The sequence below is a fragment of the Pseudoalteromonas sp. DY56-GL79 genome (assembly GCF_041414765.1).
Classification (GTDB): Bacteria; Pseudomonadota; Gammaproteobacteria; order Enterobacterales; family Alteromonadaceae; genus Pseudoalteromonas; species Pseudoalteromonas piscicida.
The window spans coordinates 1-57,671 of record NZ_JANHZS010000012.1; the positions used below are offsets into that span (position 1 = coordinate 1).

Annotated in this window: 43 protein-coding genes and 1 tRNA gene (1 of these 44 running past the window's edge); 17 read left to right on the forward strand and 27 right to left on the reverse strand. The window is 43.6% G+C overall.

The window, feature by feature from the left end; translation table 11 throughout:
- Positions 1-466 precede the first annotated feature (466 nt).
- From NO992_RS10015 to NO992_RS10105, 19 genes are all read right to left on the reverse strand, one after another.
- Positions 467-1,324 (reverse strand): tetratricopeptide repeat protein, encoded by an 858-nt coding sequence (locus tag NO992_RS10015; RefSeq protein ID WP_371376635.1) that lies wholly within the window; start codon positions 1,322-1,324, stop codon positions 467-469.
- A gap of 78 nt (positions 1,325-1,402) precedes the next feature.
- Positions 1,403-3,325: a DNA topoisomerase III gene (locus NO992_RS10020; RefSeq protein WP_371376638.1), complete on the reverse strand. Its 1,923-nt coding sequence runs from the start codon at positions 3,323-3,325 to the stop codon at positions 1,403-1,405.
- Positions 3,326-3,428: 103 nt separating this feature from the next.
- Positions 3,429-5,543, reverse strand: coding sequence for a methyl-accepting chemotaxis protein (locus NO992_RS10025; RefSeq protein WP_045961872.1), 2,115 nt, complete (start codon positions 5,541-5,543; stop codon positions 3,429-3,431).
- A gap of 217 nt (positions 5,544-5,760) precedes the next feature.
- Complete coding sequence (locus NO992_RS10030) at positions 5,761-6,087, reverse strand: Na+/H+ antiporter subunit G (protein WP_371376642.1); 327 nt, start codon at positions 6,085-6,087, stop codon at positions 5,761-5,763.
- A 9-nt stretch (positions 6,088-6,096) separates the two neighbouring features.
- The gene (locus NO992_RS10035; protein WP_010370838.1) at positions 6,097-6,366 is read right to left on the reverse strand and encodes a K+/H+ antiporter subunit F; all 270 of its coding nucleotides are present in this window, start codon (positions 6,364-6,366) and stop codon (positions 6,097-6,099) included.
- A complete protein-coding gene (locus NO992_RS10040; RefSeq protein ID WP_010370836.1) occupies positions 6,360-6,896 on the reverse strand; it encodes a Na+/H+ antiporter subunit E in 537 nt (178 codons plus the stop codon). Before NO992_RS10040 ends, NO992_RS10035 begins: the two co-directional genes overlap by 7 nt.
- Positions 6,897-8,411 (reverse strand): monovalent cation/H+ antiporter subunit D, encoded by a 1,515-nt coding sequence (locus NO992_RS10045; RefSeq protein WP_045989682.1) that lies wholly within the window; start codon positions 8,409-8,411, stop codon positions 6,897-6,899.
- Positions 8,408-8,749 carry a Na+/H+ antiporter subunit C gene (locus NO992_RS10050; protein ID WP_010370832.1) on the reverse strand — a complete coding sequence of 114 codons (342 nt, stop codon included), beginning with the start codon at positions 8,747-8,749 and terminating at the stop codon, positions 8,408-8,410. Before NO992_RS10050 ends, NO992_RS10045 begins: the two co-directional genes overlap by 4 nt.
- Positions 8,749-11,541 carry a monovalent cation/H+ antiporter subunit A gene (locus NO992_RS10055; protein ID WP_017217780.1) on the reverse strand — a complete coding sequence of 931 codons (2,793 nt, stop codon included), beginning with the start codon at positions 11,539-11,541 and terminating at the stop codon, positions 8,749-8,751. Before NO992_RS10055 ends, NO992_RS10050 begins: the two co-directional genes overlap by 1 nt.
- 203 nt (positions 11,542-11,744) lie before the next feature.
- Positions 11,745-12,872: a hypothetical protein gene (locus NO992_RS10060; RefSeq protein ID WP_371376647.1), complete on the reverse strand. Its 1,128-nt coding sequence runs from the start codon at positions 12,870-12,872 to the stop codon at positions 11,745-11,747.
- Entirely contained in the window at positions 12,850-13,737 is an 888-nt protein-coding gene (nlpI, locus tag NO992_RS10065) for a lipoprotein NlpI (RefSeq protein WP_045961877.1), read from the reverse strand. The genes NO992_RS10060 and nlpI overlap by 23 nt, the downstream gene beginning before the upstream one ends.
- 413 nt (positions 13,738-14,150) lie before the next feature.
- On the reverse strand, positions 14,151-16,277 hold the full coding sequence (gene pnp / locus NO992_RS10070; RefSeq protein ID WP_010370826.1) for a polyribonucleotide nucleotidyltransferase: 2,127 nt from the start codon (positions 16,275-16,277) through the stop codon (positions 14,151-14,153).
- Between the two features lie 224 nt (positions 16,278-16,501).
- Entirely contained in the window at positions 16,502-16,771 is a 270-nt protein-coding gene (gene rpsO, locus NO992_RS10075; protein WP_010370825.1) for a 30S ribosomal protein S15, read from the reverse strand.
- A gap of 105 nt (positions 16,772-16,876) precedes the next feature.
- Positions 16,877-17,824 (reverse strand): tRNA pseudouridine(55) synthase TruB, encoded by a 948-nt coding sequence (gene truB, locus NO992_RS10080; protein ID WP_371376652.1) that lies wholly within the window; start codon positions 17,822-17,824, stop codon positions 16,877-16,879.
- Entirely contained in the window at positions 17,824-18,228 is a 405-nt protein-coding gene (gene rbfA / locus NO992_RS10085; RefSeq protein WP_010370823.1) for a 30S ribosome-binding factor RbfA, read from the reverse strand. The genes truB and rbfA overlap by 1 nt, the downstream gene beginning before the upstream one ends.
- A gap of 82 nt (positions 18,229-18,310) precedes the next feature.
- Positions 18,311-20,998, reverse strand: a complete 2,688-nt coding sequence (gene infB, locus NO992_RS10090; protein WP_039492199.1) for a translation initiation factor IF-2 — start codon at positions 20,996-20,998, stop codon at positions 18,311-18,313.
- Positions 20,999-21,023: 25 nt separating this feature from the next.
- The gene (gene nusA, locus NO992_RS10095) at positions 21,024-22,523 is read right to left on the reverse strand and encodes a transcription termination factor NusA (RefSeq protein WP_010370820.1); all 1,500 of its coding nucleotides are present in this window, start codon (positions 22,521-22,523) and stop codon (positions 21,024-21,026) included.
- Between the two features lie 39 nt (positions 22,524-22,562).
- Positions 22,563-23,018, reverse strand: a complete 456-nt coding sequence (gene rimP, locus NO992_RS10100; protein ID WP_010370818.1) for a ribosome maturation factor RimP — start codon at positions 23,016-23,018, stop codon at positions 22,563-22,565.
- A 270-nt stretch (positions 23,019-23,288) separates the two neighbouring features.
- Positions 23,289-23,365, reverse strand: a tRNA-Met gene (locus NO992_RS10105).
- A gap of 695 nt (positions 23,366-24,060) precedes the next feature.
- Between NO992_RS10105 and NO992_RS10110 the strand changes: the two genes are divergently transcribed.
- From NO992_RS10110 to NO992_RS10130, 5 genes are all read left to right on the forward strand, one after another.
- A complete protein-coding gene (locus NO992_RS10110; RefSeq protein WP_371376658.1) occupies positions 24,061-24,840 on the forward strand; it encodes a delta-class carbonic anhydrase in 780 nt (259 codons plus the stop codon).
- A 207-nt stretch (positions 24,841-25,047) separates the two neighbouring features.
- Complete coding sequence (locus tag NO992_RS10115) at positions 25,048-25,518, forward strand: hypothetical protein (protein ID WP_017217789.1); 471 nt, start codon at positions 25,048-25,050, stop codon at positions 25,516-25,518.
- A 148-nt stretch (positions 25,519-25,666) separates the two neighbouring features.
- Complete coding sequence (locus tag NO992_RS10120; RefSeq protein WP_010370811.1) at positions 25,667-26,179, forward strand: hypothetical protein; 513 nt, start codon at positions 25,667-25,669, stop codon at positions 26,177-26,179.
- A gap of 59 nt (positions 26,180-26,238) precedes the next feature.
- Positions 26,239-27,543, forward strand: coding sequence for a DASH family cryptochrome (locus NO992_RS10125; RefSeq protein WP_371376661.1), 1,305 nt, complete (start codon positions 26,239-26,241; stop codon positions 27,541-27,543).
- Positions 27,543-29,102 (forward strand): cryptochrome/photolyase family protein, encoded by a 1,560-nt coding sequence (locus NO992_RS10130; protein ID WP_371376664.1) that lies wholly within the window; start codon positions 27,543-27,545, stop codon positions 29,100-29,102. The genes NO992_RS10125 and NO992_RS10130 overlap by 1 nt, the downstream gene beginning before the upstream one ends.
- 25 nt (positions 29,103-29,127) lie before the next feature.
- Here the strand turns inward: NO992_RS10130 and NO992_RS10135 are convergent, their stop codons facing one another.
- Both NO992_RS10135 and NO992_RS10140 read right to left on the reverse strand, forming a co-directional pair.
- Entirely contained in the window at positions 29,128-29,526 is a 399-nt protein-coding gene (locus tag NO992_RS10135) for a DUF3019 domain-containing protein (RefSeq protein ID WP_010370801.1), read from the reverse strand.
- Positions 29,516-30,331, reverse strand: a complete 816-nt coding sequence (locus NO992_RS10140) for a MipA/OmpV family protein (protein ID WP_045961893.1) — start codon at positions 30,329-30,331, stop codon at positions 29,516-29,518. Before NO992_RS10140 ends, NO992_RS10135 begins: the two co-directional genes overlap by 11 nt.
- Positions 30,332-30,542: 211 nt before the next feature.
- Here NO992_RS10140 and NO992_RS10145 point away from each other — a divergent pair, with 211 nt between their 5' ends.
- From NO992_RS10145 to NO992_RS10155, 3 genes are read left to right on the forward strand one after another with little or no spacing between them, the layout of a single operon-like run.
- Entirely contained in the window at positions 30,543-31,553 is a 1,011-nt protein-coding gene (locus NO992_RS10145; RefSeq protein ID WP_010370794.1) for a phospholipase, read from the forward strand.
- On the forward strand, positions 31,553-32,731 hold the full coding sequence (locus NO992_RS10150) for a peptidyl-prolyl cis-trans isomerase (protein ID WP_371376668.1): 1,179 nt from the start codon (positions 31,553-31,555) through the stop codon (positions 32,729-32,731). Before NO992_RS10145 ends, NO992_RS10150 begins: the two co-directional genes overlap by 1 nt.
- Entirely contained in the window at positions 32,728-33,240 is a 513-nt protein-coding gene (locus NO992_RS10155) for a hypothetical protein (RefSeq protein WP_222242728.1), read from the forward strand. The genes NO992_RS10150 and NO992_RS10155 overlap by 4 nt, the downstream gene beginning before the upstream one ends.
- A gap of 50 nt (positions 33,241-33,290) precedes the next feature.
- Here the strand turns inward: NO992_RS10155 and NO992_RS10160 are convergent, their stop codons facing one another.
- The 4 genes from NO992_RS10160 to dapE all read right to left on the reverse strand — a co-directional run bounded on the left by NO992_RS10160 (position 33,291) and on the right by dapE (position 36,330).
- Positions 33,291-33,959 carry a hypothetical protein gene (locus tag NO992_RS10160; protein WP_222242727.1) on the reverse strand — a complete coding sequence of 223 codons (669 nt, stop codon included), beginning with the start codon at positions 33,957-33,959 and terminating at the stop codon, positions 33,291-33,293.
- Between the two features lie 27 nt (positions 33,960-33,986).
- Positions 33,987-34,358 carry an acyltransferase gene (locus NO992_RS10165; protein WP_010370784.1) on the reverse strand — a complete coding sequence of 124 codons (372 nt, stop codon included), beginning with the start codon at positions 34,356-34,358 and terminating at the stop codon, positions 33,987-33,989.
- A gap of 188 nt (positions 34,359-34,546) precedes the next feature.
- Positions 34,547-34,993 carry an Hsp20 family protein gene (locus tag NO992_RS10170; protein WP_010607857.1) on the reverse strand — a complete coding sequence of 149 codons (447 nt, stop codon included), beginning with the start codon at positions 34,991-34,993 and terminating at the stop codon, positions 34,547-34,549.
- 155 nt (positions 34,994-35,148) lie between these two features.
- Entirely contained in the window at positions 35,149-36,330 is a 1,182-nt protein-coding gene (dapE, locus tag NO992_RS10175) for a succinyl-diaminopimelate desuccinylase (protein ID WP_222242726.1), read from the reverse strand.
- Between the two features lie 257 nt (positions 36,331-36,587).
- Here dapE and NO992_RS10180 point away from each other — a divergent pair, with 257 nt between their 5' ends.
- Complete coding sequence (locus NO992_RS10180) at positions 36,588-37,238, forward strand: OmpW family protein (RefSeq protein WP_010370776.1); 651 nt, start codon at positions 36,588-36,590, stop codon at positions 37,236-37,238.
- 74 nt (positions 37,239-37,312) lie between these two features.
- On the opposite strand, the gene NO992_RS10185 is transcribed toward NO992_RS10180, so the two are convergent.
- Positions 37,313-37,846 carry an acyl-CoA thioesterase gene (locus NO992_RS10185; RefSeq protein ID WP_026345578.1) on the reverse strand — a complete coding sequence of 178 codons (534 nt, stop codon included), beginning with the start codon at positions 37,844-37,846 and terminating at the stop codon, positions 37,313-37,315.
- 200 nt (positions 37,847-38,046) lie between these two features.
- On the opposite strand from NO992_RS10185, the gene NO992_RS10190 reads away from it, so the two are divergent.
- Entirely contained in the window at positions 38,047-38,613 is a 567-nt protein-coding gene (locus NO992_RS10190; RefSeq protein WP_010370769.1) for a hypothetical protein, read from the forward strand.
- Positions 38,614-38,637: 24 nt separating this feature from the next.
- Here the strand turns inward: NO992_RS10190 and tyrR are convergent, their stop codons facing one another.
- On the reverse strand, positions 38,638-40,194 hold the full coding sequence (gene tyrR / locus NO992_RS10195) for a transcriptional regulator TyrR (protein WP_010370766.1): 1,557 nt from the start codon (positions 40,192-40,194) through the stop codon (positions 38,638-38,640).
- 290 nt (positions 40,195-40,484) lie between these two features.
- On the opposite strand from tyrR, the gene NO992_RS10200 reads away from it, so the two are divergent.
- The 7 genes in view from NO992_RS10200 to pgsB are tightly spaced (at most 15 nt apart) and all read left to right on the forward strand, a layout consistent with a single transcriptional unit that may run on beyond the window.
- The gene (locus NO992_RS10200) at positions 40,485-42,689 is read left to right on the forward strand and encodes a CapA family protein (RefSeq protein WP_371376676.1); all 2,205 of its coding nucleotides are present in this window, start codon (positions 40,485-40,487) and stop codon (positions 42,687-42,689) included.
- Positions 42,690-42,704: 15 nt separating this feature from the next.
- Positions 42,705-44,678, forward strand: coding sequence for a hypothetical protein (locus NO992_RS10205; RefSeq protein WP_371376679.1), 1,974 nt, complete (start codon positions 42,705-42,707; stop codon positions 44,676-44,678).
- Positions 44,679-47,783 carry a poly-gamma-glutamate biosynthesis protein PgsC/CapC gene (locus NO992_RS10210; RefSeq protein ID WP_371376683.1) on the forward strand — a complete coding sequence of 1,035 codons (3,105 nt, stop codon included), beginning with the start codon at positions 44,679-44,681 and terminating at the stop codon, positions 47,781-47,783.
- On the forward strand, positions 47,770-50,022 hold the full coding sequence (locus NO992_RS10215; protein WP_371376687.1) for a hypothetical protein: 2,253 nt from the start codon (positions 47,770-47,772) through the stop codon (positions 50,020-50,022). The genes NO992_RS10210 and NO992_RS10215 overlap by 14 nt, the downstream gene beginning before the upstream one ends.
- On the forward strand, positions 50,009-50,761 hold the full coding sequence (locus NO992_RS10220) for a hypothetical protein (protein WP_371376690.1): 753 nt from the start codon (positions 50,009-50,011) through the stop codon (positions 50,759-50,761). Before NO992_RS10215 ends, NO992_RS10220 begins: the two co-directional genes overlap by 14 nt.
- On the forward strand, positions 50,740-54,963 hold the full coding sequence (locus NO992_RS10225) for a hypothetical protein (RefSeq protein ID WP_371376693.1): 4,224 nt from the start codon (positions 50,740-50,742) through the stop codon (positions 54,961-54,963). The genes NO992_RS10220 and NO992_RS10225 overlap by 22 nt, the downstream gene beginning before the upstream one ends.
- Positions 54,953-57,671 carry the 5' portion of a poly-gamma-glutamate synthase PgsB gene (pgsB, locus tag NO992_RS10230; RefSeq protein ID WP_371376697.1) on the forward strand. It continues 1,349 nt past the right edge of the window, so 2,719 of the gene's 4,068 nt are visible here — the first part of the coding sequence; it begins with the start codon at positions 54,953-54,955; its stop codon lies beyond the right edge, outside the window. Before NO992_RS10225 ends, pgsB begins: the two co-directional genes overlap by 11 nt.

Here is a 57,671-nt window from a genome sequence, read left to right on the forward strand (position 1 = left end):
AATCTGTACGAGTGCCCACACAGATGATTGCTTCATATTTTTAAAGAACGTTTCGAAACATTTCGTTGTTTCGAGGGGTGTGCATTCTAAGCATTCCCGATTTTTTGTCAACACTTAATTTTGAATTTCTTTAGAAGTTTTCTTCCAAGCTCTCAAAGCTAAGTTTTACTCGACTACCAACTCGTTGACTTATTACTTTTCAGCGTTGCTCCCCGTGTCGGTGGAAGCGCATTATAGGGATATCCGATTTTAGTGCAACCCCTTTTTTCATTAAAACTTATAAAAAAGGTTCATTCGAACAGAAAACACACAAAACCACTTAAAAACCACATTAATGCAATATTTTCTTCATAAAACTGTCACCAGTTTTCGCGAAGGGATCATAAGTATTGATCAAATTTGGGAGGATGCAAGATACAGTTGAAGAAATTTTCACCTGTATCTTGGTATTCAACGATCTATTCTTTTAGTAAAGAAGACTATATAGCTTTCGTCGATATGCTGAAGCAACACTATCGCCATCAGGAAGCGAAGCGATAATATCTAAAAATCCCTTTTTGGCTTCACCGTAGTTCATATCTTTCTTAAGCACCATAAGTAGGCTTGCCAATGCTTCCTCTTTTTTACCCACATCTAACTGAGCTTGAGCTAACTGACAACGTAAGTCTAATGAATCAGGCTCAGCTTCCACCGCTAGCTCTAGACGCTTTACCTCTGGCGAATCTTGTGCAGCCGCGGCTTGCGCCAATTTAGCGACTAAATTGTGATAATACGGGTCTCGCTGTTCTTCATTTACAGAATCTAACAACGCTTGAGCTTCATCAAATTTTTGAATTTGCATACAGATATCCGCAAACACCAACTTAACCCGAGTGTTACTACTGTCAATGTCGTATGCCTTCTTCGCATAACTAAAGGCATTATTTAGCTCACCGCTTGCGAGGAATTGCTTCGCTTGATCAAGTAAAATAACTTCAGGTGATGGTAAATGCTCAGACAAAGCTTCTTTAATTTCTTCTTCTGTTTTTGCCCCTGCCAGCATATCTACTGGCGCACCACCTTTTAAAATCACAATCGTTGGCAAAGCTTGTAAACCAATTTGCTGAGCGAGTTGAGATGCCAGAGCTTGTTGGACATCACAGTCGATAACACCTATGGTTATGTGCTCACTATAAGCTGCCGCTATCCTCTCCAATATTTGGTCTTGCTGAACACATTCAGGGTTTTGATTGCTATAAAAGGTTAGCAATAACACTTTCTCTGGATTTGGATCGGTTATTACTTGCTGAATGTTTTCAGAGGTTAGTTGGATTTTATTGCTCATATTCTATTTTCTGTCTGAGTAATTAATACGGTTGATATAGTGACACTATCTGAATTTACAACCAAGCCAAGAAAACAATTATGCAGAGCTTGGCTTTCTCTTTCGAGTAAATTTCCCCTTTCTTGCCCCACGTTTTTTAAATGCAGGTACAGGGACGCCTTTCAGTGCATTCGTATTGATAGACTGAGCGCTGTCAATAAATCCACCTAACTCATCACAAAGCGGTTGCATAAATTGATTATACGACGTTTCCTTATTGGCGATCTTTCCGAGCAATGACTCCCAGAGCGCAGTTCTGTCTGGCAATGAAAGTGACTCAGGTAGGGTTTGAATAAATGCTTTTCCCAGCGCCGTAGAATATATCGTCTTACCTTCTCGCCTAAGAAACTGCCGTCTAAACAAAAGTTCAATAATTCCGGCCCGCGTCGCCTCAGTGCCAAGCCCGTCAGTGTCTTTCAATACCTTTTTGATAGATTGATCGGAAACAAACCGTGCAATACCTGTCATTGCACCTAATAAGGTGGCTTCAGTGTAATGCTTTGGCGGCTGGGTTTGCTTTTCTTTAACTTCACCTTTCTCGCATAAAAGTTGCTCTCCCACCTGTAACTCCGGCAATAGGCTTTCTTTTTCTACCTCATGACCTTTAAACAGTATCTTGAATCCTTGATCTGTGATTTGCTTCGCTTGTGCTTTGAATTGACCACCACTAATCTCCAACTCCACTTTAGTTTCGTTGTAGCGGTAGGGGTGAAAGAATTGCGCAAGGTATTGTACAGAGATGAGTTGATAGACCTGTAACTCTCTATGCCCAAGCTGAGCACTGCGGAGCTTTTTAGTAGTTGGAATGATAGCGTGATGCGCTTCTACCTTTTTATCATTCCAACACGCTCCTTTTAGGTTCATATCAGCCAACTTAATAAACTTACTTTCTATTCCCTGATTGTGCTCGGCAGCCGCAATGACTTGCTCTCTTTCAACAAAATGTTCTTGTGGTAGATAACGGTTATCTGATCTAGGGTAAGTGATCAGTTTATGTTTCTCATAAAGTGCCTGACAAATATCCAACACTTGCTGAGCCGATAAACCGTAGCGCTTATTTGCGTCAATCTGCAAAGAAGAAAGGTTATAAGGTAACGGCGGATTTATCTTTTTTGGTTTCGTTTCAACTTTATTTATTGTTGCTTGCTTTTGACTGATCCTATCCGCAACATTTTCAGCTAAGGCTTTAACCAGAACACGCCCATCTTCGTCCATATAAGGCTTACATGCTTCACTTGGTACCCACTTAGCTTCAAAGACTCCCCAATTTGGTTTATTGATATGTGCAATCACCTCATAAAATGGTTTAGATACAAAGTTCTCTATTTCTAAATCTCTCCTAACAACCAAACCAAGTACCGGTGTTTGCACTCTGCCAACCGACAAAACGGCATTCACTCCCGCTTTTTGCCCAGCCAACGTAAACGCTCTGGTTAAATTCATACCAAATAACCAATCCGCTCTAGCTCTTGCAAGTGCAGATACACTTAAAGGAACAAACTCTTGATTAGAACGTGTCGAAGCCAATGCCTTTTTCACAGCTTGTGGATTCAAATCACTGATCAACAAGCGCTGGATCCTTGCTCTTTTCCGCTCTGGCAAATTTACGAATTGAAATACTTCGTCCACGAGCAATTGCCCTTCTCTATCTGGATCTCCAGCATGGTAGATTTCATCGGCTTTTGTGAGTAACTTTTTTAAAGTGCTAAGCTGCTTTTTTGTTTTTGGCTTTGCTTTGAACTGCCATTGAGTAGGCACGATTGGTAGATCATGAAACTGCCACTTTTTGTATTTGGCATCGTAGTCTTCAGGTTCTGCTTGTTCCAACAGGTGGCCTATACACCAAGAAACCACATCACCATTCGCGACTTCTATATAACCATCTTGTTTTTTATGTGGTTTTGGTAAGACATCGGCGATTGCTCGACCTAAAGAGGGTTTTTCTGCGATATAGAGTTTCATGATTGGCTTAACTGTATATAGATACAGTTATCATAGTGAATTTTGATGAAAAACGCCATAGCTGCAAAGAGACTGTCTCCAGTCTCTTTGCAAACCAACAAACTTACGTTCTTAATAAATTAAGTTGCTTGTGTTTCTGTTCGACTATCAGCGTCATTGAACTGGCTGCTTGCTCTACTTCATCTGCGAACTTCGAAAGCTCAGCAGCGGCATCTGAGATGCCCGTTGTATTTGTATTAATTTCTTCGGTAACCATACTTTGCTCTTCCGCAGCCGTCGCAATTTGCGTTACTTCATTAGAAATGCTCGTCAACTCAGCAACTAGCGTACTCATTAACCTAGCCGATTCTTGGCAATAACTCACTGCGTCTTCACCTAGCTGCACAGAGCTCTCAATGATCCGGCCTGAGTTCGCGACTTCACTCTGTAGGTTATCTATTAGTTTACTAATGTCGTCCGTCGATGCTTGTGTTTTTGACGCCAAAGCTCGAACTTCATCTGCAACAACCGCAAAACCACGCCCTTGCTCCCCCGCCCTTGCAGCTTCAATTGCCGCGTTTAAGGCCAGTAAATTAGTTTGCTCTGCAATGGCTCTGATCACTTCTAGTATTTTGGAAATATCATCACTGCGTTCAGATACCTTCACGACCGCTTGTTTTGCATCAATGACTTGATCCGCCATTGATTGCACCGTTTCAGTCGTTTTAATGATGCTTTGTTCGCTTTGCTGAACTTGATCCGCGGCCTGATTCGTACTTGCAGCCGCTTTTTCAGACGCCCGGGCCACCTCTGAAGCGGTCGCACTGAGTTCGTTAATTGCAGTAACTACGCTGTCTATCTCTAGATGCTGATTAGCGACTTTGTTTTTGATGTTAATCGCAGCTTCTGTTGTTCGATGCGACTGCTCATAGGAAGATTCAGCAAGACCTTTGAGGTCATCAATCATTTTTCGTAGTTTATCAGTAAAGCGGTTAAAGCCATGTGCCAAGGCAATCAACTCAGCATGATGGCTCACTTCTAGCTCATGCGTTAAATCGCCTTCGCTAGAAGCTAAGTTCTCGACTCGTTCCTGAATATGAGTAAGCGGGCCGATAATTGTGTTCACTAATACCACCGCAATCGCAATGCCAATAACAGCAATAACAATACCTATAATAAGCATCCAGCGACCAACGGAGTTTGTCGACTCCTCCAGCTGACTTTGCAGCGTTGTAGCAGAACTAAGTGCAATTGCCTTAGGTAGTTCGATTACCAGAGACCAAGTGGTGTTTGGTAACGCAATATTGATCGGTACTGCTACGACTAAATCTTCACCAAGCTCTTTAATCCCAGAACCTGTGTGCAGCGATTTTAACACCTCAGCCCTATCTGACTTTGTCGACTCTGCAAGTGGGCGTGCTAAATTCTTATAGTGACTAGAACCCACAACAAGACCCAGCTCACTTAACAAGGTTACCTTAGCGGCTCCTGAGTAAAGCGAGTTTGAGAGCTCGTCGACCATAGTTTGAAAAATCGGCAAATTTACATCCACGCCCACTAAACCTCTAAATTGACGATTGACCACGACTGGTGTAGTCAATGAGGTCATCAGCATTTTGTTGCCCGGAGAAATTTCATATAAATAGGGCTCCATGATACAAGGCGCTATTTTATCTTTTGCGCACAGATACCACTCGGCTTCTCGTAGGCCAAATTCATTGATTGCATCGGCATATTTTTCTTCTGCCGATTCAACTTTTTGTTGCATCGGACCATCAGCTTCTTGAGTGAAGTAGAGCTCTAAGGTACCAGCGCCCGGCACAGAGTGACTCGAACCACCTTGATTGCTGGCATCATTGCCATCGTAACCATTCGGTTCAAACTGTGCATACATAGAAGACACAAAGCGATTTTGCTTTAGCGCACCATTGACAATTTCTTGCACTTGTTCACGGCTCAGAGGATCCTGCTCGGCGGTATGCGATAGCACACCCGCCAAAGTGTAAGGAACACGATAGGCTTCATTGATAAAGCCAGCCACACGTTGCCCATATTGATTGCCTTTAGCGATAAGACCTTGGGATATTTCATCATAAATCGCTTGTTGGACCCCTTCACTTTGCTTGGTATTTTCTGCTGCAAGGTGAAACCACATTGTTGTCACTAATATAACAACCAAACTCGTTACTAATGCTGTTACAAAGAATAAGAGTTTGTTTTTAATCGAAGCTTGTTTCATAACATTCCCAGTTTTTAGACTTAGTATGCAAACAAATTGCACTGCACGTTCATCATCAACTTGATAAAATGAGTGACCCCTATTTTTATCGGCGACTATGAAGTCTTTTTTAACTGTAGCAAAAAATTTAATAACGTACTGAAATTTATGATGCTTAGGCGGTGTATTTTGAGGAATAAATTATAAAGTGATGGATAAAAAAAATAGCGCCGAAGCACTATTTTTTTATCTTATCTTTGCCAGTCGTCTTTTCATTGCTTGGCAAACGGTGATGTATTGCTGACTTAATCAACATATATCCAGAGATGGGAGCGGTGAGCAGCAAAAATATTGAAATCAAGATTTCTTTTACACTCACGCCATCAGTTGTGGTACTAAAATACACCATTGCCGAGGTCAATAAGCACGCCATTCCAAGCGTTGTGGCTTTGGTAGGACCGTGGAGACGCATAAAAAAGTCAGGCATTTTCACAAGACCAATAGAGCCTATCAATACAAACGAACCACCTAACAGTAATAAAATAGAAATTATCCATTCTGACATATCGCTCTCCTATTCTATGATGTCGCCGCGTAGCAAATACTTACATACCGCAACCGTACTTACAAAGCCAAGCATTGCTATTAATAATGCGGCTTCAAAGTACAATGCCGTCCCCATACTCATTCCATAAAGAATAATAAGCGCAATGGTATTTATGTACATGGTATCGAGCGCTAAAATTCTATCTGGAATTGAAGGTCCAACAACCAAACGCCAAAGATTTAGCAAAAGTGATACACCTATCATCGCAAAGACAATAAGAATTACAGTTTCTAGCATTCAAAAATCTCCTTCAATGGCGCTTCATAACGAGATTTAACCGTATCAATCAATGCTTGCTCATCCGTAAGATCTAACACATGGATCAGTAAGTATTTACGTTCTGGTTTTTCGCCACTTTTTACAGACTCTGGCCAAGGGTATACCTCAGCACTTACGGTGCCAGGAGTTAAAGATACCGTGCTGGCTAAAATAGTAATTGGCATAGCTTGATCTATATCGAGCGGCACCAACACGAAACCAGGGCGTAATTTCTTCGTTGGTCCTAAGATCTTTATCGCGACCTCAACGTTGGCAGTAATGATATCGTAAAGCACCAACAGCAAATGAGTAAACGCACGCCATGGCTTAATGATCAGTGGTTGCTTAGTTCTAAACCTATAGGTAATAAGCGGGATCACAATCGCTAGAATAGTCGCGAGAATAATATGCCCAGCTGACACACTATTATTCATCAATAACCATACGGTAAACAGCAGTAGACTGCGAAATGGAGTTGGTAGCCATTTAAACCTTGCTTCTAAACGCATCTATTTCGCTCCTTTTAACACTGCATTCGTCATGCTCGAAAAGTCGTGCAAAGAGTCGGCTGCTGACAATGCATAATCAGTCAATGGACCGGCAAAAATCACCATTAACGGCGCACAAGTTATCAAGGTAAGAATTGCGATAATTTGGGCTGGATGCGCTTTTTCTGCCGATTGCGTATCGACCTTACCTGTATGATGCCAAAACACTGTGCTACCTGCTTTTGAGACACTGACTAATACCGCTAAGCTTACTAACAAATACACCGCCCAAAACCAATATGTGTGACTCGACTCGATGGTCGACTTTAAGATCCATACTTTGCCAATAAAGCCTGATAACGGCGGCATACCAATCACAGTGATTGCCGCTATCGCAAACATGATACCAAGTAACATAGGTTGTACTACTGGGCGACCTGCGGTGATCCTGTCGGCAACTTTACCCCTTTGTTTCCCCACTAAATCAGCGAGTAAGAACAATGCGGCAGACACTAACGTCGAGTGCACTAAATAGTAAATGGCTGCAGCACTACTATTTACCGTTTGTACGGCGACTAATGCCACTAAGGTACCAACCGACACCACCACTAAATTTGCAGACAGCTTACGTAAGTCTTGACTAGCAAGCACGCCAATTCCACCCATGACGATAGTCGCCAGAGCGAGCCACCATAGCCACTCTTGTGCCATATGACTTAATTCACCAGCTTGATCGCCAAAAATCAGTGTATACACTCGCATCATGGAATACACACCCACTTTTGTCATGATTGCAAATAAAGCGGCAACAACAGGCAACGCGGTTGCATAGGTGTTTGGCAGCCATAGATGAAGCGGTAGCAAGGCGCCTTTTAGCGCAAATACAACCAATAACAATAAGCCGCCAATCTTAGCAAGATAAACATCATCTCCTTGTAAGAAAGTGATCTTATATGCCATATCCGCCATGTTCAAAGTACCAAGCACACCGTACAAGATACCTAATGCAATCAAAAATACCGACGAACCTACTAGATTTAGGATCACGTATTGCAGTGAAGCACGGGTATTGTGCTTATCACCACCATGCATTAGTAGTGCATAAGACGCTATCAACAAAATCTCAAAGAATACAAATAAGTTGAACGCGTCACCAGTTAAGAAGGCGCCGTTTACCCCCATCACCAAAAAGTGCAGTAACGGATGGAAGAAACTTCCTCGTTCGTCGTCTCCGGCACAGCTATACAGCGAACACACAAAACACAACAACGCGGTTAAGCTGACTAACAGAGTCGAAAGTTGATCAGCAACTAATACAATACCAAACGGTGCTTGCCAGTTACCAATCGCATAAACCTGAATGCCAGACTGCTGAACATGTAGTAAAAGTGAGGCACAAACTGTAAACGTAATTAGCGACATAAGTACTGAAACTTTACGCCTAATCGCTAGGTTTTTACCACACGGTGGCATCAGCAGAATCACCCCTGCCAACATAGGTAATAAAATAGGTAAAGAAGTCAAATGTTGGATCATGCTTTACCCTTTTTGTCAGGAACAATGCCATTTACATGGTCATTACCCAAATCAGAACGACCGCGAATAGCTAAGATCACGACAAATGCCGTCATCGCGAACCCGATAACAATTGCCGTCAATACCAAGGCTTGCGGCAGTGGATCTGCATACTCACTGCTATAACCAAGCACTGCAGCTTTGTTTAAGGTCAATCTACCCGATGCGAACAAAAACAAGTTGACCGCATAAGACAACATAGTTAAACCAAGAACAACAGGGAATGTTCTTGCTCGTAGAATCAAAAATACGCCACAGGCTACTAGCAAGCCCACACACGATGCATAAAGCAATTCCATTAAATATTCACCTCTTCTTTGGGCGCATTTGCCGTTACTTTACCTAGGCTCGCCAAAATCATCAGCGTTGCACCAACCACGGTGATATAAACACCAAGGTCGAATGCGATGGCACTTGCCAACTCAGTTTTACCTACCAATGGGATATCAAAATAATCAAACCATGAGGTTAAGAATGGTTTGCCAAAGAACCAACTACCCACACCGGTTGCTAGAGAAATAGCGATACCCGTTGCGATAATCTTGCGGTAATTGACATCAAAGCGCTCTGCAATCCAATTCGAACCATGAGCAATGTATTGTAAAATAAAGGCTATCGCCGTGATTAGGCCCGCGATAAATCCACCACCTGGTAGATTGTGGCCGCGCAAGAAAATATAAACCGAGACCAGCAATGCCAAAGGCAATAAGCTTTGCGAAATACTTGCCAGTAGTAGCGGATATCTCTCTTTCGCCCAAGGTCTGCCTTCACTGTCACTGCCAGGCATAAATAGTGGTAAGTTGATCAGCAACTTATAAATACCGAGCGCCGCAATACCCAGCACGGTAATTTCACCTAGCGTATCAAAACCACGGAAATCCACTAAGATAACGTTAACGACATTGGTCCCGCCACCGCCAACTTTGGCGTTTGCAATAAAGAACTCAGAAATACTATCCAATGGCCTTGTGATCAAGGCGTAACTGATACTTCCGATGATCACACCAATTGCTGAAGCAATACCCATATCACGGAGTACGCGGATAGAACTAGACTCCTTCGGCGTTCTTTGCGGTAAGAAGAATAACGCAAGCATCAACAGGATAATGGTTACTACTTCTACCGTTAACTGAGTAAGCGCTAGATCCGGTGCTGAGAAGCGCGTAAAGGCAACCGACACCATGAGACCAACAACCGAAATCATCAGCAGTGCAACCATACGAGTACGATGCCAGATAACCGTGCCAATCGCTCCAATCATTAATAAACCAGCACCAATACCGTTATGTACGTCAATTGGCGTCGGCTCTAAATTACCCACTAACTGTGACATTTCAAACAATGGCCAGCCTGCACTCACCAGCACAACGATAAACATCAGCATCAGATAACGCTGTAACGAGCCATTTTCTATTGCGTTTACGCGCGCGCGACTCCAAGACACGATGTTGTACATAGTGCGTTCAAACGTTTTCTTAGCGTTCATTGGCGGTAATGAAGCTTGGAATTGGAATAGGTATTTGCGCTGAGTATAAATTAATAAACCACCACATACCGCAAGGCCACTCATAAGCAGTGGTAAGTTAAAGCCATGCCAAATAGCAACCTCAAAGGTTGGCGCAGCCTCTCCTAATACCGCACTTGATGCTGTTTTTAACATGCCATCAACGATAAAGTTAGGGAACATGCCGACTATCAAACATAAAGCGACCAAGATTTCGATTGGAAAACGCATATAGCGTGGCGCTTCATGTGGCTCCTTGGGTAAATCAATTGGATCTCCGTTGAAGAATACGTCATGAATAAATCGCGCCGAATACGCAACAGAGAATGCACCGGCGATTGTCGCCAAAATTGGAATCAACCACGACATAGAGCCCAGAAGTTGCTGGTGTAGCGTCTCGGCAAAGAACATTTCTTTAGACAAGAAACCATTAAGTAGCGGCACCCCAGCCATCGCAGAAGCGGCAACCATCGCAAGCGTTGCGGTATAGGGCATAAAACGCCACATACCGTTAAGTTTACGCATATCACGAGTGCCCGTTTCATGGTCGATGATCCCCGTCGCCATGAATAAAGAGGCCTTAAACGTTGCGTGGTTAATAATATGGAAAACCGCCGCAACAGTCGCAAGCTCAGTATCCAGACCAAGTAATAAAGTAATAAGGCCTAAATGACTGATCGTTGAAAACGCCAGCAGACCTTTTAGATCATGTTTAAATAACGCGATATAGGCGCCAACGAGCAGCGTCGCTAAGCCAGTTAGGCCAACGAGAATAAACCACAGCTCTGTACCCGCCAGCGCAGGATAAAAGCGCGCCAGTAAGAATATTCCAGCTTTCACCATAGTCGCAGAGTGTAAGTACGCACTTACAGGCGTTGGTGCAGCCATCGCGTGCGGTAACCAGAAATGGAATGGAAATTGCGCGGACTTGGTAAATGCGCCAAGTAGCACAAGGATTAACGCCACTTCATATAATGCGTGGGATTGAATAAGCTCACGACTCGATAAAATCACATCCAGGTTATAACTGCCTACAATATCTCCTATCAACATCAAGCCAGCGAGCAGTGCTAAGCCACCGCCGCCGGTGATAGCAAGTGCCATTTTCGCCCCTTTGCGGGCCTCTGACTTATGCCACCAATAGCTAATAAGTAAAAATGAACTAATGCTGGTAAGCTCCCAGAATAACCACAGCTGTAATACGTTATTAGACATAACAATACCAAGCATAGCGGTCATAAAGAGCATTAAGTAAGCATAAAGTTTAGGCATGGAATCATTGCTGCTAAGGTAGTATCTGGCATAGAAGATAACCAGCATACCAATGCCCAAAATCATGAAAACGAACAGTAACGCAAGACCATCCAGTCTAAACGCGATGTTAATATCTAGAAGCGGGACCCATTCAAATGTGTACCGAATAGTCTCTCCTGCGAAAACGGCAGGGGCGAGATCAACAGCAAGTAAAATTGCCACTGCTGGCGCTACTAAGGTTATAGCAGTCGACTGATTACGAGAAAGCTTTCCCGTAAATGCAGAGATAAAACTGCCAATTAAGGATAGCAAGGGTATCCAAAATAAAGTCATAGATGAAACCTTTTATTTGCGTCGTTATGGCTCGTTTAGATTAATGTGACAATCCCCCTTCCAAGTTGGAGCGATCGATACACATTAACCACACGTACATGAACCCTGTTATACTTGATTAGTGTTTGAGTTGTCTAGGGTTTCACTTTCTAGCTGATGCTATTTTAGCCAACCTTAACAAACTATTCAGAATAAGTTCAAAACTATTCAGCCGAATTAACTGCTATTTTATCTTCTAAGGGTCTTGAATTCAGTACTGCCAACCACCTTTTACGATAATTTTCATCTAACTTAATTGATTGATATTCCAGCAAAGAGTGACTATTCGAGGGTTTATATGAGGAAAGTTTACCTAACTCGCAAGTGCGACTCGGTACCCAATTGCTCGGTGCTTGGTCACCAACGTAAAGATTTGGTGCCTTTTGCCCTGAAGTCGCACAAAGCCATTTTGCTTTTTGGGCTGGTATTGGGTATTCATCTTCAAAGCCGCTAAAGTGCATAAGCTCATGTATCAGCGTATTGTAGGTGCTGGTGGCGGTTAAAGTCATGTGCTTGCCACTGACATTAGCAAGTCCTTCCGTTGCCATTAACACCAGATGATCGTATTCCGACAAGCTCTGCTCGTGTCGTAAGTCACACATTGCAAATCCCCTTCGCCTCTTACAACTGAGCTTATTCGCCGCATATATCGGTTTAGATAAACAATATACGCCTTTGGCTGGCTCTGGTTGTTGCTCATAAGCATGTTTAAGCACTTGTAAACGCTGCAAACCATCTAAATCACTGGCGATTAATGCAAGATTAAACCGACAAGACGCACTTGAATGCTGACGCTCTGAGAGAGTGTGAAACTGTCTTAAGTAGGGGTTATTCAAAAATGTCGTGACAGACTTTCCTTGCCACACCGCGAGCAACGAAGTGAGTTCTGGGTTTAACGCGTAGCGCTTTGAAAGCGCATAAAGTAAGTGATATCGGCCAAGTGATATTAACTGCTCGGACACTTGCTGACGCTGCTGACGATTTAAACGAGACCAAGTATCGAGTAAAAGCAGCTTAGTGCTATTTTTCTCTTGAGCACTCAAACTACGCTGTAACCGTTCAAACTCCCAACTTGGTTGCTTTAGGTCCGCAATGGCTTTTACTAGTTGTGTACTTGCTTGGGAGGGTGACATCTCAAGCACCGGTGCAATGGCAAAATAGCTATTTGGGTTGGCGACGACAAGTGCTGATTTTTGCGCGATGGAGAAATGTGCATAATTAGGGCTGCTTGAAAACAGCAGCCCAATAAGCACGAAAATAACAAGGTGTTTAGCTCGCGTCTTGTTCGTCATTCAACTGGGCAAGTAAATCAAGCTCAAGACGGGCGTATTTATGTTCTACAAACTCATATACATTAGTTGCCAGCGCGAGCTTAAAATAGCTAATCGCAGAGGCTAAATCCCCTTGGGTCTGATATCGCTTAGCCAGATAAAAATAGGCTTCACAGAGACGCTGCGCATACTCTTCTTGGGTGCTCACGCCCTCAGAGATCTGCGCAAGAAATGCTTCTTCAGATAAAGTACCCAAATACAGTGCAACTAACTGAGACGACCACTCGTCAGGGTCTAATGCTTGGCTATTTGCCGCCAATGTCTGCTTAGCAAGTGCATCGTCTACTTGCTGCTGAGCAATATACAGCCACATAGCTCGGTACGCATCTTTTGGAGCACGCGCCAAAAAGGCTTCAAAATCTTTTACAGCTAAATCGGCTCGCTCGCCGTAATACAATGCGATACCACGATTTAAATAGGCATATTCATGTTGCTCGTCAAGCTCAAGCACGGCATCAAACATTTCATATGCGCGGCCATAGTTTTGTTCTAACGTTTGATGAATACCAAGGAAATTATATACTTCGGCGAGATCCGGCTTAATTTGTACGGCACGATTGAAGTCAATACGAGCAAGAGTTTGTAAGCCAATGCTATCGTACAGCATACCGCGATTGTATAGCAGCTGCGCGCGTTGCTCATTTGCCATATCTGGCTGCAAGAGTAACTCGTTAAATCGAGCAATGGCAATCTCATTACGGAAATTGGCTTGAAGTGGTACTGCAAGCGGAACATTTACAATGTTTTTAGTGGCCTCTGGCTGCGTGCTTTTACATCCTACCAGCCCCATTAGCACTAATGGCACAACTATTTTCGCTAACTTCATTTCCTTCCTCATTCAATGGCATTTGCCCGTTTAGAGTCTTTGCACAGGTATACCAACAATCTGATTATGTAACCTGAGGTTTGGATAAGGAATGTTCCAATTCATTGTTGCTAAAGCACAACTTAGTTTTCTCCTTGTCTAGCCAGAGAGTTTTAGGGAAAACAAGGCGAATTTACGCACCAATAGCTGGCTATTGGAAGTGAATTCAACGCAGTTAGCGCTAAAACTTTCTGCTAGAAAGGCATTAATTATCCGCAGCTCAGGTTATGTACTATAACTTTGCCTAGTTCTCTATTGACCAGATAAACTCAGTTTTGTTTCATCATTTTGAGTCAAACAGCATTAAAGCATAAAAAAAGGGGCTATTCAGCCCCTTTACACTTCTATTCTATTCTATGCAAAGCATTGCAAGATTACTCAGCGCCTTCTTCTTTAGGCTGCTCAGCTTTTTTCTCTTGTGCTTCTTTGATGCTTAAGCGAACACGGCCTTGGCGGTCAACTTCAAGTACTTTAACTTTCACTTCTTGACCAACAGTTAAGTGATCTGAAACGTTATTTACGCGCTCTTCACTGATTTGTGAGATGTGCACTAGGCCATCTTTACCAGGAAGTACGTTTACAAACGCACCGAAGTCCACGATACGGATAACTTTACCAGTGTAAAGCGTACCAACTTCAAGCTCTGCTGTAAGCGCTTCGATACGTGAAATAGCAGCTTGTGCACTATTGCCATTCGTTGCAGCGATCTTGATAGTACCGTCGTCTTCAATTTCAATCGTTGTATCTGTTTCTTCAGTAAGCTGGCGAATTGTTGCACCACCTTTACCGATAACTTCAGCAATCTTCTTCGCAGGGATCTTCATAGTGTAGATACGTGGAGCGAACTCAGATAGCTCTTCAGAAGGTGCAGAAATCGCTTGGTCCATCACACCTAGGATGTGAAGACGCGCTGCTTTCGCTTGGCGAAGCGCGATCTGCATGATTTCTTTGGTGATACCTTCAATCTTGATATCCATTTGTAGTGCAGTTACACCGTTTGCTGTACCCGCTACTTTGAAGTCCATATCACCTAAGTGATCTTCGTCACCAAGAATGTCAGAAAGAACAACGAAATCTTCGCCTTCTTTCACTAGACCCATCGCGATACCAGCAACTGACGCTTTAACTGGAACACCAGCGTTCATTAGCGCAAGTGAAGTACCACATACTGATGCCATTGAAGATGAACCGTTTGATTCAGTGATTTCAGATACTACACGTACTGAATATGGGAATTCAGCCAGTGTTGGCATTACTGCCGCAATACCACGCTTAGCGAGATTACCGTGGCCGATTTCACGACGCTTAGGAGACCCTACAAAACCCGTTTCACCTACACAGAATGGAGGGAAGTTATAGTGAAGCATAAAGTGATGCTTGTGAGTACCAGTTAGGTCGTCTAGCATCTGCGCGTCACGCTCAGTACCAAGGGTTGCTGTTACAAGTGCCTGAGTTTCACCACGAGTAAAGATTGCAGAACCGTGAGTACGTGGCAGTACACCCGTCATCACGTCTAGCGCACGAACCATATCTGGTTCACGACCGTCGATACGTTTTTCGCCAGCAATGATACGGCTACGTACAATTTTCTTCTCAAGTGAGCTGAATGTTTTACCTACCACTTGCTCGTCTAGTGACTCGCCTTCAGCAACTTCAGCGCCTAGCTTTTCAATGACTTCAGCTTTTGCTTCAGAAAGTGCTTCTTTACGTGCAACTTTGTCAGTAATACGGTAAGCATCACCTACTTTTTGCTCTGCAATTGCAGCTACTTTTTCAGCTAGTGTTAAATCTTTTTCAGGTGCTGTCCAATCCCATGCAGCTTTACCAGCTTCAGCACGGAATTCTTCGATTGCTTTGATGATAGCTTGTGATTGCTCGTGGCCGTATACAACAGCGCCAAGCATTTCTTCTTCAGTTAACACTTCAGCTTCTGATTCAACCATTAGTACCGCATTTTCAGTACCAGCAACAACTAGGTCAAGCTTACTTGTCTCTAGCTCTTTTAACGTAGGGTTAAGTACATATTGACCGTCGATGAAACCAACGCGCGCTGCACCTAGCGGGCCATTAAATGGAATGCCAGAGATAGCTAGTGCTGCTGAAGTACCAATCAAAGCAACGATATCTGGTTGGATCTCAGGGTTTACAGAAACCACTGTCGCGATAACCTGAACTTCGTTTACAAAGCCGTCTGGGAATAGAGGACGAATTGGACGGTCGATAAGACGAGCAGTTAGTGTCTCACCGTCTGAAGGACGACCTTCACGCTTCAAGAAACCACCAGGGATACGACCCGCAGCGTACATTTTTTCTTGGTAGTTAACCGTTAGTGGGAAAAAGTCTTGGCCAGGAGCCGCTTCTCTTCTTCCTACAACAGTAACAAGTACCGAAGTATCACCAATGCTTGCAAGTACTGCGCCGTCAGCTTGACGTGCGATAGCACCTGTCTCTAGAGTCACCGTGTGTTGACCTAGTTGAAATTCTTTAATAATTGCTTGCACAATATTTTCCTTACTAAATTGTTTTCAACGTCAACGGGGACCAATCACAGTCTTAAATAAACTCACCATAATTTACTTAAGCACTACAATTGGAAATCCGATTGACGCTTGTTTAAAAGTATTTTTAAACGGCTGTAAGTATACTGATAGAACAGCCACAAAAAAAGGGGCTAATTAGCCCCTTTTTTACTGTTGGATAAATTTCCAACAAGAAATCAAAAATATTAGCGACGTAGGCCAAGCTCTTTGATTAGTGCAGCATAACGGTCAACGCTCTTGCCTTTTAGGTAGTCAAGAAGGTTACGACGTTGGCTAACTTTACGTAGAAGACCACGACGTGAGTGGAAATCTTGCTTGTGGTTAGCGAAGTGACCTTGTAGCTTGTTGATGTCAGCAGTTAGAAGTGCAACTTGTACTTCTGGTGAACCTGTATCACCTTCTGCGCGTGCGAACTTTGCTACGATTTCTGCTTTTTCTTGATTGCTTAGTGACATAATAACTCCAAAATAAGTTTAGTAATGCTTCAGCCGATCACTAATTCAGCCAAAGCGGAAGCTGGCGGATTATACCAGCATAAACTCCCCTTGCATAGGAAGATTTTATTGTGATTCCGGCTGAGCGGAAGATAGCGCGCGTTTTGCTTTCAATAACCCTTGAGGATTACGCTCGCCAATCCCAACAAACTTGCCATCAGCAACCACTTTAACAATACCGTCTGGTAAATTTTCGACAGCAACGGTTTGCCCATGACCAAAAGCGACGCCTTGCTCAGCGCTAATATCAACAACGCTCAAGTCGACCAAAGCGGTATCCATCGGCAACAATAATTCATCGAGATAAGTCGAAGGCGCAACTTCTTCCGCTTGTGCTTTCTCAAGTAACGCTTCTAGCTCGACTAAGGTAATCATTTTGTCGCTAGGATAATGACCAACTTCACTGCGATGTAACATAATAACATGCGCACCACAGCCAAGCTTTTCCCCCAAATCATCAACTATCGTACGAATATAAGTGCCCTTTGACACATGCACCGTCATTTGAATTTGTTGAGTTTGCTCGTCATATTCGTCTAACGTAATACGATAAACATTAATCTTGCGGCATTTTCGCGGTACTTCGATGCCTTCGCGGGCATATTTGTATAGCGGTTGGCCCTGATATTTGAGCGCCGAATACATCGAAGGGTACTGATCAGATTCCCCCAAGAAGCCGGCAATTTCCTGCTCTAGCTGCTCAAGTGTTACATTTACTGGTCGCGTTTCAACAATTTCACCATCAGAATCTGATGTCGTCGTGCGCTCACCCAGCTGCGCTCTCACCACGTAGGTTTTGTCAGTATCAAGTAAAAACTGGGTAAACTTAGTCGCTTCACCAAAGCAAATTGGCAACATACCTGTTGCCAGCGGATCCAAAGCACCTGTGTGGCCTGCTTTTTGAGCGAAATAAATGCCCTTTGCTTGCTGTAGTGCTTTGTTAGAAGAAATACCTTGCGGTTTATTTAATAACAGAATGCCGTCGATCGCACGGCCTTTGGTGCGACGCGCCATTACTCTTCCTCTTGGTCTTTATCTCCAGACTCAGGACCACGCTTTGCGTTGTCTTCTCTGATCACAGAGTCAACCAAGTTAGAAATACGCATACCTTCCATTAGGGAGTTATCAATAACAAATTTAAGCTCAGGCATGATACGCGCACGGATACGCTTGCCAAGAAGCGAACGGATATAACCGGTTGCTTCATTCAGAATAGCCGCACTTTGCTTAGTTTTGTCTTCATCACTGGTATTCAGCACAGTAATAAATACTTTTGCATAAGAAAGATCGCGTGATACCTCAACAGCTGACACTGTTACCATACCCAATCTTGGATCTTTAATTTCGCGCTGTAGGATCACTGCAATTTCTTTTTGGATTTGCTGTGCTACGCGATCTGTACGAGAAAATTCTCTCATTTTCACCACTTAAAATTTCAAAATCTATGAGATCACAAATGGGGGCTAGTGCCCCCATCTCAAGTATTTTAATAACTTACAATTAAAGCGTACGCTCTACCTGTACAGTTTCAAATACTTCGATTTGGTCACCGACTTTAACGTCGTTGTAGTTCTTAACGCCGATACCACATTCCATACCGTTACGAACTTCAGCAACGTCATCTTTAAAGCGACGTAGTGACTCAAGTTCACCTTCGTAAATAACCACGTTATCACGAAGTACACGGATTGGCGCGCTACGTTTAACCACACCTTCAGTTACCATACAACCTGCAACAGCGCCGATCTTAGGCGACTTGAACACGTCACGAACTTCAGCAAGACCAATGATCTCTTGCTTAAATTCTGGTGCAAGCATACCTGTCATTGCTTGTTTCACTTCTTCGATTAGGTCGTAGATAACGCTGTAGTAACGTAAGTCTAGGTTCTCAGCTTCAATGACTTTACGAGCAGAAGCATCCGCACGTACGTTAAAGCCAACGATGATAGCGTTAGAAGCCGCAGCAAGCGTTGCATCCGTTTCAGTGATACCACCAACACCTGAACCTACTATCTTCACTTTCACTTCATCTGTAGACAGTTTAGTCAATGAATCAGCGATTGCTTCGATAGAACCTTGAACGTCTGCTTTCAGAACGATGTTCACTTCAGATACGTCGCCTTCAGTCATGTTAGAGAACATGTTCTCAAGCTTCGCTTTCTGCTGACGAGCAAGCTTCACTTCGCGGAACTTACCTTGACGGTATAGTGCCACTTCACGTGCTTTACGCTCATCACGAACTACTGTCGCTTCGTCACCAGCTGCTGGTACGCCAGAAAGACCTAAGATCTCTACTGGAATTGAAGGACCTGCGGTTTTGATGTCTTTACCGTTTTCGTCTTTCATCGCACGAACACGGCCATATTCAAGACCACAAAGTACGATATCACCTTGATTTAAGGTACCTGATTGAACAAGTACAGAAGCAATCGGACCGCGACCTTTATCGAGGCGAGATTCGATTACCACACCAGATGCCATACCTTCTTCAGAAGCTCGTAGCTCTAATAGCTCAGATTGCATTAGAATTGCTTCTAGCAGCTCATCAATACCAAGACCAGTCTTCGCTGAGATATGAACAAACTGCGTTTCACCGCCCCAGTCCTCTGGGATTACGTCTAGTTGAGCAAGCTCATTCTTAACGCGGTCAGGGTCAATGCCCTCTTTATCCATTTTGTTCACAGCAACGATAAGTGGTACTTCTGCCGCTTTCGCGTGTTGTACCGCTTCTTTCGTCTGAGGCATTACACCATCGTCCGCTGCAACAACAAGTACAACGATATCGGTTGCTTTCGCACCACGAGCACGCATTGACGTAAATGCCGCGTGTCCAGGAGTATCTAGGAAAGTGATCATGCCACCTTCAGTCTCAACATGGTATGCACCGATATGCTGAGTAATACCGCCGGCCTCGCCGTCTGCAACTTTCGCTTTACGAATGTAGTCAAGTGTTGACGTTTTACCGTGGTCAACGTGACCCATTACTGTTACTACTGGCGCACGAGGCTCAAGAGAACCATCTTCGCTGCGGTCATTTAGTACTTTTTCTTCTAGCTCGTTTTCTTTCACTAGAATGACTTTGTGACCCATTTCTTCAGCAACTAGCTGTGCAGTTTCTTGATCGATAACTTGGTTAATCGTAACCATGTCACCCATCTTCATCATTGTCTTAACAACTTCAGCGCCTTTAACAGCCATACGAGAAGCAAGTTCTGCAACAGTGATTGTTTCACTGATACGTACTTCTTGTTTCACTTCTGCCGCAGGCTTTTGGAAACCGTGCTGTAACGAAGTTGGCGCTTTTAAGCGACCTTTTTTGCCTTTCAGCTTCTTCGCATTCGCTTCTGCAGCTTCTTCTTTCGCACTTGGCTTTCTCTTCTTCTTACGACGTGCGCTTTTCTCTTCACGTGCATCAGACTCATCTTCCGCTTCACGAGCGTAAGTAGAAGTTGTTAGGTGGTGATCAGCATTTTCTTCACGACGAAGACGCTCTTCTTCTTCCGCCTTCCAACGTGCTTCGTTTTCTTCAGCTAGACGACGAGCTTCTTCCGCTTGACGTTTTGCTTCTTCTTCTGCCTTCTTCAGGGCTGCCGCTTCTGCTTCTTGACGCAGACGCTCAGCTTCTTGACGTTCTTTAATTTGTTGCGCGCTATCCACTTCTTTACTCTGCTTATCTTTGGCTTGACGTTCAGCATCCGCTTGTCGCTTCGCCTCTTCTTTAGCTTTGCGCTCGGCTTCCTCATCGGCCTTGCGTTCCGCTTCTTCGCGCGCATTGCGCTCAGCTTCTACTTTGGCCTGTTGCTCTGCTTGTTGCTGAGCCATTAACTCTGCTTCTTTGCGCGCAGCTTCCTCTGCAGCTAAGCGTTCTTGCTCTTTCTGCTGCTCGATTGCGCTCTTTTTAACGTAAGTGCGCTTCTTACGGACTTCTACAGATACAGACTTCGCTTTACCAGATGAGTTAACACTTAACGTGCTTTTACTCTTACGCTGTAGAGTCATACGCTCAGGGCCGGTTGAACCAGTGCCGCCGTGTTGCTTGCTTAGGTGATCAAGCAACGTCGCCTTTTCGGATTCAGTAACTTGATCGCCCTCGGCTTTGGTGATCCCTGCATCTTTTAACTGTTGTAGTAATTTATCAACAGTTGTACCAATACTCTCGGCTAGTTTGTTAATGCTCACTTCTGCCATACGTGATGTTACCTCCGTTAATAAATTACTCTTCGCTGAACCAGCAAATGTTACGCGCAGCCATGATTAACTCACCAGCTTGCTCTTCTGATAACTCAGAAATTTCAACTAAGTCATCAATACCTTGCTCTGCAAGGTCTTCAAGTGTAACGATACCTTTGCTAGCAAAAACAAAAGCGGTATGACGCTCAAGTCCTTCAAGTGCTAGTAGGTCTTCTGCAGGTTCTGCATTTTCTAGACTTTCTTCATCGCGAAGTGCTTTCGTAGTCAGTGCATCTTTTGCACGGTTACGTAACTCTTCAACGGTTTCTTCGTCTAGACCGTCGATTTCTAAAAATTCAGCTACTGGCACATAAGCCACTTCTTCAAGTGAAGAGAAGCCTTCGTTAATCAGTAGTGTTGCAAAATCATCGTCGATGTCTAGATTTTCAGTGAATAGATTAACCAATTTATCTGATTCTTCCGAGCTCTTACGCTCCATCTCTTCCACTGTCATTACGTTTAGTTCCCAACCAGTAAGTTGGCTAGCTAAACGTACGTTTTGACCATTACGACCAATCGCTTGCGCTAGGTTGTCGGCTTCAACTGCAATTTCCATCGTGCGCGTATCTTCATCCATTACGATTGAAGCTACTTCAGCCGGTGCCATCGCGTTGATTACGAACTGTGCTGGGTTATCATCGTAAAGTACGATGTCAACACGCTCACCGCCAAGCTCTGAAGACACAGCTTGTACACGTGCGCCACGCATACCAACACATGCACCTACAGGGTCAATACGCTTGTCGTTTGATTTTACAGCGATTTTAGCACGAGAACCAGGGTCACGTGCAGCGCCTCTAAGCTCAATCATTTCTTCGCCAATTTCTGGAACCTCAATACGGAATAGTTCCATCAACATCTCAGGCTTAGAACGCGTAACAAATAGCTGTGCACCACGCGCTTCAGGCTTCACTTCATAAAGTAGGCCACGTACACGGTCACCCGGACGGAAGCTTTCGCGTGGTAGCATGTCTTCACGGTAAATTACCGCTTCAGCATTGTTACCAAGGTCGATAACGATAGCGTCACGCGTTGCTTTTTTAACAACACCTGTCACTAGCTCGCCTTTTTGATCTTTATATGCATCAACAACTAATGCGCGCTCAGCTTCACGTACTTTTTGTACGATTACCTGTTTCGCCATCTGTGTGGTGATACGGTCAAATTTAATTGATTCGATCTGCTCTTCAACGTAATCACCTAATTGAATGTCAGGCTCATCAACTTGCGCCGCTTCAAACGTGATTTCCGCATATGGATTCTCTAGTGAACCGTCTTCTTGTGGTTCAACCGCTTTCCAACGACGAAAAGTATCGTACTCGCCCGTTTTACGGTCGATAGTAACGCGTACTTCGATTTCACCGCCATGCTTCTTTTTTGTTGCTGTCGCTAGTGCGAACTCTAATGCTTCAAAAATCTTTTCTCTTGGGACCGCTTTTTCATTGGAAACAGCTTCTGCCACCAACAATATTTCTTTTGCCATAGGTAATGCCTCGCTTGCCCTTGTCCTTCGCACTCAAAGTTAGAATTTTGCGATGATATTGGCACGCTCAATGTTGCTCAACATCAAGATGAAATCCTGAGCGTCAACTTTTAACGTGATCATATCGCCATTAACTGCTACTAAGTCGCCTTTAAAATTACGGCGACCTTCTTGCGGAAGTTTAGTACGCAAACGTACTTCCTCTCCCACTGCTGCTTCATAGTGAGCTTGTTTGAATAATGGTCTGTCAACACCAGGAGAAGATACTTCCAAACTATATTCGTTCGTAATCGGGTCTTCGACATCTAAAATTGCACTAACTTGACGACTCACTTCCGCACAGTCATCTACATTAATGCCGTTTTCATGATCGATATATACACGAAGTGTAGAATGACGACCAGCTTGCACAAACTCAAGACCGAGTAATTCAAAGCCACACGCAGCAACTGCAGGCTCCAACATTTCAGTCAAATCTTGCTCGAGTTTTGACACAGAACTCCTCCATACAAACAAAAAAAGGGCCTAAAGCCCCAAATCATAGCTGCTTGATCTTGGGCTCAGAATACACCTTGCGCCAGATACAACAACGCCCCGAACCAAGCGGGGCGTCACACGAATAACAAACTGTGTGGCCAAAGGCCGTGCTTGGTTTGCGAGCTATCTCAGCCAAATTAATCATCAACTTAAACAAAAAAGCCGATGCTTAAACGCAAAACGCGCATTACAAGGAATGCGCGAAATCAAAGAACTCAATCTTTAACTTGGTTGCGGGAGCCGGATTTGAACCGACGACCTTCGGGTTATGAGCCCGACGAGCTACCAGGCTGCTCCATCCCGCGCCAACACATAAAATTGTTTTACTTCTACTTTTCAAAGAAGTGGTAACCGGATTTGAACCGACGACCTTCGGCACTTTACCAAATCAAGCGCCCGACCATCTATCGAGCAACTCCATTCTATACCGAAACATAAAATTGTTTTACTTCTACTTTTCAAAGAAGTGGTAACCGGATTTGAACCGACGACCTTCGGCACTTTACCAAATCAAGCGCCCGACCATCTATCGAGCAACTCCATTCTACACNGTGGGTAACCGGATTTGAACCGACGACCTTCGGCACTTTACCAAATCAAGCGCCCGACCATCTATCGAGCAACTCCATTCTACACCGAAACATAAAATTGTTTTACTTCTACTTTTCAAAGAAGTGACATCTTAAAAATGTCGTTTGAATGAGCGATGTATTGCCCATGCTTAGAGTCAATTGTACTGAAAAACGAAAGTCTCAGTCCGATTGCCTAAATATGCTGCGTATTATAAAGACAGTATGCCTAGATAGCAACCTTGATTTAGAACTATCTTCTGACGTTTCAGCTCGTTGCTGAGATGTAATCAGGTATTTTACTTTTCACATACAATACCCTGACGCCCAACTCATCGGTCCAGCTTCGTCCCCCTTCATTTTTTGTAACAAAAAAGAAATATTTGATCCATAATTGGGGACAATAAAATCACGAAAGAAAGGAAAACCAAATGAGAACGGTTATAAAATCAAGCAAATTGACAGCGCTGTCTATATTTAGCTTCGAAGCGTTTGCAGCGCAATGTGAGTCGGCAGGACCGCAAACACCGAGAGATATTGATAGTTTGCAGGGTCACAACAAACGGGTTTTTGCTATGGCGCCGCCAAAAGAAAAACTCAATCTATGTAACATCCATTTTCATAAAAATGCAGAACATAAAGCCAAAGACTTCTCTGTCGTTTCCAATGACCCAAAGTACGGCGGATTCCAATGTAATGCAACTGCAAGCCTCACCCCTGCGGAGCTTGCTCCTGTAGACGATAAAGTATGTAACAACGTAAAGCCCGGCGATACCATTGAAGTACACTGGGTTCATAGCTCTTGTGATGTAAAACCTGGCCCGACACTTGGCGCTTGCTTAAATGATAGCTGTGCCAACCCCGATCTACGCGTCGAAACTCAGGTGTTTTTAGTGGTTAATGATGAAAATGCACAAGACTTCACTGAGCTTGATTATCAAGGTCAAGTTGGCGGCTACCATCAAGCAGGTGCGCTACCAAGCAATACAGGCACACCAGTTGAGTTTTTAGGTTCAACTACAGGACCTAACTATAACAACCAACAGTGCTCACCTTTACAGGTAAGCTGGAGTGTACGCCCAAGCTGTGCCAAAGTTGATATAAATAGTCTCGCGCGTTGGTGTAAAGATAATGCTTTTGAAGAGGACCATGCGCATGGCATTCGTAAACTCGTGACGGATCCACAGTTACTTTCACCAATTACGCACTAAGTATCGTCTAAATAAACGTAGGCCAATGTTCCATGCAGGCCTACTACACTTTATTTTGTACATTGAGACATCAATTATTGCAATGTAAGAAAAATCTCACAAAAAAATATTAAAAAGTCTCGCATTTAAAAAAAGCAGCTATACTCAGACTTAGGCTATTTGTTTTTGAGCAAAGGATCCGCTCTTCATCAATTTGAAGAGGCGTCTATGAGCATTACTCCCTATCAATATCAACTTTTAACTCAAACGCTTGCGAGTATTCGTCCGAATTTCCATGGCTTTTGCACTTCTTGGTACAACCAAATTCAACATTACGATTTGCGCATGCAAATTCCAACAAATGTGGGACAACTCATAATCTGGGAGCATCAAATATTTGATTTTGTGCAAAATTGTGTGATGCGTATCCCACAGCAGTCAAACTTATTACATTATCTGCAAAAACAACGCGGTACGCTGTTATTTATGGGAACGTCAGAAAAAGATATCAGTGTCTTGTTATTTACCTTTACAGCAACGCTAAAAAGTCATCTTGGCAGGCATTTTACCACAGCAGCAAAAAACGCTTGGAACAAAGCACTGTTACTCATCGAAAATATGCTGCGCTTTGAATTATTCAAGAAAACGAATATCGTTGGTCTACAGGAGTTCAAAAGAGCGCAGCAACAAGCAAACTAACCTGAGCTGCTAAACGAAGTGACAACGGCGGCCACTAAACATCACTCTAAAATCAAAGTCATGCAGAGCATACAAAACCAAACTCTGCGTGACTTCTGGCTCTTAGCTATTTAGACTTTCACAAAATCTTTATATAGGAAGTGATAAAATGCTAAGAGCGATTGCCTTTGCGTCTACTATGGTCGTTTCACTTACCGCATGCGATATGCTGGAAGACTCTAAAGCCCAAATCGAGGCACAATATTTATCTGAACATCAAGAGCTACAACAAGTGGTTGAGCAGATCCGTGATAAAGGGATAGAGTCAGTGCAAGCATCAGCAGAAGCAGGTAGTGTTGCAGCTTGCGTTGCAAATAATCTAGATGCCGATCCGATGGGCGCGCTTATTGCAGTTGAAGGCGCATTGCAAGACAGTGCAAATTTAAGCGACCTACTCAACTCTATTTCTCGCCTAAGCCAACAGGAAATTTCCATCGAACAGTTTCCTGATTTGCTTCAGCAAGGTGCTGATACAGTTAGATATTTAAGAACTTTGCTCGAGCAGTATGATTTGGCAGAGCTAAAACAGCAAGCGAGCAACTTACTTGAGCGAGGCCAAACCAAAACACAAGACGTTGGTGCTCACCTGCGTACACTTATAGAATCTTGCCAAACTAACTGAGCAATTTAGCTAATTGTTACGTATAGAGTCTTATTCATTCATGACTGTTAAGAATACACATGAAAGTAGGACTCTATTTATTTGAAAACGACTGCCGCCTTAGTGATAATCCCGCACTTACAACGCTGGCGTCTCAAGTCGACTCACTTATCTGCATTTATCTACCCACTGTAAACCTATGGACGGCTCACAAAGCGCAGTGCTCACCTTCTTTTGCTGTTGAATGTTATCGCAATCAGACGCTCAATGCCTTACATCAATCACTAGCGTCACAACAGCAGAAGCTGTATCTGTTGCGTGACACCGCTCAGCTTAAAGCACTGACTGAGATTATTCATACACAGCAGGTAACTCATATTGGTCGCGCTGTTCATCCAGGATTCGATGAACAAAAGCTTTGGTTAAAATTACAAGATAATTTCCCACATATTCAATACATTAGTGCTTATTCAAACACCCTTTTTGAACCAGACTCACTACCAATCAGCGTCAGTGAACTACCACCGAGCTTTACGCCATTTCGCAAAGCTGTAGAGGAAATTGAACCTAAATTACCTATTGCAACCCCGCAGCTTCCACCAAGACCGAATCGGGTATCAGATTTAGCTGAATTTAAAGCAAACTCTTCATACAGTATCAAAGTAGCCGCCGGTGAAGCGCAAGCTCAGCAGCAACTACAACAATACTTCCAAACGGATGCGGCTCTTACATACAAAGAAACCCGAAACGCCTTGTTCGGTGAGCATTTTTCCACTCGGTTTAGTCCAATACTTGCCTATGGCGCTATCAGTCCTAGACAGATCAAGCAAGCACTTACTCAATTTGAGCAGCAAAGAGGCGCAAATGAATCAACCTATTGGATTTGGTTTGAACTGTTGTGGCGTGAGTACTTTCATTGGTATGCACTTAAACATCAACACACGCTATTTAGCTTTTCAGGCGTCAAAGCCAAAACACCAAAAACCAGTTTCTATCCAGAGCGCTTTTTAAAGTGGTGCCAAGGCCGAACGCCTAATGCACTGGTCAATGCCATTATGCACGAATTGACTAAAACCGGTTGGATTTCCAACAGGGCAAGACAAATAGCTGCGAGCTACTTTGTGAATGAGCTTCAGCTAGATTGGCGCTATGGCGCCGCTTTTTTTGAGCAACATCTTATCGATTACGACGTCGCGGCAAATTGGGGAAATTGGCAGTATATCGCGGGTGTTGGAGCTGATCCTCGTGGCGGTCGCCATTTCAATATCACAAAGCAACAAGCACTATTTGACCCAGATGGTGAATATATAAAATTATGGCAAGGAGAAGCCACTCCACAACTTGACAGCCAAGATCATGTTGGTTGGCCTTTGGAGGATAACTAATGGCACAACAAAAACCTCAATATAAAGGCCTCAGATTAATTCTTGGCGACCAACTCAATGCCAAACATAGTTGGTTTGCTGACGATAAAGCAGAGTATCTTTATCTGATAGCAGAACTCAAACAAGAGGCCGACTACACCAAACATCACATTCAAAAAGTGTGTGCTTTCTTCAAAGCCATGGCGAATTTTGCCGTCGCGCTGGATAAAGCTGGATTCCATGTGCTACATCTCACCCTCGATGAGACTCAGGACTATTCGGATCTCCCCGCTTTAATTTCGCATTTATGTGATAAATATCAGGTGTCGAGCTTTGACTATCAAAGACCGGATGAATATCGCTTACTGAAACAAATGATGGAATTAACACTCGACCAGTTACAGGTTCGTTGCTATGACACTGAGCATTTTTTAGTCCCCTATGAAGAGCTGGATGACTACTTAACGCCAGGAAAACACACTACAATGGAGTTTTTCTATCGCAAACTCAGGCGCCGCTTTAATGTATTAATGGACGACGGTGAGCCGCTTGGCAAGCAATGGAACTTCGACAGTCAAAATCGAAACAAGCTTAAGCAAAAAGATATCGACGCTATCCCACAACCGCTTTGCTTTGCCAACGATGTTAGTGACATTTTAAAGCGGATTGAACGGCATAACGTAAAGACCATTGGCAACAGCGAAGGATCATTGCTGTGGCCAGTTAACCGTGCGCAAGCTCAAGATCTTTTGGCTTTTTTCTGTGAACACCTATTGCCTTCATTCGGGCAATATCAAGATGCAATGACCTGTAAAAGTGATGATAAATGGACGCTGTATCACTCACGGCTCTCTTTTGCGCTCAATGCAAAAATGCTTCACCCTAAACACATTATCGACAGTGCTATCGCAGCATACCAAGACAACTCACAAATTGATATTGCGCAGATTGAGGGGTTTGTTAGGCAGATATTGGGCTGGAGAGAGTATATCCGAGCGGTTTATTGGCTCAATATGCCTGACTACCGCCATAAAAATTACTTGCTTGCTCAGCGTAATCTACCAAGCTATTTTTGGCATGGAAAAACGAAGATGCGTTGCCTCAGTGAAGCCATCACCCAAAGCCTAGATTACGCCTACGCCCACCATATTCAACGATTAATGGTCACGGGAAACTTTTGCCTGTTGACCGGAGTTCACCCAGATCAAGTGGATGAATGGTATTTAGGTATATACATCGACGCCATTGAATGGGTAGAAATGCCAAACACCAGAGGCATGACACAATTTGCTGATCACGGCATAGTAGCAACCAAACCCTACGCCGCAAGCGGTAACTACATGCAAAAAATGAGTGATTATTGTCAACATTGTCACTACGACGTCAAGCAAAAATCGAGTGATGATGCCTGCCCACTAAACAGCCTCTATTGGCATTTTATGCACCGCCATGAGGATAAGTTTGCCAATAACCACCGGATTGGCATGATCTATCGAAATTGGCAAAAACAAGATGAGAAAACACGGCAGGAAGTGCTCAAAAGGGCACAATGGTGCTTAGATAACATTGAGCAACTTTAGGCTACGCTCGGACGTAGCCTAAACATTAAAAGAGGCGCCAACGCCTTTTTTTGGTTTTTACTTTGTGAACCCAGTTCACTTCAATAGTGGTCACTGCTAGCACATCTCGAGACTGCTTTGAGATAAGCTCATAGCTCAAACTCTCATCAGAGCTAAAGTCTAACTCATATTTAAAAGTATCCGCTTTGGCCCAACACTGGAGGATCTTTTTCGACAAACTCTCTCGAATGCAATAGTCACCTTCAGTTGGTGCATTTACCGTTACTTTGACGTCCGCATAGCAAGTCCTCCCCTGGTTCAGGGCAACACACTTGCTCGGTACAGCATGAAGTATTCCCACTGAGTTAGTTTCTTCGGCGTGGAGCTGGTGGCTCAACATGATCCCAAGAAACAACACTATCCATGTGATTAATTTAGAATACATATTTCACCCCAGTAAAGAATACTCTGGCGTGGCGAGAGCGAACTAAGGGGCTATCTAACGTATCTTGAGAACCAACTAACCATGATGCGCCTGCGCTAAACACCCAATCTTCTGCAATTGGATAATTTAGTTGCATTTGTACGAACGCCGAGGCCGAAGCACCGGGTTTATAGGGAGTCAAATAGTCATTGACCTCATCCTCTGAAACACCATAGAAGTAATTATGAAAATTACTAGAATAATAATTAGCGCCAAAGTTAAGCCATAAATCCCAGTTCCTCAATTCAAAGTTACGTGTCGCTTCGAGGTGAAAAACCCAACCATTTGTGTCACCAAAAACATCGTAGACTATTTCAGCAACGGCAAGAAATTCACCGACATGGCGATAATAGGAAAAGCCTAAAGAATTATCTTGATCGCGTTTACGAATGCCTCTTAGCTCAGGTACCACATCGTCGGTATCGTAGTAACCACGTTCAGAAAAAGGCAACATATAACTGCCATAAATGGCATCAATTCCCCATTCACCATTGTTGATAATTTGGTAACCAATATCCGAGCCACCAAAAAAATCTCCTGAGTGGGTATTCAAGTAAAAACTTTTATATTCTATTTTTGCATCGACTAGAAAAGTACCATGTTTGAATGTCGAGTCCGTGCCAATCAAAGCTGGCATTGTCATATCAACGTAAAAGGCACCAACACTCAGCTGCCAAGCAAACTCGTCATCAAGTTCGTCACTTTGTTCTTCGCAAATTCCATAAAACGGTAACAATAAACTGATTATTATAAGTAGTTTTTTCATAGTTCCATTCGTTTAGCGCAGGTGTGCCTAAATTCTCCCCGAGATCATACCTGACCCATTTGTGACCAACAAGCATCTTCTCTAATTTTTAACCCGAACATAATTTAACTTTATTTTAATAAATATTTCACATAAATTATTTTAAATAGCGCACTTTGCTTTAAGCATAAAAATTCGCGTTCACATAAATTAAAATCAATAGAGGCAATTCATGAAAAAATATTTACTCCCTTTGGCGCTAGTAGTCGCTGCTGGTCAAAGCCATGCATTTAGTCAAGAAACACATAAGCGTATCGTAATCGACGCTGTGAACTACATGGCGCAAAACCCGACAACAACACAATATGCAAAGCTACAAGCCTACGCACAAGCTAACGGTATGTCTGTATCTGCGCTTGCCAACTTACTAGGTCAAGCAGCTTATGACGTCGATGATTTTGAAGATACGTTTTTTTGTGGTGCCATTACGGGTGACTGTGTACAGGCACCTCTTTGGGGTGCAGCTGAAAGTATCGTGAAATACACCAGCTACTGGCACTTCCAAAACCATACTCAAGGAGCTGATACTCACGGCAATGACTTCGGTGGTTATAACTATCAAAAGTTAACCGTGTGGGGCTCTGTTGATACGATGGCGGCGACTTGGCTAAAAGGCGATTATTTAGACGATGGTCATGGCGGCGAAACTGGATGGTTTAGTGCTGATGACACTGAATACGATAGTTATGGGATAACAGAAAAGCACTATCGTATTGATAGTCACTCAACGTACAGCATGTATGATGACTTTGAGGAAATGCCTTTTCAACCGATTGACAACTTAGGTCAGTATTGGTACCAAAGTTACGTGCAAAGCGGGAACCCACAAGTACTCGGTTTTGTATTTCACACCACGGATTTACTTCAACCACACCATACTTGGACAACATCAGATCTGAATCATGCTGGCTGGGAGTCTTGGGTGAAAGACTATTATGATCAAGAATCATTAAATGACTTTACTTTGGTCAAGCAAGCAATGAATAGTTTTAGTGCAGTTGATACTAACTCAACAGACATCCGCCCACTACTAACGCAAGGCGGCGCTTTCTCCTACTCACAAGGTGGTATCGTATTGAACTCTGAGGATCATTACGACCGCGTAAATACAGGAAAACAAGTGATCCCACATGCGATAGCTATGGTTGTCCACTTACTCAATCACGCGATGGACGTGAGATAATGCGATTTGTTTTACTTCTCTTGGTAAGCAGTTTTTGCTTACCAAGCTTTGCCTCACCAAGTATACCTAAAGCCCTGACGACTTTGGTTCATCAACTCTACCTAGAGCAAGGCCGAACGCTATCTAAAAAGCAAACTACGGCGCAGTTACTTGAAAATCAATTCTTATTATTCCAAGCGAAGCAACTTAACCCAAGTATTTTGGAGCGCCAATCTAACGTTGGTTTCAGCACCGAATATCACGTCGATAAGTTTCTCGCAAGCTCACTCTTACATTGGTTCCCGGCACTTTCTCAGCTTGAAAAAAAACACTACCCTTTGGTATTTGATAAGGATCAGATGCTGTCTTTACTAGGACAGTACCCCGCTGATGGGCAATACCCTGCTGAGCAATTACTCAAATGGCAACAGCTGCAACTAACAAAATCAGCGCCACTGACACTTGCTCAAGTATTACATAGCCAATCAATGCAAAACCGCTTTAAACTTCACCAGGGAGAACTCGCGTTACTGCAAGCTATTGTCAATCAACATCTCAATCAACAGGCGCTATTTACCGCCGCAAAGCCTTATGTTGCTAAGCAAGGTCTAACAATAGAACAGTTACGACAAGTGGTAACCGCAGAACTATTGAGGCCGAGCATGTTGGCCTTTCTTGGTGTTAAGGAAGAAATGCATGGTGCAACAAGCCAGTATGTTGATACCCTAAGAAATGAAATTCCAGAAAGTGCTATCGCGAAGTATTATGAGCGTCATAAGAAGCGGTTTAAATACATCAAGCAAGTCAGTGCGAGCGCAGCGAAATTTCCCGAACAAAAAGCCGCACAGCAATTTAATGATTATGCAAATGCACACTCATGGCAACAAGCCGTCGCTAAATATACCCCGATATTAATATGGCAGGCCCAACTCACTCCGCTGACGCGCCAAAGCATGCCGAAATGGGAAACACAGCTGGCGTTTAGTAATCAACAAGGCAAGATAACACCTAGTATTCGCACGCCAAGTGGCGAATGGCTGGTATTGTATAGTCAGTCACCGGTATATGATTACTACGATGTGAAAAGTGAAACAGTACGCTACCAAGCACTGCGGGCACTGACCCAAGAGTTTGCTCAGCACAAGTTCGAGCAAGATTATATGGCTTGGAAAGCGGCAAACAGCGGAGCGGTAATATGAAGTATTGGCAAGCATTGATTGTCATATTCCTTGGGGCAGTGATCGCTGTATTCACACTGCGTTTTGCCAGCATAGGTTGGCAAAACCCCACATATAATCCCCCCTCGCAGACAAAGCCCGAGCAGGAGAAAAGAACTGAAACGTTAATCAATACTTATGCTCCTATCAAACCAAATGCAGAGACCTCACCCAAAGCCGTTAAGCCAATCACGGATCCTGAATATCTGCCGCCAATAAACCAAGCAGAAAAGCAAATGGATGATTTTCAAGGGGATTTGTCGGATACCGAAGCTTACCAAGCGTATTTGGATCAAAAAGACGCCAAGCTAAAACAACAGTATATTGCGGCCGTCGATGATAAAGTAGCACAAATAGAAGTACTGCTAGCACGTGGGATTAAAGAGGGATTACCACAACAACAGTTACAAGAGGCAAGAGATAAAATCACGGCACTTAAAGACATGCAAAGTAAACTACGTACTGAATTGAGCGAACGTGATAACAAATAAAGTTAGGCAGTAGCTCCACTCGCCTAACCCCCTGCCAAAAACGAAAACAATTAACGTACCTGCAGCTGAACCTTGCCGCTAGCCACATTAGGGTTTTTCATCACCGCATTGAGGACTACATCTTGTTGACCTCCGTGATAATAGCTAATAATTTCTTCCAGCACCTTTTTGGGAGTACTTGGATTCATGGCAAGTGCTAAGTGCGTAGCAAAGTCTCGTTTTAGACTCAAATAAGTTAGCGTGTTTGGTGCCGTCGCGGGGTTTTGTGCAACCGCAAGATCTATCACATCGCCACTTTCAGGCAGATAAGAAACCAACGCTTCAAGTTGCTGAGCTGAAGTGTGGCTGTCTTTGGCTTGATTTAACACCAAAACATGTTGATTCATGTGTAATAGGATATAAATCGCAATGCTGACAACACCTCCCCAAAGCACTAAGTGTGTATATTTGATGCTTAGCACTAAGCCATCGACATGCATATCATGACGGGCAGCATGCATTTTCAAAAAGAAATAGCTAAAAATGGCACTAAATAGAAAAACCAAGAAGCTATAAATTAGCATCGCGTTTACACCAGTATCTTGCGAAAAGGGCGAAAATTGCACTTGGTGATGAAATTGTGCGGACATGTGAAACAACAAAGTATAAAATCCACCCGCGATGAGTAACGATAACCCACCTGATTTCAACAACAATACCAGCTTATCTTTTAGCTCCATTCTTCATCTCAACGCAATATTTTTCTTCTACCATACAAGTAACTCGCTAAAAACACTACTTAGATAAAAACTAAATACAATGATCGAGCCATTAAACAAAGATGCAATGAGAAAGTGCTGACTCGGATAACGATACCCCGTCACTTTAAATCCAAGCGCAAAAACCCCGAGTACAGCAAAGAATGGGGTAAATGTAAAAATAGTTTCTCCCACTACTAATCCAACAATAACGTCATGCAATGCGCCGCTCACGATAAAAGTAAACCAATAGCCAAGTTTTCCCCCCACTTTCGCTGTACATGGACGAAATACGAAGCGCGCCAAGTAATAACTCCAGATAGGATTCCAATAAACCCAGAAGCCATCGAAAGACTGAGCGCCGAAAGCGCGCCGTAACATGTTTCCTAGTGACTGACTATGACCCAGTGGTACACCATTTCGTCTTTTTACGTATTGTCTTAGTCCTAGTTTCATTTTCTGGGGGATAACAAGTGAGGCATAACTTTACTAATAACAAATGCTTTGTATTTAGGCAAAAAAAAGCCGCCTGACGGCGGCGAGTTGGAAATCAATAAATTAGATTGATATTACTTGCTTTCAAGCAAGTTGCCCGAGCCAATTTCTATTTTTCTTGGCTTCAGTGCTTCTGGGATCTCACGCTCGAGGTCAATAACCAGTAAGCCGTGCGCTAAGTCTGCGCCTAATACTTTGACATGATCACCAAGTTGGAATTTGCGCTCGAATCCGCGTTCGGCGATCCCTTGATGAATAAATTTACGCTCGTTGGCTTCTTCAGTCGCTTGCTTTTGTCCCTTTACGGTCAACGTATTGTTTTCTGATTCCAGTGTTAGCTCTTGCTCGGTAAACCCTGCAACAGCCATAGTAATTTGATACTTGTCTTTACCTAGCGCTTCAATGTTGTATGGTGGATAGCTAGGTTGTTTATCTGTTCTCGCAGCAGCATCCATCATAGAAGCTAAATGATCAAAACCGATAAATGAACGATATAATGGTGATAAATCTACTGTACGCATAATCTTGTATCCTCTTAAAGCTATACATAGGTGCTCACTCTTCAAAAAGAACCAATAAGCACTTTTAAAACAAATAGTTATTTAATTTATGAGGCCCTATCGGCGTCCTCATAAAGCTATTTATGGTCAGCAGATTTATTTTCAAGAAAATTCTTTTAAAAATTTTCAACTTTTTTAAAAAACCTATTTAAAACAGATAAGTATATTTTTTCTATCGCATGCAGGTCGCTGAGGGATAGATGTTCATTCACTTGATGAATTGAATCATTCTTTACCCCGCATTCGATCACTTGTGTTTTTCCGGTCGCAAAGAAGCGACCATCGGAGGTGCCGCCTGCCGTACTTAAACTCGGATATTGCCCCGTTGTTTCTTGGATTGCTTGTTCTACCAGCGTTAAGAAACAGTTTTCTTGCTTTGCGCCGGTATAAAACGACTCACAAGGCCGCTCCCAACTGATCGCTAACATGGCACCAGATTTAGCCAGCGACTCTTGGATATAGTGCACAACTTCTTGGCTCTTATAGGCATGGCTGTAACGAATATTAAAGGTGATTTCACACTCTGCTGGCACTAAATTATCCACGATATTTGGAACTGTGATCCCAGTAACTTGCAGCGTGGTTTGCGATCCCGCTTCGTCTTTCCACCAAGGTAAAAGCGCGAGTTGACTAACCAACTGGCCTGCGATGTGAGCTGCATTAATCGTTTGTTCTGGATAAGCCACATGCCCCGCTCTTCCTTTAACTTGAATACGCCCAGAAATCGCCCCACGACGACCATTTTTAACCGTATCTCCTACCACTTGGTGTGAAGTCGGTTCACCAACCAAACAAGCATCTAGCTCGATGCCATTTTCAGCTAATCGCTCTGCAATCAATTTAGAACCAAACTCCGCTTCACCTTCCTCGTCAGAAGTGAGCAACCAGTAAAAGCTTCCTCGTAATTTTTCACGATGCTGTAGTAATGTTTTGGTTGCAGCAAGCATTGCGGCAACGCCACCTTTCATATCCGCAGCACCACGTCCATACATCACGCCATCAATAACCTGCGCACTAAATGGTGGCACAATCCAGCCTTTATTATTTGCAGGCACGACATCCACATGACCAGAAAAAGCAAAGGTTGGTCCTTGAGAGAAGCGATAACTTGCAATTAAGTTTTTTACTCCCTGCACCTCAAACTGCTCAATAGTAAAGCCCAGCGCGGCGAGTTGCTCTGACATGAATGCGATAGTGCCTGCATCACAAGGCGTAACCGAAGGCGCTTGGATCAAACGCGTTAATATCTCTGTCGCGTATGAAGTACTGAGGTTTTGATACTGTGTTGCTAGTGACATAACTAAGAATGATTTGTAGGTGAAATCTAGCAATTATTTAAAGATGTAACTTTGACCACAGCATTGCAGTTTTAATGCAAATTAATGACATCGAGAAAACTTAATCTAAATCAAACTTTCAAAAATTTCTGAAATCTTACAATTTAAAAATTGATCTAGAACAGTTTTTCATTTTTTGAACCCTTTTAAGATGGCTTCATTGAAAACACACTGTTTCACAGTTTAAAAATGTCCTCACATAGGGTTAGGAGAAGAAAATGAAAACTTTAAGCGCTGCACTTTTATCTACTCTGCTAGTTGCTGCTCCCTTCGCACACGCAAATTTCAGTGTTAATGTTGGTGCTATTAACGTAAACCCTGACAATTCGGCTTCTGCAATTGATCAAGATAACTCTCTTGGTCTAGTTGCTGACTCAAATACTCAGCTAGGTATCACGCTTGACTACCACTACAGCGATAACATCGTATTTGAACTGGTTGCGGCAACACCATTTTCTCACACAGTTGACGGTGCTGGTGGCTTAGCAGGGGCTGAAATCGCTGACATTAAACACCTGCCACCAACATTACTTGCACAGTATCACTTCTTTGATGCAAGCGCTAAGTTTCGTCCATTTATCGGTGCAGGTCTGAACTACACAGTATTCTTCGATGAAGAGCCAAGTGCAGCACTGAAAGCAACACTAAAAACTAACGACGTAGAAGTTGATTTGGATAGCTCTTTTGGTATTGCATTACAAATTGGTTTTAACTACGACTTAAATGAAAAGTGGGGTCTGCATGGCATGATCTCTAAAATGGACATTAACACCGATGCAACTGTTTACGCTAACGGCGTAAAGGCACTAACATCTGACGTAGAGCTAGACCCTGTTGTAGCAATGTTCGGTGTGAAATATAAGTTCTAATACCTAAACCGTATAGAACACAGAATTACTGTTACTTTCTCAATCCCCAAGGCCACTGATGTGGCCTTTATAGTTTATAGATTACTGTTTTTCTTTGCCTCTAACATGGCTTTCCAATGCATAATCTCAGGAGATAAAATAGGTACCTCACCGTCAAACCCAGCCACTTCTAGCATTTCTTCGACCGCAACTACACCGCCCTTACGTTTGAATACCCCACGCACATATGCAATCGCGTGCAGTCCACGCTTAGAATGAAAGCGCTGTTCAATGTAAAAGTATTTGTGATCCCATCCCACCACCTTAGTGGTAATGGTAAATTTTTGCAGCGGCTTGATATCGCGAATATAAGTAATCGCCGTTGCGTTCACAATTGGAAACCAGCGGCGTTTCATCACAGCTGCAAATAACCCAACTCGCTCTGTCATCCAAGTGCGTGCTAAGTCCATAAATGCGAGGTATCGTGAATTAGTCAAGTGCATATTGATATCGCAATCGCTTGGCAGGGCGCGGTACTCAATATCTATCGGAGACAAAATGGAATCTGCTGTTTGTTTATTCTGTCTTATTCTCCAAAACAGCAGCAGTAAACGAAAATATAAATTCATAACAATGGTCTTACCAGTTAATAATTTTTCGATTCTAGCATAGCAATTCATATTCTAAAGTGATTATTTTGCTACGCTTGCGTCTATAACCGATACATTACTTTGACCCTTGGTTGCGGTAATGCTGTCGGTAAACTAGATTAATAACCTGAGCTTCAAAAAATGAACGCCTTTCTAGCATGACCAGAAAGGCCCATAAAATGAGCTTAAAAACAATGAGTTCGGTTGTTACATACGCGAGCCTCAAATTAAGTAAAATAGCTGAAGTGAAGTCAATGAAAAAATTATCCCTTGTTACCTGTTCCACCTTATTTGCCTTTTCCAGTATGTGTTACGCAGACTTTGACTATAAAGGAGAAGGCGCGCTAACCTACCCAACCGGTGTAGAGAAAGCGTTTGAGTTTGGTTTTGCTTGGAACAAACAGACTGAACAGTTTCGCATCGGTGCAAATCATTATGACATGTCTGAACTACCAGAGTCTTACTCAGTTGCCATTACACTGAGTAAAGACGATACCCGCGTGTGGATCCAAGAATTCAATCAAGGTTTTATTTCTGAATTTAAGTGGCAAATTGCAGATCATCACATCTCTCTTGTGAAAAAAGAGTTTAGCGACTCTGTAAAGGGTAATTACGTCTTAACGGTAAATGGGATAGATTACTTCTTTGCGCGAGATAACGTCAGTATCACAGTCTCTTTTGAAGAAGATGGCATCAAGAATATTAAGGTAGATGGCGTGACAAAAGACATGGGAACTAAATCATAAAGGCCACATTACGTGGCCTTTAGATCATACTTTGACTGTTTTTCTATTTATCCCATACTCACGCAGCTTGTTGGCTACGGCTGTGTGGCTTAATCCCAAACGTTTAGCCAATTGCCTTGAACTCGGATAAGCGGGGTAAAGCTTGCGCAACAAGGTTGCTTCAAATCGCTTCACCGCTTGGTCCAACGTCCCTTCAAAATCAGACTCCAAATAACCTAAGTCATGGGTAAAGGTCGGTAAGTTTAGATGCTCAGTACGAAGCTCTTTATCATCAAGCAACGAAACTGCACGATAAATGGCGTTTTCTAGCTGCCTCACATTACCAGGCCAAGGGTAACTCTCTAAAAACTCAATACATTCTCTAGCAAGTGTTGGCGCTGGATGACCATTTTGTTGGGCATATTTTTGTACAAAATGTTCAGCCAAAGGCCCGATATCTGCTTTTCTATCTCTCAGTGGAGAAATTTCAAGCGTTAGTACGTTAATGCGATAGTAGAGATCTTCTCTAAATACGCCCTCTTGAACCATGGCAGGCAAGTCTTTTTGCGTTGCAGCTATGATGCGAACATTAACCTTAACTTCATTCTCGTCACCGACTTTTCGGAACGTGCCGTCTTGTAAGAAACGCAGTAACTTAGTTTGTAACTGGGTTGACATTTCACCCACTTCGTCAAGGAATACCGTGCCACCATCAGCCTGTTCTAATACACCACGTTTTGGCGCTGCATTTTCTTCATAGCCTGCATAACCAAAAAGCTCAGACTCGGCAACGTCATCTGGCAGCGAAGCACAAGAAAGCGCAATAAACGGCTTTAACGAACGGTTAGACGCATAATGACATGCTCTAGCCAATAGCTCCTTACCCGTACCAGTTTCACCTGTGATCAGAATTGGCGCTTCTAGCTGTGCCATTTTTCTGGCTTCACGCACGACTCTACGCATGGCTGTGCTGTGGTTATGAATCGTCGCAAAACTTTCTTGGCCATAACGACGAAACGCACTGACTTGTTGTCCTAATCGCGACTGCGATTTAATGTTAATCACCGCACCGGCTAATACATCGCCTTCGATCCCTTGGGGCACCGAAATTGGCAAAATATCAGCAATAAAATCTTCCCCACCCACTTCTACACGGGTTGTCTGGCCTAACACCTCTTTACCTTCTAACCAACGGGTAAAGTTAAACCCTTTCAAAAGGTTGTTAATGTTGGCACCGATCACTTCCTTTTCAACCATGTTAAGGTCGCGACAAGCTGCGTCATTGCAATGACGTACCCAGCCTTTAGCGTCGATAGAAATTACACCATCAGGTAATGCACTGAGCAAGGTATTCAGCTCATTATGCTCACGTTCTGACGGTAAAAACGCTGTGGTACGAACATCTTCAACACCATCGATTAAGCGGATCTCAGGCATAATCTTCTGAAACTGTTCAAATTCGATGGGTGGAAAGCTCACGTACATTCGACAATTTACTGAATCGACTTCTATACCTTTCAAATCGACACGGTAACTCACCAAGATATTGAGAATTTCTTGGGCAATACCAATACGGTCAGCGCAATGTATCTCTAGACGCATTTGTTCCTCAAAGCGGGTTTTCACAATTGACGAGATCATACTCTAAGAATAGCTGGCCGACTAGAAAAACGTAAAGAATATTGAACAGAATTTTAGCTATCCTCGCAAATTCTTGTCCTATACTAATGAAGAACTGAAAAAAGTTGTTTTTTAAGACATTTTTCAGCGCTTGTTAAGTTTTTGATTTGGAAACTTACATTCCATTTCAAAGGATTGCAACGCATAAAGAGTTACAGATATAATACTAAAGAATTGGATAATGTATCTTTTTTGAAAGCAGGCTGGCCACAATGAAAAAAATCTTAAATGTAGTATTACTATTTGCGCTCACGGCCTGCTCAGTAGAGGACCCAAATGAAACAGGTCCTTCACAAATAGATAAGGATGAAGATAAAAGCCAACAAGATAGGGATAACGAGACGCCCAACTTAAGCGTATTGCTGCAAAACACAAAAGCAATGCCCATCGCCAATGCCAGCCTCACAATAAATGGTCTGTCATTTACTTCAAATAGCGATGGTATCTTTGACCTGTCGACTCTAGCATACGGCGCTTATGTTGCAGAAATATCTCACCCCGATTATTTACCCTTGGTTTTTACCTTTGCGAATCAAAATAACAATGAACAGCAGCTCACGCTTGAACTAAAAGCTAAGTCAAGCACGCTAAAAACCGTACTTTTCGCGGGTGATACCATGTTTGGGCGTCGTTATTTCAACCCTGACCTCATTACCATGGGGAATTCATTGCCCAGCACCCCTGACGGACTTATCCAGCCCCAAAGCGCAGGACCTGATGCCCAAGCGCTGGTGCAGTTTATGCATCCTTTATTTAAACATGTCGATTTTGCTTCGGTTAATTTGGAGTCTCCAATCCTAAAAAACCCAACCACGGTCCATCCAAGTAAAGAGTTTGCATTTTTTAGTCTGCCAGAGTCATTAATTGCCCTCAATGATTTGGGTATTGACTATGTCGCACTTGGCAATAACCACGTTTATGACTATCGAGCATCTGGACTGAACGATACCTTGAAGTACGTCGAGCAAGCCGGACTCAAACACAGTGGCGCAGGCACAAGCGCGGCAGAGGCATTTAAGCCCTATAGTCTAAGCCTTGGTGAAGCAACCATAGACTTTGTTTCCGCGACTTCTATTACAGGCGATCAACATACCGTCACTTATGTGGCATCAGACGCTAAAGGGGGAGCTGCCGATCTAACAGATACCAATGGTATGAAAGAAACAGTGGTGCAAGCCAGTAACAACGGCCGCTTTGTTGTGGCTCAGCTTCACGGCGGTGATGAGTATTCATACGCACCAACGGCGTATATTTCAAACCGATTTGATTTACTTTCCAAAAATGGCGCTAACTTGATGATTGCCCATCATCCTCACGTTGCGCAAGGGTTTGGCTTATACAATGGCGTACCAAGCATACTTGGGCTAGGCAACTTTGTGTTTGAGCAAAATCGTCTTGAAACCTTTTTAGGACTGATAGCTGTGGTAGAGTTAGAAACTGCAGGCACACCTAAAATCAGTGCACTAAAAGCCTATCCCGTTTATCTAGAAGACTATGTTCCTAAGTTTGTAAGTGGCGACCTTGCCAATGCCCTACTAAAACGTATCGCTGAATTTTCTTCACCCGAAGTCGGTATCTCATTGCGCTCGGGATTTGCAGAAGTCACCTTCGATAAACCGGTTCAAGCAAAAGCAACCGAGCAACAAGTTATTACCTTAGAAGCCGGTGAGCATATTGTCGATTTACGCCAATATTCAAGCAGTGCTGAGTTCCTTAGTAAACTCACAGCTAGTGATGCTCAAGCAGAGATTGTGCTTGGACGAGACTTATTGTTCTTTGGGGATTTTGAAGACTGGGACAGCGATAACGAAAAAGGGGAAGTCTCTCGTTGGTTAATTGAGGCCGACGATATCGCGCCGTGTTTAGTCGGCAAATATCGTGGCGTACAAGGGCTTTGTTTACAACGAACGCAATTTAACGAAACACCAACGCGTGTGCCGTTCAAACACACAATTCGTACCATGCCTATTACACCAGCGCCGAGCACAGCACAGGCTTACCATGAGCTCTCGCTCTTTGGTTATGCCAAAGGAGAGAACGCTGGTGAGTTTAAGGCTGATATTCGTATCTTAACATCAGAAGATAGCCTTATCTTTTCTGAGTCAACGCCCCAATTAAAGCCAGCGGGGAGCTATGAGTGGCAAACGTTTAGACAAGATATTACCTTACCTGACGATTCCGTCGTGCTTGGTGATGAAGGGCTGCCTGCTCGTGGAGTCCAGTTTGGCCTCTCCATGGCGCCACCAAGTAGTGGTGAAAGTGCCTTATTTTTAGATGATATTGCGATGATCTCGTGGCAGCGCCCTGTGCAGCTTCAAAACGGTCAGTGGCAAAGCGCACAAATCCATGGCCAAGAATTTATTAAAGTAAAAGTAGCGAAGACGACTGAGCTGACTCTCACTTTTAGCCAACAATAAGAGAGTAAAAAAAGCATGTCGGTTTTTAGTCAATTAAACTTTATAAAACGCCAACGTGAGTTTTGGCTATTTATGAGCTTATTCGCTATTTTGTTGATCGCCTCAGCGTCCGGCTTGTATAAACAGGTAAACCTAATCGGGTTACAATGGTTTTCTAAGCTCAACACCACACAAGCAACGCAAGTAGTCGTGATTGAAGCGGAAAACTTACAACAACAACATCAGCAGTTGGTAAAAATACTCTCTGACTATCAACCAAAAGCCGTTGTGTTCTTTGCAAATACCGAACTTTCGCCACAACAGTACGATGGCTCGATTTACTATCCATTCAATACGCAATCGGTTTGTCTGTTGGAAACAGAAAATTGGTATGGCAGCGCAATCAGCCTTGCACCACCAGCAAACACGTGTGACATACTGTGGGATAAAATATTTCCGCAGCATGGTGAATACCTCAACAAAATCATAGACTACTCGCTGCCTTATTATTCACTACCAAAATTCAGTGCGCAGAGAGTACTTGATGGTGACCTATTCACAGCACAACTCAGCGAAAAGGTCATCTTAGTTGCTCAGCATTCAAAGTTTTCACGCTTGAATAGTAATGCTTATTTTGGTGCGCAAGAACTTCCGCCTGTTTACCTACAGGCATTTATCGCCAATAGCTTTGCATCCGACAGCTTTATTCAGCCTTTAAATAAAGTGACGATAGTCGCACTCATGGTACTAGCATCAATATTTTTCTTAGTGTGGTACCAAAGAAATGCGACCAAGACCAATGTCATCATTGCGGTATCCACCAGCATATTACTGATCATAAGTGGCCTTGCTGCGCATCATTGGTACTCCGTGTTATTGCCGCTTGGTGAGCTGCTATCTTTGATATGGCTGACGCTACTTTGGGTGTTTATCTCTTTGAAATGGTCAGAAGAAGAAAACTTAAAGTCTCTCATCGCCCTGATCCAGCAACGTATGATGGGTCGATATCTACCACGGCACTTTCTTGAGCATAGTGAACCTTGGGATGCAATAATCCAACTGGTTAATCAGCAGCTTAATCTGAGAAGAAGTATCTTTCTCACTCGCTTAGAGGGTGACCACAGAGTAACTGAAATACGCGCGATACACTGTCAGCTCAGTGATATCTTAGAGATGCGACGAGATTACGAGCGAGTACCTTATTCAGATGCAATCAAAGCTTTTGGTGCTATCAAAATTACCCGCCCTTTCTTCCAACATCTCGCGGAAGATGAGCAGCAGTATATCGCACCCTTGATGTACGCAGGAGATGTTCGGGGTTTTTGGGCGCTAACCGTCACTCCTCAAGATAACTTTGATGAGCAAGCATTTATTAAAAATGTAAATCTCTTTGCGCATCAAATTGGTGAATTATTATTCCACTATAAAGTGTTTTCTGCTGAGCAAAAAAACCTCAAAAGCACACTGACTCGGGCGCTGACTTTTTCTCTAAAGGAACCGTTAAGTCATAAAATCAAAAATGCAATTAATGAGATGGATCAAAAACTCACCTCACTGGAGCATGTCTTCAACCAGCTTCACAGTGCCAGTATTTTATATAACTTATTTGGCCAAATTGTGCAGGTAAATGAATCTCTTGAACGCTTTGCGAGAGAGCATAAGCTGTCTATTTTCGACATGTCCGCCTTAGACTTACTGTGTCGCTGTACCGAGATGGATAGTGAACAAGCTAAAGGAAAGCTGCGCTATTTAACCCTAAAACGTGGCAAAATCGTATTACCCGTATATTTAGACAATCGAACTTATTTACTAAGCATTCGCGCCTTACTCAAACAATCAACCAGCCTTAACGCCAGTACCCCATTTGAAACCAGCGGGGTGTTATTTGAATTTATTGACCTTGGCGAGCAGTTATCTCAGCTAGATGATAAAGAAGCCTTTTTAACACACTTGTCAGAGCAGCTTGCGGTTAACGAGCAACTTTTGCCTGAAGAGTGGGATGACGAATAGATGGACTGGACGCTGACGCTATTCCCAAGTGCGGGCGGACTTGGGCAGTCCGTTATCACGTGTGTTTGGATAGGCATCGCGGTTGTTGCATTTTTCAATCTAAGGTTTGGCTTCCCGTTAACTGGTTTAGTGGTTCCAGGTTACCTAGTCCCTTTATTTATCGTGAGCCCAACATCGGCTTGGGTGATCATTGTTGAGGCCATTGTCGTTTATGGCTTAATGCGGTTTTTTGCCAAAACACTTGTTGAGCGACTGGGCTATGCAGAAATGTTTGGCCGCGACCGATTTTTTGCCATCGTTTTGTTAAGCATTATTGTCCGAGTTACCATGGATGTGCTGTTTTGGCCACTGGTCGCCGCGTACTTAACACAATGGGACATCACTTTTGATTATGCCGCACAGCTTTATAGTCTCGGGCTGATTATCATCGCATTGACCGCCAATGTAATGTGGAATGGCGGCTTTAAATATGGCATAAAAGTCACTGCTATTCAGTTGATTGTTACCTATATCATCATTCGTTTTGGATTGATGACGTTCACCAACTTTAGCATTGCCAATCTTGCCGTCATGTACGAAGCTGTTGCGGCCTCCATTATTGCAGCCCCTAAAGCTTATATTATCTTGGTGATCACCGCGTTTATCGCATCAAGGGCTAATTTAAAGTACGGCTGGGAATTTAATGGCATTATGCTGCCTGCGCTGCTAGCTCTGCAACTGATGCAACCCACTAAGCTGCTCACATCATTCGTAGAAACAGCGATTATTTTAGTCTTTGGATATGTAGTCTTAAACTTTACTCGTTTAAAACACGCCAATATCGAAGGCGCACGACTCATGCTGCTGTTTTTTAATATTGGCTTTGTCTACAAACTGATTTTAAACTACGTCGTCGTCGGTTACTTTCCAACCTTAAAAGTGACCGATACCTTTGCTTTTGGCTACATGCTATCGACCTTACTCGCCCTTAAAATTTACCAAAAAAATGCGCTAGGCCTTGTGATCCGTGCAACTTTTCAAACCTCAATTGTTGGTGGCTTTATCGCCATATGTATTGGTTTTGCAATTATGGTTATTCCAAGCCTATTCGTACAAAGTAATACATTAGCGATAAATGAAACAGCCAGCGATTTAACGCTCGGCCAAGTGATCAGTAATTACAAGAGCCAGCTGTATACTCAAAATGCGGCTAACGTTAATGTCAGCCAATATGTGACCGAGCAGCAACGTAGCCACTTTAAGCAAGCAATTAGGTTGCTTAAGCAGGATAGTGAGTCACGCTATGCCGAGGCCGCCACCTTACTGCGTCAAGCCGACTTTTCTTTGCAGCGTACGACACAATTTTTAGTAATAAAAGACAATCAACAAGATCATAAACGCGGCCTGTTTATCATTAATTTAGCTGCTCAAAAAGCCCATATCATCAGTGTGCCTTACCCCACCGCTGAGCGTCTTGCCAGCGAAGCTGGTGGGATATTGTTTTCCTATTGGCAAAGTCAGGCTATGGCATTTGGCAATGCGCGACCTAACCAAAGTGGCAATAAGAACGGCAAACAAAGCGAGTTCTACAGTGACTTTTTCATCGCGATGGATACCCCAGAGGTAGTCCAACTCAGAGAAATTAATCAGCAAGTAAGCCAATTGATGCACCAACACAGTTTAAAAGAAGACGCACAGATGTGGATATTTAACAGTGTGCCAAGCTCAGTACAACAATCTGAACTTGCTACCTTGTTTAACATCAACGATGCACACTTTGGTCTGGCGGCAAATGCTCCTTTACCTTACAGCCAGTTCCATGGCCAGATGATAGAAGCGTATTTAAGCTCGGATAGCTATTCGTCGTTACTAAGCGCATATGGCCTGCAACGTATCGACAAAGACATAGATAAAATAAGCACAAGTGATGAGAGCATACAGGCACTTATTGAAGCATTTTCTAGTCACATTAGCGCCAAAGGTAGCGGTGCATTTAGCGCACTGAGCGATACCAGTGCTGCACTGTGGGAATATGAAGTGTTAAGGCCGTTATTTGCTATCACCCAAAACCTTGAGATAGTGACAACGCCGGAAACGCTTGAGGTAAGGCTGAGTCAGATAAATCGCGTAGCAAACCTATTACAGTACCAATTAACTTTAGTTGAAAATAACCAAGGGCAATTCGTTGCAATTTCTCCTTTAAATACCAAATCTGCCTATGATTTGGGTCAAGGGGTGTACTTTATTGCCTTGCTGGCTAAACCATCCCTCACTATTGCGGTGCCTAGACCGCTCTTTGAAAGTAACACCTTGGAGTTCTCTGGTCAGTTGTTTACGGCCGCCCATGCAAAGTTACTGGCGATCGCTGGTGCTCATCCGTATACCAGCATAGATGCAAATGTAATGGCAGCCGACAACGTGCGGTCATTATTTAATGTGGTGTATCAAAGTGCACAGCGCTACTTTTATGATAACCCCTTACTTAATTTACAGATCCGCAGTCATAGCGCGCCTGCAAGCATCAGACCTTCAGCGCTTGCGTACCAATTTACAACGCCTAACCCTATTCATAATGACACCATTGCTACACTGCAAAGGGTGCTGGCAGATCTGGGTGTTAATACTCAAACCGTATTAGGACAACAAGCAACTAGAGGCTTAGAACTCGGTACCACACCACAGTCGGGATATCAGCTGTTCGCACCAAAAAGTGAGTTAGTGGCCCTGTGGTTGGCATCAGATTTTAAATCGCACTTTGCCATTACCAACGACGCTTTATTGCAACGCCTTTTAGCCGTTGCGCACACACCTAAACTCAAAGTGATCGACTTGCTAACCCTCTCTCCAGATGATTGGCATGAAGCTAGTGCACAATTTATTGACGCGCTTAACGTCGCCACAGGCCGTTATGCCACCACCCAACATTTACCAATGCTCCAAGCGCTTTGTCAATTTGAAAGCCAATGTAAAATAAGCGCCTTCAGCACGCATAGAAATGGTGAGCTGGGATTAATGTTTACCCGAGATAACGCACTGCTCGCGCTATACTTACCAAGAAGAAATCGCGTTATTGATTTAGCCACTTATGCAAAAGCGGTTCATGAGGGGCGTTATGTACTGGATTAAGCAGATATTACGATTTGCTATTTTTACGGCTTTGCTGCTACTTTTTGTTTGGTTCGCCGTCACTTTATTTGTGTGGGTAAAATCAGCGGAGCCTTCAAATACCTCGACCCTGTTTAATATTCGCTCCAATGTGCATTGGCTAAAAACCGACAGTGCACTGAAGTTTTCCTTTTCTGCGTCTCGGACCATGTCTGTTCGGGTGTTGTCTAATGGGATATTCGAATCTCAGCCGCTGGATGATCAGCCTGTCAACTATGCTATTGAATATCAGTTACTTGATGCAAAAGGAGCTATTATTTATCACGGTACTTATCACCATGCAGCTAAAGCTGCCTCGAACGACTTTCAGCAACAGGTAAAACAGATCATTGAAAACCGTGAAGCGTTGGCCGTGGCGTCTGGACAATCCTTTTATTTAAATCGTGAAGAGTTACAACAAGCTACGACTATCACGTTAAAGTTGATACCAGAGAATGCTCAGCTTAAAGGCGTGGTGGTACGCGTCCATGCCCAAACTAGTAACAGTATTACCGACCCCGCCAAAGCGTGGCTGAAAAGGCCAACCGAGTGGCGTGAACGCATGACGAATTACCACACCATAGGTGAAAACGCCTTAACCAACGAAGAAAAATACAATTCAGTCATGTTAGATTGGCAAAAGCTAGCGCCGCAGGGTGTGCCTAATATTGACTTTCGTGCTGACTTGTTATACGAATCACTGCCCTACAATGTGCTTAATCATGATTTTTCGACCCAGCTAGACTTAGATAGTTTGTTTATTTCTGAGCAGCTAAGCGCAAGTTTTCGCGTCTATGAACACACGGAATATTTATTAAGTCATTCCGAGAATGCAAATCTTACTTTTGTTTGGCACGATTTACGCCAACTCGAAGCGCCAAAGCCACTAACGCCTGAGGTGCTATCCGCTGCGCAAGCTAAACTAAGCAACTTACCAACCGGCCTTGTTACCATTAGCGCAAGCGCCCCCACCAGCATTCGGGTATTTAGTAATGGCGTTGACCCTATAGTTCCGCTACATAGTTATTATTATATGCTCAACGCGCAAACGCCGGTTTACTATCAAGTCTCTCCTAAAAGCGATATCGCTATAGAGTGGCGCGCGCCCATTGGCAGCACTCTCTCTGTGAGCCTCTATAGCAATAATGAACGGATCAAGGACTATGTTTTTACCGCAACGGCAGAGCAAGCTTTGTTTGATAGACTGATAACTGAAACCACGGAGCGACAAACCTTACCAACCGCAGAGAAGCGTTATTTGGCAATACCAGATAACGTTAATCAAATCAAAATTGAAGCCGAAGACGCGATGGTGAAGCTGCAAGCTCGCAGTCCAACATTTAATTATCTGAGCCATCGTTGCGATTCGGTGTGTGACCCTGAAAGTCCAGTTTATCAAGGGATTGACGCATGGTTTAGCCAAAAGGCCGACAACCATTATCTCTTTCACACTCAAAAGCAGATAGCATCGGTGCGCTTATTTGAAGCGCCACCTGAAGTACCTGAGTTGCTGCCTCAATACCGCTCCAAAGACTTAGATCAGCTTTTAGCTGTATCGGATATCGCGTTGGTGCCCATTGAGCAAGCTTACTTTGATAACTCAGTACCGCAAATGGAGTTTGAATATCGTCAGGTAGCCAAATCTGCACTATTTAAGCTCGGTAAAGCAACAAGCTACCCAAGCAGTGTGATTGTGAAGCAACAGCATAAACCTACATTATTTGAAGTTCCGTTAAACAGCTTACAAATAGAGGAGTTGGCGAACACCCAAGCACTTTTCATCAATCAAGGGATCCCAAGAACCGTGCGGAAGATCCGCCTGTACAAAGTGGCAAAAACAACGCCATTTACCGTTGCTGTTAGCGAGGATAACTTGCAACCTAACGCTTTGGTCGTCAAAGTGTTTAGTGCCGACCCTCAAGCTGAAATCACGGTAGCAACCGCTCTGGATAGCACTAAGGTAATCACCCCAAGCGATGAATACACGATTTTAGCTAAACACTTTGTACTACACCTAAACCCTGCACAAACGAGGATGCTTTTTAACCCTAATCACGCAGAGCTTTACGAGTACCCGAGTATTACTTTGCCGCTGTTTCAAGACTTAACATCGCCTAAAACCATGACGCTTCGCTTTTCACATGATGTTTGGATAAGTGTATTAGAGGAACATGAACAACCTGATGCAACATTAAACTGGTGGCAAGATGAAACGCCTTAGTCGCTGCGCACTTTACATTACATTGTGCCTGTCATTGAATGTTAACGCTGCGGTTCCCGACAGCAGCAAAATGGCGCACTGGTTTAAGCAACCTGTAGCGCTCGATGGCTGGCAATTTACGCAACACGCAGAGCAATTTACATTGACGCCAAAACCTCAAAGTGAAGCGCATGGCGAAGTCACATATGCACCAAAGCATCGGCCTTGCGTGGTGTCTGTTCCACATCGCTTTCATGATAAACATACGCAGACCATTGGTGAGCACATTTTCCAGCACAGTTGCCAAGTGTTACTGAACAACACAAAACACAGATACGATAACAACGACACAGGTAAAACCTATGATTACGCCAAGCAACCTCACAATATTCACGCGTCAGCTATCATAGCTTTTACATCTTTACACCCAACAGCAAAAGTATTCCAAATACATGGGTTTAGTCAGAAAAAGCGAAAAACCGACGCCGGTAAACTAAGCGAAATAATTTTGAGCCAAGGCAAAACAAATGACGACACACTATGGAAGTTGAAGTCTTGTCTTGTTAAGCAAGGTTATCGGGCGCTGATTTACCCTCAAGAAGTCCAAGAACTTGGCGGGACGCAAAATATCATGCATCAGCTTGCGCTTCCTGAATATAGCTTTATCCATATTGAGCTAAGCTATCAAACAAGAAAGCAATTAATTAATAACAATCAACAACTAGAGCAGTTTACTAAATGCGTGCAATCACTTTTATAATGACACTAATGCTGTTTGCAACGATATCCCGAGCAAATGAGATAGGGATACAAACGGCTGCCCAATGGGTTGATCTGTCACGTATGCAATTTATCCAAGCCAATGCTAACAAGCACTTTGCACCGCAGCAAAAAGCCTGGCTGTTTTTGCCAAGTCACGCGTGGTTAGTAACGACACCAAATGCCCTCGAGACATTCGAGTTTTTTGCAGGGGAAACTCCAAAGCTACAACGTGCCATTCCAACGTCCGATTGGTTATGTATTCAATCCCGCTGCCAACTGAGTGCAACAGCACAAAACCGGTTAATTCAGGTTGCTTACACAGGTGATAACGCTCAATCTCTCGCGCTTTGGCAAGGCAGTATGCACAGCCATAGAGATCCGTATCGAAGAGCACTCAGACTGCCAGGACTTGACGACCAAATACTGCAATTAGCGCAAGATACAGAGCGCTGGTTTCACCTACAACCTACACAAGTGACAAGCGTATTCTTTGAGCACGCCAAAAAGCTCAAACTAGAGGTTCGAAAAGATCTGCACGCGATTGCGCAAAATGGTACTGCTACAATTAAAGTTAACGGTGAGGTTATCAGCACCATTGCAATATCAGATATCCAAGCGGATGAGTACCTTGAGCCTAAAGTCGGCTTATCTAACCAAGATTATATTACCGTCCCGCAAGGTAGTTATCTCACTATCACAACATCGGTGCCTACCTACCTTAACTTACTACAAATGCACCGTGGTATTTACGACGACAATGCAGGAATAAAGCAGCAAGAGTCGTTATTTAATCCGTATTGGAATAAACAGCTGAACGAGCAGCTTAGCGCCCTTTACATGAATGGTGATACTTCTCCACTCACTTTTAGCGCTACTGATACAGCATTGGCGGTCAAACGTAAGCAAATGCTTAACGATATTGCCTCTACACTGTACTTTTTAACGCCAAGCTCCCCTCAACCGCTCACTCATCATGTTGCGATAAGTGGAGTAACACTGGGCAGCCGCAGCGCCGCTGGGCAAGTGCTGCTCACCTCGAGCGCTCAGCGAGTCAATTACATTACCTCGTCTCAGCCACTTAACTATCGTCTTGAGAACATACTGAGAATGGATAATGCAATTACCTTGTATGTTCGATCAAGAACGCAAGAGCGCTTAACCATCACCAGCGAGCATGGCCGACATACGCTGCTTGTTGCGCCTAGCAGTCATTTTCAAAGACTTACCCTACACATAAATCCAGCATCCAAAGCTGTGACGATTGAAGGTGCTGCGCAAGCGCTTGATATCGCTGTAGCAGTCAACCGCTTACAACCATTTCCCGACTTCTTGACCATGACGCAAGAAACGCTAGGCCAAGGGCCACTCGTTCAAGGTCTGTTGGCAAGAAGCAAACAAAATCGAGCGGACACTTATCATTTATCACTGAGTGGGCTGAGTGCGCCGGAAATAAGCGTTAAGACAGACAGCCACGACCAGTTTACCGCCACTAAAGTGCTTGCGGAACTGCAAATGGTAGCAAAGACCAAACCCCTCATGGCGCTTGCAAAACTAAAGCCGTATTTGAGTGGTCATAGTGAGCAAGTTACGTTAATGGCTTGGCAACTTAATATTGCTATTTTGACTCAGCTAGAACGCAGTGGAAACGCCGAGGTGTTACTAAAGTCATTGCTTAAAAGCACCGCCCAATCTTTAAGAGAATACGCTGCCAATGAGCTACTCTCGAGATATTTAGCAAGGAATGAATATATCCAAGCTAGCCTATTATGCGCTGCCCACGAAACCGATATCACGCAATATCAATGCAATGATATCCTGTTGACATATCTACTTGACTCCGGGCTTCAGCAAGAAGCGCTGTGGACAAGCCAGCAAATGGCATTAACACCAAAACAGGCCGAACAAATCGCGGCAATTCAAACAAATGAACTTACCGAACCACAATACAGCCTCAGTCACTATGGTTTACAAGTCGTGGAGTCACTGGATGATCAAACTGAGCACTATCCGCTAAGTTCAGATAAACCAATCAAGCTGGTTGCTAAAACACCTTTGACGGTCAAGCTAAGTGCACGTGCAGCCTACCAAGGACAAGAATACAAAAATACCCAATGGTTACTGTATGAACACAACACCAAAACCCGGCTTTTACCCATATTTAGTGATATTGCAGCAAACTTACAATTGCAACCACAAGCGACTCGGTTATCTGTTGCATCACAGCAATATATCCAATTAGCCGCACATGAAAGTCTCACGCTTTTCAGTAGTAATGATTTGTTTGTAGAGATCCGGGTGCAACCAGACACCGCGAATACTCCAGCTTTTGTAGATAAGTCTGCACACTTGGTTAGTCGCGCTGATGCGCGCATAGCAGATGAGCTCAGCGCTAAAGAAATCGCGATAAATGCCTTGTATCAATTGAGTCAGCAAACATTGTCTAACGAAAGCTACAACAGGGTCCTTCAACGTCTGCACCCAAGTTTATCGGGTGATGCCGTTTTAACCGATTTATATGCCCGCTTGATGCGCTATGGTCAATGGCTTGCCGCGGAACAATATACTAGCTATGTTGGCACGCAAAAGGTAAAGGTTGATACGCTTGCGGCGCAAAGCGTTGGTGACCAGATCACCGCACACCTCACAGAAAATCAGCCGTCAGGCCTGCCGCTCAGAGCAAACGAAATACTGACTATTGATTTTTCTGAGTACCAACAAGTTCAAGTAAGAGTAAAGTTTGCCTACTCTTCCGCCAAGCAAATTGTTGCACCGCCTGCTAATGTAGAACTAGTAGGGCCAAATCAAGGTGATGTGATCTCGCTGCAGCCAATGCAACCGCTCTATTACGGCATTAAACAAATCGAGACGCGACAAGGACTATTGCAATTACGTTGGCTCAACCCTCTATCGGGACAAAGCGTGAGCGTACGTCCGCAATACTTCAACCAAGGTCAATGGCATGATATCCCATTGGATACGAGGCAGATTTTTTATCGCTCTGATGAAACAACCCCAATCACGGCGAAATTAACTCGAGATAGCCTGATAAAAATTGAAACCTTTGCCGATGGTATTAGAAATGAAGCCACCTATTTTCACCCAGCAGGACAAGTCTCACTAAGCGGCCAGCAACAACCAACGTTAGCACGCATGTCTATCTGGACGTTAAGTCCAACATTGCACCGCGTTAATCTAGTACCTGAAGTGCCAATGTTCTTAAAAGCCAAGCAACAGTTAACACCAACAAGTGCTGAGCAAGTATTTCAGCAAGCTCTCATTGAAACTGATGAAAGTCGCACTGGCGTCGAAGGATTTTTGAATATTGATAGCGACGACATTGTACAGACAACGGAGCCTAGCCCCAGCCGTACCACACTCGATTTAGGTGTATCATTGAGAGTGAAGGATGAGAATAACTGGTACCGCATCGATACTTTCTACACGATGGATAATCATCACCAAGACACCTTCTCTATTAATGGTCAATATGATTGGCTCTCGCAGCAGTCGAACTGGTTTGCAGAAGCGAGGATGCGTAATCGTTGGCAGGATGCAACGGCAATCAGTGAAACCCATTTAAGCTCTAGTATTTCGGCAAAGTTTGGCCAAATTCACCGTTATAACAGCGGTTTTAGAAGCATTTGGTGGTGGCAGCCTTTTTACACTTACACCAGTATCAGCAAGGACGAATTTATTGCAGACGAGCAAATTGGCCCTGATATGTACACCTTTTACCGTAATAATCACAAGCACGGCTGGCAAGCGCATGCTGGGCTGCGCTATCAGCCTTGGGTTGATAGTTACTTCGGCTCCGGCGTTACACTGACGTCAAATCAAGATTGGCAAACGCTCGACAATGCAATGTTTTCACTTGATTGGTATCAATTTTATCAAGGCCATATTTTCCACGCCGGATTAACATCAAGCTATGTATTTGCCGATCAGAACCGTCCCAATCCAACATGGCAATACTTAACTCAATTAGGTTGGCAAACGGGTTTTGACTTTAGCCATAACACCGCAGGTTGGTTAGGCGTAACTTGGACTCAAGACTGGTTTAACAATACCCATCAGGTTGGGCTACAAGTACGTTTAGGCAATTTGCAGCAAACTGCTTTTGCCCCCTATGCTCACGATGAAATTATTTTTGAATCGTTACAGCTAAGTCATTTATTAGAGCAAGATTTACATGAGCGCTAAAGCCTTAAAGAGTCAATTAGAAGCCCTATTTTTTGCCGAAACTGAAAAGTTTTGGCTGAACTTGTATCAACATAAATACAGTGCGTTAATCGACGAATTGTGCGCATGGGAACTCATTTACAATCGCCCTGAAAACGAGGATGAAACCGACTGGCTGGTACTTCAATCTATCGCCTTTTTGCGCCATAAAATTGAGACCCTACATGAGCAAATCTTGCTGCTAGAGGTATCCCACACCGGATTTGTACAGCGTATCGCTAAGTCTGAATTCGCCAGCGAAAAAGAGCTTCATATTATTGCTTATGCTCAAGAACTTGGCACTACTAAAGCCGCGTTAGAACAAGATAAAAAAGCTTTTTCACGATGGTTTGACGAAGGTGCTGTAGTTGCTCGATACCAACATCAAGTTGCCACTATTGAACAACAGGTTAAGTTTTTAATCGCCAAACTAGGGGCGCTAACGAATCGATATTTACGTGCTCACCACGATACCCTAGAAAATGCCTGGCAACGCTTGGATTTACAGCCATTTTGCTTAAATTTACTCGCCCATAGTCAAAATCAACATATTCGTCATGGCTTGATCCGCGCACTGGTCAATATGGTCGCAACCTTGAACAACTATGAGGTTGACTCGGAATTAGACGCAGATCTTATCGCCAAACTTATTGAGTTGCTTGAGTCTGACAATATGCCCTATCAGGCAACCGTCGATATTTTAGAGATCTTAATACATCAACGCCCCACCTTTATTCGTGCCTACATGTGGGCTTTGCTTGAAGAAGCGAACGATATTGAAAATAGTCAGCAAGTTGATGCCGAAGTACTCTATATTTTGAGTATCTTTCCTAAAATTATTGTCAGCCAGCCAAAGCTTACAGAAAAAGATCTCAATATGCTTTGTGCACTCAGCGAGCACACCTTACCTAGGGTGCGCCAGGTTACGCTAGAGTTTGTCGAGTTTTATCCCACATCGTTTGCACAAGAGTTAATCGCCAAACGGTTTGAGCAAGAGAGTGAAAATGCCGTACTTTTCACCTTGATAAAACAGTTATCCGCCGACCGCTTTTGCCAACACGACTTTGCATTTTTACTGTGGCAACGTGTACTAACTGGAGACTTTAGTATGCAACTCAAGCGCTTAGCACTTGAGCAAAGCGCGCGTATTATGTTGAATATGCAACTTGAATCAAATCAAGCCGATCTCTGCTTCAAACGGTTTGTTGACACCTTGAATGACTGTTTATCGAACGAAACAAACATCGCCGTTTGCCGTTATATCACCAGAGCCAGAGAGCAGCTAGGTAGCTTCTATCATCAAGCCATCATCGCGCAGCTCAATGCTTCCCTTGAAGCCAACGAACAAAGTGACGCACTGGCAACTTGGTCTCGTGATGAACTGGGCCGCTCACTTTCTTATATCGCACAGCGCGGTCAAAGTCTTAATGCCTCAAAAACAAAAGCTGGCTGGCGTATCCAACAAGGCTATCGTCAAGCAAGAAGATTATGGCGAGTAATACACGAAATAAGACAACCAAGTACCGATAAACGTCAAAGCTATTCTCATACCAAAGCGAAAAAGCCCAGCGTATCGATCCACGTCCCTAGCTGCACTACCGCGGAAATTAGCGAAACAAAAGTGCCGGGGGAATTGCTCTTTAATATCGCTGAACAAACGAGTCGACCACATCTACCATTACTCGACTTTTTGCTAAGTGTACTGACCAATGACCACAGTAAAGAAGACGCCAAAACCTATACGCCAGATGGTATTTTAGCCGTTACTCCGCCATCGACTTTATGGCAACGCCTTAAGGCGTACTGGACCATAACATGGCAGTTTGCAGAGCTAGACCGCTTAAGAAAAGGCAACGAGCTTGAGCAAAGTAAGTATTTGGATGCACTTAGCACGCTGGGGTTTTCGCTACGCTTTAGTGCCTACGGGGATATCGCGGGAACGCCATTTCCTGTCGCGAAAGACATTCAGCAACTTTATACTCGCTCTGGTGTCACCTCAGCGCTACTCACCATGTGGAGCAGTTTTAAAGAATACGTCGATGCCATTTATCAGAATAGTATTTCGCAGCTGGTTTTCTTTGTGCTTGCATTTATTAGCTACTTTTGGACTCGGCATATTTATGTCAGTAAAAGAATAAAGCAAAATCGCAAACACATTCCGGTGTCCATTGGCGGCTGGGGAACACGAGGAAAATCGGGAACCGAGAGACTTAAGTCGGCTTTATTCAGTAGTTTAGCACTGAGGGTAGTGAGTAAAACTACCGGCTGTGAAGCGATGCTTATCTATTCAAAAATTTCTGGTGAGCAATATGAGATCCCGCTATTTCGGCCTTTCGACAAGGCGAGTATTTGGGAGCAAGCTGATGTGCTACATTTTGCAAAACAGGTAAAGGCGGACGTTTTCCTGTGGGAATGTATGGGCTTAAACCCAAGATATGTAAAAATTCTAGTTCGCTGGATGAAAGACAATTTTGCTACCATTACTAATGCCTACCCAGACCATGAAGATATTTTGGGCCCAACAGGCTTAGATGTGGCAAAAGAAATGTCTGCCTTTTTGGGCTACAACACCCAAGTGTTCACCGCCGAGCAGAATATGGCCTCCGTGCTCAACTTGGCGGCGGAGCAAAAAAACACGTCGCTAATTCAAATTCATTGGGGCGATGGGTATCAAATAACGCCTGACATTC

Coding starts and splice junctions, on each gene's coding strand:
- NO992_RS10060 (WP_371376647.1), bottom strand. CDS start 12,872: ATGACGAACAAGACGCGAGCTAAACACCTTGTTATTTTCGTGCTTATT.
- NO992_RS10120 (WP_010370811.1), top strand. CDS start 25,667: ATGCTAAGAGCGATTGCCTTTGCGTCTACTATGGTCGTTTCACTTACC.
- NO992_RS10170 (WP_010607857.1), bottom strand. CDS start 34,993: ATGCGTACAGTAGATTTATCACCATTATATCGTTCATTTATCGGTTTT.
- rbfA (WP_010370823.1), bottom strand. CDS start 18,228: ATGAGAGAATTTTCTCGTACAGATCGCGTAGCACAGCAAATCCAAAAA.
- NO992_RS10155 (WP_222242728.1), top strand. CDS start 32,728: ATGAAGTATTGGCAAGCATTGATTGTCATATTCCTTGGGGCAGTGATC.
- NO992_RS10040 (WP_010370836.1), bottom strand. CDS start 6,896: ATGCGTTTAGAAGCAAGGTTTAAATGGCTACCAACTCCATTTCGCAGT.
- NO992_RS10185 (WP_026345578.1), bottom strand. CDS start 37,846: ATGAATTTATATTTTCGTTTACTGCTGCTGTTTTGGAGAATAAGACAG.
- NO992_RS10125 (WP_371376661.1), top strand. CDS start 26,239: ATGAAAGTAGGACTCTATTTATTTGAAAACGACTGCCGCCTTAGTGAT.
- NO992_RS10030 (WP_371376642.1), bottom strand. CDS start 6,087: ATGTCAGAATGGATAATTTCTATTTTATTACTGTTAGGTGGTTCGTTT.
- NO992_RS10205 (WP_371376679.1), top strand. CDS start 42,705: ATGTCGGTTTTTAGTCAATTAAACTTTATAAAACGCCAACGTGAGTTT.
- NO992_RS10140 (WP_045961893.1), bottom strand. CDS start 30,331: ATGAAAAAACTACTTATAATAATCAGTTTATTGTTACCGTTTTATGGA.
- NO992_RS10035 (WP_010370838.1), bottom strand. CDS start 6,366: ATGCTAGAAACTGTAATTCTTATTGTCTTTGCGATGATAGGTGTATCA.
- NO992_RS10135 (WP_010370801.1), bottom strand. CDS start 29,526: ATGTATTCTAAATTAATCACATGGATAGTGTTGTTTCTTGGGATCATG.
- dapE (WP_222242726.1), bottom strand. CDS start 36,330: ATGTCACTAGCAACACAGTATCAAAACCTCAGTACTTCATACGCGACA.
- NO992_RS10180 (WP_010370776.1), top strand. CDS start 36,588: ATGAAAACTTTAAGCGCTGCACTTTTATCTACTCTGCTAGTTGCTGCT.
- NO992_RS10115 (WP_017217789.1), top strand. CDS start 25,048: ATGAGCATTACTCCCTATCAATATCAACTTTTAACTCAAACGCTTGCG.
- NO992_RS10165 (WP_010370784.1), bottom strand. CDS start 34,358: ATGTTACGGCGCGCTTTCGGCGCTCAGTCTTTCGATGGCTTCTGGGTT.
- NO992_RS10190 (WP_010370769.1), top strand. CDS start 38,047: ATGAGCTTAAAAACAATGAGTTCGGTTGTTACATACGCGAGCCTCAAA.
- nusA (WP_010370820.1), bottom strand. CDS start 22,523: ATGGCAAAAGAAATATTGTTGGTGGCAGAAGCTGTTTCCAATGAAAAA.
- nlpI (WP_045961877.1), bottom strand. CDS start 13,737: ATGAAGTTAGCGAAAATAGTTGTGCCATTAGTGCTAATGGGGCTGGTA.
- NO992_RS10210 (WP_371376683.1), top strand. CDS start 44,679: ATGGACTGGACGCTGACGCTATTCCCAAGTGCGGGCGGACTTGGGCAG.
- NO992_RS10015 (WP_371376635.1), bottom strand. CDS start 1,324: ATGAGCAATAAAATCCAACTAACCTCTGAAAACATTCAGCAAGTAATA.
- NO992_RS10045 (WP_045989682.1), bottom strand. CDS start 8,411: ATGATCCAACATTTGACTTCTTTACCTATTTTATTACCTATGTTGGCA.
- NO992_RS10225 (WP_371376693.1), top strand. CDS start 50,740: ATGCGTGCAATCACTTTTATAATGACACTAATGCTGTTTGCAACGATA.
- truB (WP_371376652.1), bottom strand. CDS start 17,824: ATGGCGCGTCGCACCAAAGGCCGTGCGATCGACGGCATTCTGTTATTA.
- NO992_RS10110 (WP_371376658.1), top strand. CDS start 24,061: ATGAGAACGGTTATAAAATCAAGCAAATTGACAGCGCTGTCTATATTT.
- NO992_RS10145 (WP_010370794.1), top strand. CDS start 30,543: ATGAAAAAATATTTACTCCCTTTGGCGCTAGTAGTCGCTGCTGGTCAA.
- NO992_RS10215 (WP_371376687.1), top strand. CDS start 47,770: ATGTACTGGATTAAGCAGATATTACGATTTGCTATTTTTACGGCTTTG.
- rpsO (WP_010370825.1), bottom strand. CDS start 16,771: ATGTCACTAAGCAATCAAGAAAAAGCAGAAATCGTAGCAAAGTTCGCA.
- tyrR (WP_010370766.1), bottom strand. CDS start 40,194: ATGCGTCTAGAGATACATTGCGCTGACCGTATTGGTATTGCCCAAGAA.
- NO992_RS10200 (WP_371376676.1), top strand. CDS start 40,485: ATGAAAAAAATCTTAAATGTAGTATTACTATTTGCGCTCACGGCCTGC.
- NO992_RS10150 (WP_371376668.1), top strand. CDS start 31,553: ATGCGATTTGTTTTACTTCTCTTGGTAAGCAGTTTTTGCTTACCAAGC.
- NO992_RS10220 (WP_371376690.1), top strand. CDS start 50,009: ATGAAACGCCTTAGTCGCTGCGCACTTTACATTACATTGTGCCTGTCA.
- NO992_RS10160 (WP_222242727.1), bottom strand. CDS start 33,959: ATGGAGCTAAAAGATAAGCTGGTATTGTTGTTGAAATCAGGTGGGTTA.
- NO992_RS10130 (WP_371376664.1), top strand. CDS start 27,543: ATGGCACAACAAAAACCTCAATATAAAGGCCTCAGATTAATTCTTGGC.
- infB (WP_039492199.1), bottom strand. CDS start 20,998: ATGGCAGAAGTGAGCATTAACAAACTAGCCGAGAGTATTGGTACAACT.
- NO992_RS10050 (WP_010370832.1), bottom strand. CDS start 8,749: ATGGAATTGCTTTATGCATCGTGTGTGGGCTTGCTAGTAGCCTGTGGC.
- NO992_RS10020 (WP_371376638.1), bottom strand. CDS start 3,325: ATGAAACTCTATATCGCAGAAAAACCCTCTTTAGGTCGAGCAATCGCC.
- NO992_RS10055 (WP_017217780.1), bottom strand. CDS start 11,541: ATGACTTTATTTTGGATACCCTTGCTATCCTTAATTGGCAGTTTTATC.
- NO992_RS10025 (WP_045961872.1), bottom strand. CDS start 5,543: ATGAAACAAGCTTCGATTAAAAACAAACTCTTATTCTTTGTAACAGCA.